The 41,805-nt window shown below is 75.9% G+C and carries 37 protein-coding genes, 3 tRNA genes, 1 pseudogene and 2 riboswitches; of the genes and pseudogenes, 22 read left to right on the top strand and 19 right to left on the bottom strand.

Annotated elements, in window-relative coordinates:
• Positions 1 to 42: 42 nt before the first annotated feature.
• The 4 genes from ACRYM2_RS12020 to ACRYM2_RS12005 form a co-directional block, all read right to left on the bottom strand.
• Positions 43 to 1,650, bottom strand: a complete 1,608-nt coding sequence (locus ACRYM2_RS12020) for a methyl-accepting chemotaxis protein (RefSeq protein ID WP_432522617.1) — start codon at positions 1,648 to 1,650, stop codon at positions 43 to 45.
• Positions 1,651 to 1,753: 103 nt separating this feature from the next.
• Positions 1,754 to 3,379: a PP2C family protein-serine/threonine phosphatase gene (locus tag ACRYM2_RS12015; RefSeq protein ID WP_432522616.1), complete on the bottom strand. Its 1,626-nt coding sequence runs from the start codon at positions 3,377 to 3,379 to the stop codon at positions 1,754 to 1,756.
• A gap of 48 nt (positions 3,380 to 3,427) precedes the next feature.
• Positions 3,428 to 4,654 carry a phytanoyl-CoA dioxygenase family protein gene (locus ACRYM2_RS12010; protein WP_432522615.1) on the bottom strand — a complete coding sequence of 409 codons (1,227 nt, stop codon included), beginning with the start codon at positions 4,652 to 4,654 and terminating at the stop codon, positions 3,428 to 3,430.
• 82 nt (positions 4,655 to 4,736) lie between these two features.
• Positions 4,737 to 5,474 (bottom strand): GntR family transcriptional regulator, encoded by a 738-nt coding sequence (locus ACRYM2_RS12005; protein ID WP_432522614.1) that lies wholly within the window; start codon positions 5,472 to 5,474, stop codon positions 4,737 to 4,739.
• A 243-nt stretch (positions 5,475 to 5,717) separates the two neighbouring features.
• Here ACRYM2_RS12005 and iolC point away from each other — a divergent pair, with 243 nt between their 5' ends.
• The 16 genes from iolC to purM all read left to right on the top strand — a co-directional run bounded on the left by iolC (position 5,718) and on the right by purM (position 22,997).
• Positions 5,718 to 6,659: a 5-dehydro-2-deoxygluconokinase gene (iolC, locus tag ACRYM2_RS12000; RefSeq protein ID WP_432522621.1), complete on the top strand. Its 942-nt coding sequence runs from the start codon at positions 5,718 to 5,720 to the stop codon at positions 6,657 to 6,659.
• Positions 6,652 to 7,632, top strand: coding sequence for a Cgl0159 family (beta/alpha)8-fold protein (locus ACRYM2_RS11995; RefSeq protein WP_432522613.1), 981 nt, complete (start codon positions 6,652 to 6,654; stop codon positions 7,630 to 7,632). The genes iolC and ACRYM2_RS11995 overlap by 8 nt, the downstream gene beginning before the upstream one ends.
• 47 nt (positions 7,633 to 7,679) lie before the next feature.
• Positions 7,680 to 8,582 carry a 5-deoxy-glucuronate isomerase gene (gene iolB, locus ACRYM2_RS11990; protein ID WP_432522612.1) on the top strand — a complete coding sequence of 301 codons (903 nt, stop codon included), beginning with the start codon at positions 7,680 to 7,682 and terminating at the stop codon, positions 8,580 to 8,582.
• Between the two features lie 36 nt (positions 8,583 to 8,618).
• Entirely contained in the window at positions 8,619 to 10,544 is a 1,926-nt protein-coding gene (iolD, locus tag ACRYM2_RS11985; RefSeq protein ID WP_432522611.1) for a 3D-(3,5/4)-trihydroxycyclohexane-1,2-dione acylhydrolase (decyclizing), read from the top strand.
• 115 nt (positions 10,545 to 10,659) lie between these two features.
• A complete protein-coding gene (locus ACRYM2_RS11980) occupies positions 10,660 to 11,556 on the top strand; it encodes a sugar phosphate isomerase/epimerase family protein (protein WP_432522610.1) in 897 nt (298 codons plus the stop codon).
• Positions 11,557 to 11,671: 115 nt separating this feature from the next.
• Positions 11,672 to 12,673, top strand: coding sequence for a sugar ABC transporter substrate-binding protein (locus tag ACRYM2_RS11975; RefSeq protein WP_432522609.1), 1,002 nt, complete (start codon positions 11,672 to 11,674; stop codon positions 12,671 to 12,673).
• A gap of 7 nt (positions 12,674 to 12,680) precedes the next feature.
• Positions 12,681 to 13,742 carry an ABC transporter permease gene (locus ACRYM2_RS11970; protein WP_432522608.1) on the top strand — a complete coding sequence of 354 codons (1,062 nt, stop codon included), beginning with the start codon at positions 12,681 to 12,683 and terminating at the stop codon, positions 13,740 to 13,742.
• A gap of 7 nt (positions 13,743 to 13,749) precedes the next feature.
• Positions 13,750 to 14,604, top strand: coding sequence for an ATP-binding cassette domain-containing protein (locus ACRYM2_RS11965; protein WP_432522607.1), 855 nt, complete (start codon positions 13,750 to 13,752; stop codon positions 14,602 to 14,604).
• A gap of 31 nt (positions 14,605 to 14,635) precedes the next feature.
• A complete protein-coding gene (locus tag ACRYM2_RS11960; RefSeq protein WP_432522606.1) occupies positions 14,636 to 15,694 on the top strand; it encodes a Gfo/Idh/MocA family protein in 1,059 nt (352 codons plus the stop codon).
• The gene (locus ACRYM2_RS11955; protein ID WP_432522605.1) at positions 15,694 to 16,548 is read left to right on the top strand and encodes a sugar phosphate isomerase/epimerase family protein; all 855 of its coding nucleotides are present in this window, start codon (positions 15,694 to 15,696) and stop codon (positions 16,546 to 16,548) included. The genes ACRYM2_RS11960 and ACRYM2_RS11955 overlap by 1 nt, the downstream gene beginning before the upstream one ends.
• A 103-nt stretch (positions 16,549 to 16,651) precedes the next feature.
• A riboswitch (glycine riboswitch) is annotated at positions 16,652 to 16,744 on the top strand.
• 1 nt (position 16,745) lies between these two features.
• Positions 16,746 to 16,847: riboswitch (glycine riboswitch) on the top strand.
• 43 nt (positions 16,848 to 16,890) lie between these two features.
• A complete protein-coding gene (gcvT, locus tag ACRYM2_RS11950; RefSeq protein WP_432522604.1) occupies positions 16,891 to 18,066 on the top strand; it encodes a glycine cleavage system aminomethyltransferase GcvT in 1,176 nt (391 codons plus the stop codon).
• Positions 18,067 to 18,127: 61 nt separating this feature from the next.
• A complete protein-coding gene (locus ACRYM2_RS11945) occupies positions 18,128 to 19,528 on the top strand; it encodes an L-serine ammonia-lyase (protein WP_432522620.1) in 1,401 nt (466 codons plus the stop codon).
• A gap of 35 nt (positions 19,529 to 19,563) precedes the next feature.
• Positions 19,564 to 19,956 (top strand): sterol carrier family protein, encoded by a 393-nt coding sequence (locus tag ACRYM2_RS11940; protein ID WP_432522603.1) that lies wholly within the window; start codon positions 19,564 to 19,566, stop codon positions 19,954 to 19,956.
• Positions 19,953 to 20,303, top strand: coding sequence for a hypothetical protein (locus ACRYM2_RS11935; protein WP_432522602.1), 351 nt, complete (start codon positions 19,953 to 19,955; stop codon positions 20,301 to 20,303). Before ACRYM2_RS11940 ends, ACRYM2_RS11935 begins: the two co-directional genes overlap by 4 nt.
• 40 nt (positions 20,304 to 20,343) lie before the next feature.
• Positions 20,344 to 21,885: an amidophosphoribosyltransferase gene (gene purF / locus ACRYM2_RS11930; RefSeq protein ID WP_432522601.1), complete on the top strand. Its 1,542-nt coding sequence runs from the start codon at positions 20,344 to 20,346 to the stop codon at positions 21,883 to 21,885.
• On the top strand, positions 21,882 to 22,997 hold the full coding sequence (purM, locus tag ACRYM2_RS11925) for a phosphoribosylformylglycinamidine cyclo-ligase (protein WP_432522600.1): 1,116 nt from the start codon (positions 21,882 to 21,884) through the stop codon (positions 22,995 to 22,997). Before purF ends, purM begins: the two co-directional genes overlap by 4 nt.
• Positions 22,998 to 23,070: 73 nt before the next feature.
• Here the strand turns inward: purM and ACRYM2_RS11920 are convergent, their stop codons facing one another.
• Positions 23,071 to 23,382 carry a DUF3073 domain-containing protein gene (locus tag ACRYM2_RS11920; RefSeq protein WP_432522599.1) on the bottom strand — a complete coding sequence of 104 codons (312 nt, stop codon included), beginning with the start codon at positions 23,380 to 23,382 and terminating at the stop codon, positions 23,071 to 23,073.
• Positions 23,383 to 23,569: 187 nt separating this feature from the next.
• Between ACRYM2_RS11920 and xylB the strand changes: the two genes are divergently transcribed.
• Complete coding sequence (gene xylB / locus ACRYM2_RS11915) at positions 23,570 to 24,997, top strand: xylulokinase (RefSeq protein WP_432522598.1); 1,428 nt, start codon at positions 23,570 to 23,572, stop codon at positions 24,995 to 24,997.
• Here the strand turns inward: xylB and ACRYM2_RS11910 are convergent.
• The 6 genes from ACRYM2_RS11910 to ACRYM2_RS11885 form a co-directional block, all read right to left on the bottom strand.
• Positions 24,978 to 25,898 carry a GGDEF domain-containing protein gene (locus ACRYM2_RS11910; protein ID WP_432522597.1) on the bottom strand — a complete coding sequence of 307 codons (921 nt, stop codon included), beginning with the start codon at positions 25,896 to 25,898 and terminating at the stop codon, positions 24,978 to 24,980. The two genes, xylB and ACRYM2_RS11910, sit on opposite strands and share 20 nt — an antisense overlap.
• The gene (locus ACRYM2_RS11905; RefSeq protein ID WP_432522596.1) at positions 25,895 to 26,212 is read right to left on the bottom strand and encodes a hypothetical protein; all 318 of its coding nucleotides are present in this window, start codon (positions 26,210 to 26,212) and stop codon (positions 25,895 to 25,897) included. The genes ACRYM2_RS11910 and ACRYM2_RS11905 overlap by 4 nt, the downstream gene beginning before the upstream one ends.
• Positions 26,213 to 26,321: 109 nt before the next feature.
• Positions 26,322 to 26,394 (bottom strand) — tRNA-Phe (locus tag ACRYM2_RS11900).
• A gap of 30 nt (positions 26,395 to 26,424) precedes the next feature.
• A tRNA-Asp gene (locus tag ACRYM2_RS11895) sits at positions 26,425 to 26,498 on the bottom strand.
• A gap of 111 nt (positions 26,499 to 26,609) precedes the next feature.
• Positions 26,610 to 26,682 (bottom strand) — tRNA-Glu (locus ACRYM2_RS11890).
• 89 nt (positions 26,683 to 26,771) lie between these two features.
• The gene (locus tag ACRYM2_RS11885; RefSeq protein ID WP_432522595.1) at positions 26,772 to 27,878 is read right to left on the bottom strand and encodes a DNA topoisomerase IB; all 1,107 of its coding nucleotides are present in this window, start codon (positions 27,876 to 27,878) and stop codon (positions 26,772 to 26,774) included.
• Positions 27,879 to 27,948: 70 nt separating this feature from the next.
• On the opposite strand from ACRYM2_RS11885, the gene ACRYM2_RS11880 reads away from it, so the two are divergent.
• On the top strand, positions 27,949 to 28,992 hold the full coding sequence (locus ACRYM2_RS11880; RefSeq protein ID WP_432522593.1) for a PHP domain-containing protein: 1,044 nt from the start codon (positions 27,949 to 27,951) through the stop codon (positions 28,990 to 28,992).
• Here ACRYM2_RS11880 and ACRYM2_RS11875 read toward each other — a convergent pair.
• On the bottom strand, positions 28,928 to 29,428 hold the full coding sequence (locus ACRYM2_RS11875; RefSeq protein ID WP_432522592.1) for an MmyB family transcriptional regulator: 501 nt from the start codon (positions 29,426 to 29,428) through the stop codon (positions 28,928 to 28,930). The genes ACRYM2_RS11880 and ACRYM2_RS11875 overlap by 65 nt on opposite strands.
• Between ACRYM2_RS11875 and ACRYM2_RS11870 the strand changes: the two are divergent.
• Positions 29,382 to 29,897: pseudogene (locus ACRYM2_RS11870) on the top strand (SDR family NAD(P)-dependent oxidoreductase); the annotation flags it as partial. The gene ACRYM2_RS11875 and the pseudogene ACRYM2_RS11870 sit on opposite strands and share 47 nt — an antisense overlap.
• A 4-nt stretch (positions 29,898 to 29,901) precedes the next feature.
• Here ACRYM2_RS11870 and ACRYM2_RS11865 read toward each other — a convergent pair.
• The 7 genes from ACRYM2_RS11865 to ACRYM2_RS11835 all read right to left on the bottom strand — a co-directional run bounded on the left by ACRYM2_RS11865 (position 29,902) and on the right by ACRYM2_RS11835 (position 38,140).
• Complete coding sequence (locus tag ACRYM2_RS11865) at positions 29,902 to 30,147, bottom strand: hypothetical protein (protein ID WP_432522591.1); 246 nt, start codon at positions 30,145 to 30,147, stop codon at positions 29,902 to 29,904.
• 37 nt (positions 30,148 to 30,184) lie between these two features.
• Positions 30,185 to 31,234, bottom strand: coding sequence for a lipoate-protein ligase LplAB (gene lplAB / locus ACRYM2_RS11860; protein WP_432522590.1), 1,050 nt, complete (start codon positions 31,232 to 31,234; stop codon positions 30,185 to 30,187).
• A gap of 9 nt (positions 31,235 to 31,243) precedes the next feature.
• The gene (locus ACRYM2_RS11855; protein WP_432522588.1) at positions 31,244 to 32,893 is read right to left on the bottom strand and encodes a PP2C family protein-serine/threonine phosphatase; all 1,650 of its coding nucleotides are present in this window, start codon (positions 32,891 to 32,893) and stop codon (positions 31,244 to 31,246) included.
• Positions 32,890 to 33,699 carry an alpha/beta fold hydrolase gene (locus tag ACRYM2_RS11850; RefSeq protein WP_432522619.1) on the bottom strand — a complete coding sequence of 270 codons (810 nt, stop codon included), beginning with the start codon at positions 33,697 to 33,699 and terminating at the stop codon, positions 32,890 to 32,892. Before ACRYM2_RS11850 ends, ACRYM2_RS11855 begins: the two co-directional genes overlap by 4 nt.
• 64 nt (positions 33,700 to 33,763) lie before the next feature.
• Positions 33,764 to 35,374, bottom strand: a complete 1,611-nt coding sequence (locus tag ACRYM2_RS11845) for a GGDEF domain-containing protein (RefSeq protein WP_432522587.1) — start codon at positions 35,372 to 35,374, stop codon at positions 33,764 to 33,766.
• A gap of 142 nt (positions 35,375 to 35,516) precedes the next feature.
• Positions 35,517 to 37,499 carry an acyl-CoA dehydrogenase family protein gene (locus ACRYM2_RS11840; RefSeq protein ID WP_432522586.1) on the bottom strand — a complete coding sequence of 661 codons (1,983 nt, stop codon included), beginning with the start codon at positions 37,497 to 37,499 and terminating at the stop codon, positions 35,517 to 35,519.
• Positions 37,496 to 38,140, bottom strand: a complete 645-nt coding sequence (locus tag ACRYM2_RS11835) for a TetR/AcrR family transcriptional regulator (RefSeq protein WP_432522585.1) — start codon at positions 38,138 to 38,140, stop codon at positions 37,496 to 37,498. The genes ACRYM2_RS11840 and ACRYM2_RS11835 overlap by 4 nt, the downstream gene beginning before the upstream one ends.
• A gap of 87 nt (positions 38,141 to 38,227) precedes the next feature.
• Here ACRYM2_RS11835 and ACRYM2_RS11830 point away from each other — a divergent pair, with 87 nt between their 5' ends.
• From ACRYM2_RS11830 to ACRYM2_RS11820, 3 genes are read left to right on the top strand one after another with little or no spacing between them, the layout of a single operon-like run.
• Entirely contained in the window at positions 38,228 to 39,502 is a 1,275-nt protein-coding gene (locus tag ACRYM2_RS11830) for an acetyl-CoA C-acetyltransferase (RefSeq protein WP_432522584.1), read from the top strand.
• Entirely contained in the window at positions 39,502 to 40,872 is a 1,371-nt protein-coding gene (locus tag ACRYM2_RS11825) for a 3-oxoacyl-ACP reductase (protein ID WP_432522583.1), read from the top strand. The genes ACRYM2_RS11830 and ACRYM2_RS11825 overlap by 1 nt, the downstream gene beginning before the upstream one ends.
• Complete coding sequence (locus ACRYM2_RS11820; RefSeq protein ID WP_432522618.1) at positions 40,872 to 41,774, top strand: MaoC/PaaZ C-terminal domain-containing protein; 903 nt, start codon at positions 40,872 to 40,874, stop codon at positions 41,772 to 41,774. The genes ACRYM2_RS11825 and ACRYM2_RS11820 overlap by 1 nt, the downstream gene beginning before the upstream one ends.
• Positions 41,775 to 41,805: the final 31 nt, after the last annotated feature.

The following is a 41,805-nucleotide window of genomic DNA, read 5'->3' as shown; positions in this document are numbered from 1 at the left end:
GGCACCTGTTCGCAGGTGCCGGGCGCTCGTGCGTGCGGGGCGTCAGTAGCGGAAGCGGCCCACCAGCGCCCGCAGCTCGCCGGACATCCGGGCGAGCTCGTCGGCGGAGCGCTGCGAGCGGGAGACGCCCTCGGTGGTCGTCCGCACGGCGGTCGCGACACCGGTGATGTTGGCGGCGATCTCCTGCACCCCGCCCGCGGCCTCGGACACCGAGCGCGACATCTCGTTGGTGGTGGCGGTCTGCTCCTCCACGGCCGAGGCGATCGTCGTCTGGAAGTCGCTGATCGTGGCGATGGTCTCGGAGATGCTGCGGATCGCGTCGACCGCGCCGGCGGTGTCGGCCTGGATCGCCTCCACGCGGCGGGAGATGTCCTCGGTGGCGCGGGCGGTCTCCTGGGCGAGCTCCTTGACCTCGCCGGCGACGACGGCGAAGCCCTTGCCCATCTCGCCGGCGCGGGCGGCTTCGATGGTGGCGTTGAGGGCCAGCAGGTTGGTCTGCTCGGCGATGGAGGTGATGGTCTTGACGACGTCGCTGATCTCGCGGCTGGAGGTGCCCAGCTTGGTCATCGTCTGCGTCGTCGTCTCCGCCTCGGCGACCGCCTGGGCCGCCACCCGGGCCGCCTCGGCGGCGTTGGTGGCGATCTCGCGGATGCTCAGCTCCATCTCGCCGCCGCCGGCGGCGGCCGTCTGCACGCTGCCGGCGACGTCGTTGGCGGCCGTGGTGACGACCGCCGCCTGCGCGGAGGACTCGTCGGCGGAGCGGGAGATCTCCGAGGAGGTCGCAGACAGCTGCTCGGCCGCCCGCGACAGCTCGCCGGAGCTGTCGCCGACCCCGCGCAGGGTGGCGCGCAGGGAGGTCAGCGCCTCGTGCAGGGCGGCGGCCATCCGGCCGATCTCGTCGCGGCTGCGGACCCGCGGCTCCGCGGTCAGGTCGCCGTCGCGCAGGGCGGCGAGCACGCGCCCGACCTCCTGCACGGGGCGGGTGATGCCGCGGGCGACGAGGACGCCCGTGCCCAGGGAGCCGAGCGCGCCGACGAGGGCGATGAGCAGCACCAGCAGCCGGCCCTCGGAGTAGGCGTCCTGGGCGGTCTGCAGCGCCGCGTCGGCCGCCTTCGTGTTGGCGTCCTCCAGCCCGGTGAGGATCGCGTCGAGGCCGTCCCAGGCGGGGGCGACGTCGGAGACGTAGAACGCCCCGGCGGCCTGGACGTCCCCGGCGAGGGAGCGCTCGGTCAGCTCCTCCTCGGCCGCCTTCCAGGTCTGCCACTGCGCCTGCAGCGCCTCCAGCGCCTCGGCCTGCTCGGGGGCGGCCTGCGCCTGGACGCGCGAGAGCAGGTCCTCGACGGCCGCGACGTCGGCGGCGTAGGTCTTCGCGAACGCGGGGTCCTCGGCGAGACCGGGCACCCACGTGATGAGGGTGGAGTCGTAGCGGGCCTGGGAGGTGAGCTGGCGGAAGTCGCTGGAGGCGTTCTGCGCGACGTTCACGGCGTGCAGGGCGACGGCCTGGTCGCGCTGGGAGGCCAGCTCGTGCACGGCGATGCCGGTGACGGTCCCGGTGGCGACGAGCCCGACCAGCACCGAGGAGGCCACGCGCAGCGCGACGGGCCGGTCGGCGAAGGTGCGACGGCGGGGTCCTGCGGGGTCCTCGGGCATGGTGCGGACAGCGCTCCTCGGTGCGTGGGGTGTTCCAGGAGGCATCGGCACGGGGCGGCGGGTCCTTGAGCGGTGCCGACCGGGGGCGACCGGGGCCGCCGCCTCAGCCGTCGAGGGCGGCGGAGGCGTGCCGCGCGGCGGGTGGGCGCCCGGTGCGGCCGGTGGCCAGCACGTGCACGAGGGTCTGGTCGTCGCGGCGGGGCAGCGGGGCGCTGTGCCGCACGACCGCGGCGGCGACCGCGTCCACCAGGCGCGCCCCGTCGGCCAGCTCCCCGGCCCGGCCGGCGTCGCCGACCACCTGCGCCAGGCCGTCGGCGCCGAACTCGCGGCCCCGCCCGTCGCGCGCCTCGAGGATGCCGTCGGTGCAGGCCAGCAGGACGTCGCCGGTGGTGAAGGGGTGCACGCCCTCCTGCCAGCTCCAGCCGCTGGTGACCGGTGAGAGCAGGGGCCCGGTGGCGCCGAGCTCGACGGCCTCGCGCCGGCGGCCCTGCGGCAGCAGCAGCGCGGCGGGGTGCCCGGCGTTGGCCCACGTCAGCGCGGCGGCGGTGGTGTCGAGGGTGACGAGCAGGACGGTCGCGAACAGGTCGGGGGGCACGTCCGCCAGCTGGCGGCTCACCTGCTCCAGGGCGCGCCCCGGGCTCGCGCCGCCGCGCAGCGCCGTGGCCAGGGAGTGCTTCAGGCGCAGCGCGAACACGGCGCTGACGGGGCCGTGGCCGGCGACGTCGCCGAGGACCACGACGAGGCGGTCGTCCCCGACGCGGACGGTGTCGTACCAGTCGCCGGCCAGCAGCCCCTCGGCCGGGTCCAGGCGTGCGCTGACCCGCAGGCCGGGGACGTGCTCGTCGAAGGGCTGCAGGGCCGCGCGCAGGGCGCCGATCGCGGGGCCGCTCTGCTCCAGGGCGCCCAGCGCCTCCCGCGTGGTGTGCAGGTCGGCCGTCAGCCGGTCGCGCATCGCCTGCACGTCCGCGGCCAGCGAGCGCACCTCGGGCGCGACCCGCGGGGCCGGCTGCCAGGCGGGGGCGGACAGGTCGCCGTCGGCGACGGCGCGCGCGGCGCGGGCCAGCCGGCCCAGCGGGCGGGTGAGGGTGCGCCAGACGACGAGGCAGCCGGTGACGACGACGGCCAGCAGCGCGGCCAGGCTGGTGCCGAGCAGGACGAACAGCCGCCGCTGCTGCACCTGCACGGCGCGCTGCTGGCGCCGGTCGGCGGCCTCCAGCCAGGCGACGAGGGCGGCGTTGCGGGTGCGGATGGCGTCGAAGAGCTGCCTGCCCCGCTCGGTGGCGGCCCAGGTGCGGGCCGCGTCCAGCTGCCCGCTGCCGGCCAGGGCGATCAGGCGCTGCGCGTGGGTGGACCAGCGCCGGTGCGCGTCGGCGACGCCGTCGACGAGCCAGGCCGGGCCGCCGAGGTCGCGCACGTGGGTGCGCAGCGCCGTGGTCGTGGCGGGCAGGACGGCCTGCGCGTCGCGGTAGGGGGCCAGGAAGCGCCCGTCGCCGGTCAGCAGGTACCCGCGCAGGCCGGTCTCCTCGTCGACGAAGCCGCGCAGCAGGTCGGTGTCGGCCCGCAGGGCGTGGTCGACGGTGTCCTGGGCGCGCTGGGCCTGCCGCAGCTGCCAGCCGGTGCCGCCGAGCAGGGCGCCCGCCAGGAGGACGAGGACGACGAGGACCGCGCCCGTGCCGAGCACCCGCCGCGTCAGCGACGGCCGCCGGTGCAGCCGTCGCACGGTGCCCATCCCGCCATTGTCGTCGCACTGCGTGGCGGACGACAACGAGGAGTCTCGTCAGGCGGTGCTCCCGGCCCGGTCCGCGCCTCCTCGGCGCGGCCCGCCGCCGCGGCGCTCCTGCGCGGCGTCGAGCTCGGCCTCCAGCCGCTGCCGGTCCCAGTCCTGCTCCAGCGCCCGCAGCAGCAGGTCGGCCTCGGAGGCCGGTGCGAGCCCGCCGACCGGCTGGTCGCGGTCCAGGTCCGTCGGGAACGGGTACGCCTCCGCCGCGACCGCGACGACGTTGCGCAGCCAGTCCCGCGGCGCCCCCGCGGCGCGCCGCTCGCGCAGCACCCCGAACACCGCCGAGCTCACCGCCCGCGTGTCCACGGTCTCCATCGCCCGCCCGAACGCCGACGACACCTGCAGCAGGTTCGCCATCCGCTCCACGTCCGCGGAGACGTTGGAACCCGCGCCGTGGAAGAGGGCGGGGTTGAAGAACGCCGCGTCGCCCTGGGCCAGCGGCAGCTGCACGCGGTGCTCCTCGAAGTACGCGGTGAACTCCGGCTGGTGGAAGGCGACGTAGCCGGCGGGGTGCTTCTGCGAGTGCGGCAGGTAGAGCGTCGGGCCGCTCTCGACGGGCATGTCGACGTGGGCGACGGCGCCCTGCAGCGTCAGCGCGGGGGAGAGCGCGTGCACGTGCGCCGGGTAGCGCAGCGCCTGCTCGCGGTCCATGAAGCCCAGGTGGTAGTCGCGGTGGGCGCGCTGGGCGGTGCCGCCCGGGTTGACGACGTTGACCTGCGAGGTGACCTGGTACCCCGGGCCCAGCCACGCCTCGCAGACCAGCGCGAGGACGTCGGCGGCGTAGTAGTCGGCGAACGCCGCCGGGTCGCGCAGGGCGAACTTGTCCAGCGCTCCCCAGACGCGGTCGTTGGCCCCGGGCGTGGCGAAGTGGTCGCCACCGCCGCCGCCGGCGGCCCGCTGCTCGGCGATGAGCGCGCGGAACACCGCGGTGGCGCGGTCGACCACCTCCGGCGCGAAGGCGCCGCGGAACACGACGATCCCCGGCCCGTCGGCGAGGGCGCGCACCAGCTCGGCCTGCACCTCGCGGCGGGCGGCGAGGTCGGCGGGATCGGCGAGGCGGGTGCGCAGCCGCTCGCCGTAGACGGGCACGCCCTGCTCGAGGCTGTCGGCGTGCGGGTGGTCCTCGGCCCGGGTCCGCACCTCGACGAGCGCGCGGAAGGCGTCCAGGTCGCAGTCGCCGGGGCCGAACCACACGGGGGTGCGGGCGCTGGTGGGGGTGCTCATCGGGTCGGCCTCCTCGCCGTCGGGGTCCCTGGGGGTCGTGGGGCGCGGCGCCCTCGCCGCGCGCCCGCCGCGCCGCGCCGCCTCAGCGGTCGACGAGCGTGACCTCGAACGCGTAGCGGCTGGCGCGGTAGACGTGCCGCCCCCGCTCCACCGCGCGCCCGGAGTCGTCGTGGGTGGTGCGCTCCATCGTGAGCAGCGGGCTGCCGCGGTTCTCCTGCAGCAGCCGGCACTCCTCGGTGGTGCCGCGGCGGGCGCCGATGCGCTGGCGCGCCACGCGCATCCCCACCCCCCGCGAGCGCAGCAGCTGGTACATGCCGCGCTCGGCGAGGCTGGCCGCGGTGAGGTCGGTGAACTGCTCGGGCAGCCAGTTCTCCAGCACCGCCAGCGGTTCGTCGGCGGAGCAGCGCAGGCGCCGCAGGTGCAGCACGGGGCTGCCCTCCGCGACGGCCAGCGAGGCCGCGACCTCGCCGGGGGCGGGCACGACCTCGTGCAGCAGGACGCGGGTGCTGGGCCGCTGGCCGTGGGCGGCGAGGTCGTCGTGCAGGCTGGTCAGCTCGACGGGGCGGGTGACCTGCCCGTGCACCACCTGGGTCCCCACCCCGCGCTTGCGCACGAGCAGGCCCTTGTCGACCAGTTGCTGGATGGCCCGGCGCATCGTCGGCCGGGACAGCCCGAGGCGGTCCGCCAGGGTGATCTCGTTCTCCAGCCGGGACCCGGGGGGCAGCTTGCCGCCCTCGATCGCCTGCTCGATCTGGCGGGCGACCTGGAAGTAGAGGGGGACCGGGCTGGACCGGTCCAGGTCGTCGAAGAGGTCGTCCACCGGGGCTCCTGTGCTCAGCGTCGCTGCCAGCCGCGACCGGCCGGGTCGTCATGCTAGCCCGCAGGTGCCTTTCACGTCAGCACGTCAATTTGTCATGACATATGCTTGACAGTGTCGCGCGAACCGGGCCAGGGTGGGCCCGTCACCGCGCCGCTGCGGCCCCGGGCCAGGCCTCGCGCGGATCCGCCGACGATGACGAGGGAGGCTCGCGTGAGCAGCAGCGCCGCGTTCGACGTGGTGACGATGGGCAGGGTCGGCGTCGACCTGTACCCGTTGCAGGACGGCGTCGGCCTCGAGGACGTCCAGACCTTCGGCAAGTACCTCGGCGGCAGCGCGACGAACGTCGCCGTCGCCGCGGCCCGCCACGGCCGGTCCTGCGCCGTGATCACCCGCACCGGCAACGACGCCTTCGGGACGTTCGTGCACAAGGCGCTGACCGAGCTCGGCGTCTCCGACGCCTTCGTCTCCGGCGTCGAGGGGCTGAACACCCCGCTCGCCTTCTGCGAGATGTACCCGCCGGACCACTTCCCGCTGCTGTTCTACCGCCTGCCCACCGCACCCGACCTGCAGATCCGCGCCGAGGAGCTCGACCTGGACGCGGTCCGCGGCGCCGGGGTGTTCTGGGCCACCGTGACCGGGCTGAGCGAGGAACCCAGCCGCGGGGCGCACCACGCCGCCTGGCGGGCCCGCGAGCGCGCCCCGCTGACGGTGCTGGACCTGGACTACCGGCCCATGTTCTGGAGCGACCCGGCCGAGGCGGGCGAGCAGGTGCGGCGCGCGCTGCCGCACGTCACCGTCGCGGTCGGCAACAAGGAGGAGTGCGAGGTCGCCGTCGGCGAGAGCGAACCCCGCCGCGCGGCGCAGGCGCTGCTGGAGGCGGGCGTGGACGTCGCGATCGTCAAGCAGGGGCCGCGCGGGGTGCTGGGCATGACCCGCGACGGCTCCGGCACCCGGGTCGTGGAGGTGCCGCCCACCCCCGTGCAGGTGGTCAACGGCCTCGGTGCCGGTGACGGGTTCGGCGGGGCCCTGTGCCACGGCCTGCTGGCCGGCTGGGACCTGGAGCGGGTGCTGCGGTTCGCGAACGCGGCCGGGGCGATCGTCGCCACCCGCCGGGAGTGCTCCACCGCCATGCCGACGACCCGCGAGGTCGAGGCCCTGCTCGAGGAGGTCGCCGCCCGTGCCTGAGGAGCCCAGCGCGAAGCACCCCGGGTTCGCCCAGGACTACGCCGAGGTCTCGCAGATCCGCGCCTTCGCCCCGGAGCGCATCGCCGAGGTGGCCCGCGCCCGCCGCCGCCGCGAGCACGTGCTGCCCGCCGACGGCCGGCTCATGGTCGTCGCCGCCGACCACCCGGCCCGCGGCGCCAACGGCGTCGGCCGGCGGCCGATGGCGATGGCCAGCCGCACCGAGCTGCTGGACCGGCTGCGCGTCGCCCTGGCCGACCCGGGCGTCGACGGCCTGCTCGCCAGCGCCGACATCGTCGAGGACCTCACCCTGCTCGGGGCGCTGGAGGGCAAGGTCGTCGTCGGCTCGATGAACCGCGGCGGCCTGCAGGGCGCCGCCTTCGAGCTCGACGACCGCTTCACCGGCTACGACGCGCGCTCCATCGCCGAGGCCAACCTCGACGGCGGCAAGTTCCTCACCCGCATCGCGCTCGACGACCCGGGCACGCTGCCGACGCTGACGGCCTCCGCCGACGCCATCAGCGAACTGGCCGCGCACCGGCTCATCGCGATGGTCGAGCCGTTCTGGTCGCGCCGCGAAGGCGGCGCGGTCGTCCACGACCTGTCCGCCGACGGCGTCATCAAGTCCGTCAACGTGGCGCAGGCGCTGGGCCGCACGACCGCCTACACCTGGCTGAAGCTGCCGGTGGTGGAGGAGATGGAACGCGTCATGGAGGCCACGACGCTGCCCACCGTGCTGCTGGGCGGGGACCCGACGACCTCGCCGGAGGAGACGTTCGCGACGTGGCGCAAGGCCCTGGCCCTGCCCTCGGTGCGCGGGCTGACCGTCGGCCGCACGCTGCTGTACCCCCCGGACGACGACGTGGCCGCCGGGGGGGGGGGCCCGGCGCGCCGGGTGCGCTGTCCCCCCCCCCCCCCCCCCCCCGCCCCCCCCCCCCCCCCCCCCCCCCCCCCCCCCCCGAGCCTGGTGCACTGACCGACCCCGCCCGCAGACCCCCGACACCCGCAGGAGGGACCACCGCCGTGCCCGGCTCCCCGCTCCACCTGCCCCGCGGCAGCTCCGCCCGCGACGGCTTCGACCTCGTGGTGACCCCCGAGTCGGCGCACTGGGGCTTCTCCAGCCTGCGCACGCTCACCCTGCCCCCGGGCGGCTCGCGCACGTTCGCCACCGGCGAGGAGGAGCTGCTCGTCCTGCCGCTGTCGGGCGCGGCCCGCGTCGAGGTCGACGGCCGCTCGCTCGACCTGCGCGGCCGGGCCGGCGTCTTCGAGGGCGTCAGCGACTTCGCGTACGTCGGCCGCGACAGCGAGCTGACGATCTCCAGTGCCGCAGGCGGCGTGTTCTCGTTCCCGGGCGCACGGGCGACGCGCCGCCTGCCCTTCCGCTACGGGCCCGCCGAGGGCGTGCCCGTCGAGCTGCGCGGTGCCGGCCAGTGCAGCCGGCAGGTCAACAACTTCGCGACCCCGCAGGCGTTCGAGACCGACAAGCTCATCGCCTGCGAGGTGCTCACCCCGGCCGCGAACTGGTCCTCGTACCCGCCGCACCGCCACGACCGCACCAGCGAGGTGGAGAGCGATCTGGAGGAGGTCTACTACTTCGAGTTCCGCTCCCGGGCGCCCGCCGGCACCCCGGGGACCGCGGGACCGGGCCTGGGCTACCAGCGCGTCTACGGCGACGCCGAGCGCCCGGTCGACGTGCTGGAGGAGGTCCGCTCCGGTGACGTCGTGCTCATCCCGCACGGCTGGCACGGCCCGTCCATCGCCTCCCCCTCGCACGACATGTACTACCTCAACGTCATGGCCGGCCCGGAGGCCGAGCGGGCCTGGAAGATCTGCGACGACCCGGCCCACGGCTGGGTCCGCGCGACGTGGCAGGACCAGCCGGTCGACCCGCGCCTGCCGTTCTACCCCGCGCCCGCCGGCGCCTGACCCGTCCCCGCCACGAACCGATCGGAGCCGATCGCCATGAGCACCGAAACCCCCAGCGGCACCGTGCGGCTGACCGTCGCGCAGGCGGTCGTCCGCTTCCTCAGCAGCCAGTTCACCGAGCGCGACGGGCAGCGCCGGCAGTTCTTCGGCGGCGTGCTCGGCATCTTCGGCCACGGCAACGTCGCCGGGATCGGCCAGGCGCTGCTGGAGGCCGAGCTGGAGGCCGACGCCGGGGACGGCTGGAAGGCGCCGGCGCAGGTGCCGTACATCACCGGCCGCAACGAGCAGGCGATGGTGCACACCGCCGTCGGCTACGCGCGCCAGAAGGACCGGCTGCAGACGATGGCCGTGACGGCCTCGATCGGGCCGGGCTCGTCGAACATGCTCACCGGTGCCGCGCTGGCCACCGTCAACCGCATCCCCGTGCTGCTGCTGCCCAGCGACGTCTTCGCCACCCGCGTCGCCTCGCCGGTGCTGCAGGAGCTGGAGGCGGACACCGGCTACGACGTCTCGGTCAACGACGCCTTCCGGCCGCTGTCGCGCTTCTTCGACCGGGTGTGGCGCCCCGAGCAGCTGCCCGCGGCGCTGCTGGGCGCGATGCGGGTGCTCACCGACCCGGCGCAGACCGGGGCGGCCACGGTCTGCCTGCCGCAGGACGTGCAGGCGGAGGCCTTCGACTGGCCCGCCGAGCTGTTCCGCGAGCGCACCTGGCGCATCGCCCGGCCGGTGCCGGAGCGGGCGCTCGTGCAGGAGGTCGGGGACCTCGTGCGCTCCGCGAAGGCCCCGCTGGTCGTCGCCGGCGGCGGTGTCACCTACTCCGAGGCCGACGAGGCGCTGCGCACCTTCGTGGAGGCCACCGGCATCCCCGTCGGGCAGACGCAGGCCGGCAAGGGCACGCTGCCCTACGACCACCCGCTGTGCCTGGGCGCCATCGGGTCCACCGGCACCACGGCGGCCAACGAGATCGCCGCCGAGGCCGATCTCGTCATCGGCATCGGCACCCGCTACTCCGACTTCACCACGGCCTCGCGCACCGCGTTCCAGAACCCCGGCGTGCGGTTCGTCAACGTCAACGTCGCCGGGCTGGACGCCGTCAAGCACGCGGGCCTGCCCGTGCTGGCCGACGCCCGCGAGGCGCTGGAGGCGCTGACGGCCGAGCTGGCGGGGTTCTCCACCCCGGACGCCTACCGCGAGCGCGCGGCCCGGCTGAACCGGGAGTGGGACGCCGTCGTCGAGCGGTACTACTCCTCCGGGCTGGGGGAGCGCGACGGGGTGCTGGCGCAGGCCGAGGTCCTCGGCGCGGTCGACGAGGTCGCCGAGGCGCGCGACGTCGTCGTGTGCGCGGCCGGTTCGCTGCCCGGCGACCTGCACTGCATGTGGCGCACCCGCGAGCGCAAGGGCTACCACGTGGAGTACGGCTACTCCTGCATGGGCTACGAGATCCCCGGCGGCATCGGCGTGCGGATGGCCGCGCCCGACCGGGACGTGTTCATCACGATGGGGGACGGCTCGTACCTCATGATGCCCACCGAGCTGGTGACGGCGGTGCAGGAGCACGTGAAGGTCATCGTGGTGCTGCTGCAGAACCACGGGTTCGCCTCCATCGGCGCCCTCAGCGAGTCGCGCGGTTCCCAGCGCTACGGCACGAGGTACCGCTACCGCGACGAGGAGGGCCACCTGGCGGGGGAGCGGCTGCCGGTGGACCTGGCCGCCAACGCCGAGAGCCTCGGCGTGCGGGTGCTGCGCGTGCACACCCGCGCCGAGCTGGTGGCGGCGCTGCGCGAGGCGAAGGCGTCCCCGTCCTCGACGCTGGTGCACGTGGAGACGGACCTGCACTCCGAGGCGCCCGACGGCGGCGGCTGGTGGGACGTGCCGGTCTCGGAGGTCTCCCACCTGGAGTCCACGCGGAGCGCCCGGGCCGAGTACGAGCGGCAGAAGGCGCGGCAGCGCCCGCTCGTGTGAACCGCCCCGAGAACGTCAATATGTCTGGACAAATGCTTGACAGGTCGCGCCGGTCCGCGCGACAGTTCCCCTGCCCGCTCCGCCGCGGGCGCACGACGACGTGGAGGGCAGCTCAGTGAGCCGCATCACCATCGGGACCGCCCCCGACTCCTGGGGCGTCTGGTTCGCCGACGACCCGCTGCAGACCCCCTGGACCCGCTTCCTCGACGAGGTCGTCGAGGCCGGCTACGCGTGGATCGAGCTGGGCCCGTACGGCTACCTGCCGACGGACGCGCAGCGGCTGTCCGACGAGCTCGCCGCACGCTCGCTGAAGGTGTCCGCCGGCACGATCTTCGCGGCGCTGCACCGCCCGGACCACTACGACGAGGCCTGGGCGCAGGTCGAGCAGGTGGCCTCGCTGACGCGGGCCGTCGGCGGCACCCACCTCGTCGTCATCCCCGGCCAGTGGCGCAGCGACACCACCGGCGAGGCGCTGGAACCGCGCACGCTCGACGACGAGGGCTGGCGGCGGCTGGCCTCCGGCATGGACCGCCTGGGCGCGGCGGTCGCGGACGAGTACGGCCTGCAGATGGCCTTCCACTCGCACGCCGACACCCACGTCGACACCCAGGACGAGATCGAGCGGTTCCTGGCGATGACCGACCCCGACGCGGTGAAGCTGTGCCTGGACACCGGTCACGTCAGCTACTCCGGCGGGGACAACCTGGAGATCATCCGCAGGTACCCCGACCGCATCGCCTACGCCCACCTCAAGCAGGTCGACCCGCAGGTCGTCACCAAGGTCAAGGCGGAGGACCTCGGCTTCGGCGACGCGGTCAAGCTCGGCGCCATGGTCGAGCCGCCGCAGGGCGTGCCGGCGATGCCGCAGGTCCTGGAGGCGCTGGAGGGCCTGGGCCGCGACGTCTTCGCGATCGTCGAGCAGGACCTCTACCCCGTCGCCCCCGAGGTGCCGCTGCCCATCGCGCGGCGGACGAACTCCTACCTGCGCTCCTGCCGGCTGCCGCAGGCCTGACCGGTGCGGCCGCCCCGGGCGGGCCGCACCACCGCTCCACCGCAGCACCCCGCTGAGCCACAGCGGGCTCCACCAGAACGGGCGGGGACCGCCCGGGGAGAAAGGGACCGGATCGATGAGGATTCGCTCGCGCAGGACCACCGTCGCCGCGTTCGTCGCCGTCGCGGCGATGACGATGGCCGGGTGCAGCTCGTCCGGCGGCCGCCCCGACGACGAGGGCGGCGACGGCGCGGCCGCCGGTGTCGCCGACACCCCCCGCATGACGATCGCCATGGTGACCCACGCGGCCCCCGGCGACACCTTCTGGGACATCGTCCGCTCCGGTGCCGAGGCCGCCGCCGCCAAGGACAACGTCGACTTGAACTTCCAGGGCGCTCCCGAGGCCGCCGACCAGGTCAACCTCGTGCAGAGCGCCATCGACTCCGACGTCGACGGCATCGCCGTCACCCTGGCCAAGGCCGACGCGCTCGCCCCGGCCGTCCAGGCCGCCGGGGAGGCCGGCATCCCCGTCGTCGCCTTCAACGGCGGTTTCGACGAGTGGCAGGCCAGCGGGGCGCTGGGCTACTTCGGCCAGGACGAGCGGCTGGCCGGTGTCGCCGCCGGCGAGCGGCTGACCACCGACGGCGCCAAGAAGGCGCTGTGCGTCATCCAGGAGCAGGGCCACGTCGGGCTGGAGGCCCGCTGCGCCGGGGTCGCCGAGGGCTTCGCCGGCGGCAGCACGGAGAACCTCTACGTCACCGGCACCGACATGCCCTCGGTGCAGCAGTCCATCACCTCCAAGCTGCAGCAGGACCCCACCATCGACCGGGTGGTCACCCTCGGCGCCCCGTTCGCCCTCACCGCGGTGAAGTCGGTGGCCGACGCCGGCTCCAGCGCGCAGGTCGCCACCTTCGACACCAACAAGGAGCTCATGGGCGCCATCCAGGACGGGGACGTGCAGTGGGCCATCGACCAGCAGCCGTACCTGCAGGGCTACCTGGCGGTCGACTCGCTGTGGCTGTACAAGACCAACGGCAACACCATCGGCGGCGGGCAGGCCACGCTGACCGGTCCCGCCTTCATCGACTCCAGCAACGTCGACCGCGTCGCGGACTTCGCGGCCAACGGAACCAGGTGATGCCCTCGTGAGCACCTCCGTCAGCACGCCCGCGGCGCCGCCCGCGCTGGGGGCCAAGGACGACCGGGTCAAGACCCGCTCGCTCACCTCCCGCCTGCTCTCGCGCCCGGAGATCGGCTCGCTCATCGGCGCCCTCGCCGTCTTCGTCCTCTTCTGCGTCGTCGCGCCGACCTTCCGGCAGGCCCCGTCGCTGGCGACCGTGGCCTACTCCGCCTCCACCATCGGCATCATGGCCGTCGCGGTGGCGCTGCTCATGATCGGCGGCGAGTTCGACCTGTCGGCCGGCGTCGTCGTGACGACCTCGGCGCTGGCGGCCTCGACGTTCGCCTTCCAGCTGCGGCTGAACCTGTGGGTCGGCGTCCTCGTCGCCCTCGCGCTGGCGCTGGCCATCGGCGCCTTCAACGGCTGGCTGCTCATGCGGACGGGGCTGCCGAGCTTCCTCATCACGCTCGGCACGTTCTTCATGCTCCAGGGCATCAACCTCGGCGTCACCAAGCTGCTCACCGGCGGGGTGTCCTCGGACTCCGTGGCCGACATGGACGGGTTCTCCTCGGCGCAGGCGGTGTTCGCCTCGACGATCAGCGTCGGCGGCGTCGGCATCAAGATCACCGTGCTGTGGTGGCTGCTCTTCGTCGCGCTGGCGACCTGGACGCTGCTGCGCACCCGCGTCGGCAACTGGATCTTCGCGGTCGGCGGCGACGACAAGGCCGCCCGCGCGGTCGGCGTGCCCGTGCGCAAGACCAAGATCGGGCTGTTCATGACCGTCGGCTTCGCCGGCTGGTTCGTCGGGATGCACCAGCTCTTCAGCTTCGACTCCATCCAGTCCGGCGGCGGCGTCGGCCAGGAGTTCATCTACATCATCGCCGCGGTCGTCGGCGGCTGCCTGCTCACCGGCGGCTACGGCTCGGCCGTCGGCTCGGCCATCGGCGCCCTCATCTTCGGCATGACGAGCCTGGGCATCGTCTACGCCGGCTGGGACGCGAACTGGTTCAAGCTGTTCCTCGGCGTCATGCTCCTGCTGGCCACGATCGTCAACCTGGTCGTCAAGAACCAGGCCGCGAAGAGGTGAGGGCCCGATGACCACCCAGACCCCGAACACCGAGATCCTCAGCCTCACCGACGTCGGCAAGAGCTACGGCAACGTGCACGCCCTGCGCGGGGTGTCGCTGTCGGTGCGCCAGGGCGAGATCACCTGCGTGCTCGGCGACAACGGCGCCGGCAAGTCCACGCTCATCAAGGTCATCGCCGGTCTGCACCAGCACACCGACGGGCGCCTCGTGGTCAACGGCGAGGAGGTGCGCTTCACCTCCCCGCGCGAGTCCCTGGAGCGGGGCATCGCGACCGTCTACCAGGACCTCGCCCTCGTGCCGCTGATGTCGATCTGGCGCAACTTCTTCCTCGGCGCGGAGCTGACCACCGGCTGGGGGCCGTTCAAGCGCCTCGACGTCCAGCGGATGATCCGCATCACCGACGAGGAGCTGACGAAGATGGGCATCAGCGTGCCCGACCTCGAACGCCCCGTCGGCGCCCTGTCCGGCGGGCAGCGCCAGTGCATCGCCATCGCGCGGGCCATCCACTTCGGCGCCAAGGTCCTCATCCTCGACGAGCCGACCGCCGCGCTGGGCGTCAAGCAGTCCGGCGTCGTGCTCAAGTACGTCGCCAAGGCCCGCGACGCCGGCCTCGGCGTCATCTTCATCACCCACAACCCCCACCACGCCTACCTGGTGGGCAACCACTTCGTGATCCTCAACCGGGGCAACGTCTCGCTGGACCGCCCCCGCAGCGACATCACGCTGGACGAGCTCACCAACGAGATGGCCGGCGGGGCCGAGCTGGCCGCGCTCAGCCACGAGCTGTCCGCACCCGGGCAGACCCCCGAGCCCGCCGCGGCCCTGACGGCGCCGGGCCGGGACGCCGACGAGCACCTCTGAACCCAGGAACCGAGAAGCGAGGACTGACCGCATGAGCACGGCGACGCAAGAGAACCCGCACACCGCTCGCCAGGGCTACGACCGCGACCTGCGGGTCGCCGTGCTCGGGGTCGGCATGATGGGCCAGGACCACGCGCGGCGGCTGGCGACCCTGACCAAGGGCGCCCAGCTCGTCGCCGTCAGCGACGTGGACGCCGCCCGCACCGACGCGGTGGCCGCCGAGTTCGGCGTGCGCGCCCTGCACGACCCCCTCGCCGCGATCGAGGACCCCGACGTCGACGCGGTCGTCGTCGCCACCCCCGGGTTCACCCACGAGGACCTCGTCCTGAGGGCCATCGCGGCCGGCAGGCCGACGCTGTGCGAGAAGCCGCTGACCACCTCCCCGCAGACCTCGCGCGCGGTCGTCGAGGCCGAGCGGGCCCTGGGCCGCCGGCTGGTGCAGGTCGGGTTCATGCGCCGCTTCGACGCCGAGTACGAGCGGCTGCGCGCCCTGATCGCCTCGGCCGAGCTGGGCCGGCCGCTGTTCCTGCACTGCGCGCACCGCAACGCCACGACCCCGCCGAACTTCAGCTCCGAGATGCTGATCCTCGACTCGGTCGTCCACGAGGTCGACGTGGCGCGCTTCCTGCTGGGCGAGGAGATCACCGCCATCACCGTGCTCACCCCCGGGCGCACCTCGCACGCCCCCCAGGGGCTGCAGGACCCGCAGTTCGTCCTCATGGAGACCGCGAGCGGCACGCTGGTGGACGTGGAGATCTTCGTCAACACCACCGTCGGCTACGAGGTCCGCACCGAGCTGGTCGCCGAGCGCGGCAGCGCGCAGATCGGCCTCGGGGTCGGCCTGGTGCGGCACTCGGCCGCCGGCTGGGGCGGCGCGGTCCCCGGCGACTTCCGGCAGCGCTTCGGCGCCGCCTACGACACCGAGTTCCAGCGCTGGGTCGACGCCGTCCGCAGCGGCGCCGGCGTCGACGGCCCCGGCGTGTGGGACGGCTACGCCGCCGCCGCCGTCTGCGCCGCCGGCGTGGAGTCCCTGCGCACCGGCCGCCGCGTCGAGGTCGACCTCGGCGAGCGCCCCGACGGGCTCGGCTGATGCAGATCGCCCTCGACACCTACATGTTCCGCGACGTCCCGCTGCTGCAGCTGCCGGGGATCGTCGCCGACCTGGGCTACGAGTGGATCGAGCTGTCCCCGCGCGAGGACTTCATCCCCTTCTTCCGCCACCCGCGCATCGACCTGGCCGGGGTGCGCGCCTTCCGCAAGGCCCTGGACGCCGCGGGCGTGGGGGTGTGCTCGACGCAGTTCGTGCAGCGCTGGTCCGGCCCGGGCGAGGATGAGCGCCGGGCGGCCGTGCGCAACGTCCGGCGCATCGTCGAGGTGACCAGCGAGCTGGGCGTGCCCGTGGTGCAGTCGGAGTTCAACGGCCGCCCCGAGCTGCCGGAGGCCAGCGAGGCGCGCTTCCTGGACTCCTTCGAAGAGCTCGCGCCGGTGTTCGAGGCGGCCGGGGTCGAGCTGCGGCTGGAACCGCACCCGGACGACTTCGTCGAGGACGGCTTCCGCGCCGTCGACCTCGTGCGCGGCCTGGACCGGCCCTGGGTCGGGTTCGTCTACTGCACCCCGCACACCTTCCACCAGGGCGGGGACGGCCCGGGCATCGTGCGCTACGCCGGGGACCTGCTGCGCCACGTCCACGTGGCCGACTCCTTCGACCCGCGCGGTTCCTCGGGGCTGCGCTACATCGTCAACCCGCCGGGCTCGAGCGCCCGCGTGCACCAGCACCTCGACGTCGGCGAGGGCGAGGTGGACTTCGACGGCATCTTCGCCGCGCTCGGCGAGATCGGCTTCGACGGGGCGCTGTGCTCCAGCGTCTTCGCCTGGGAGGAGCGGCGCGAGGAGTCCAGCCGCCTGATGCGCGAGAGGATCCAGGAGCTCGTCGACCGCTGGTGAGGTGCGGCGGGCGCCGGTGCGGCGCCCGCCCCTGCCGCGCGCTGGCCGGGGCCCGTGCTGCTGTGGGACGCTGGGGCGGCACGCACAACTGAACACACGGCCGCGAACCCCGGCGGGAGAGCCCCGCGCGTCCCGCGCGGGCACCGAAGGAGCAACCACCCCGGAACCTCTCAGGTCCACGTACCGCCACGGGCAGGCCGCTCTGGAAAGCAGGACGTCCGCGTCCTCACCGACGGGGAAAGCCGCCCGGCGCGCCAGCGCCGCCGGTGAAGCTCTCAGGTCCACCTGACAGAGGGGGTCCAGCACGTGGCCGCACCCGGCGGCCGCGACGAGAGGAGCCCCATGTCCCCGGCCGCGCAGACCACCCCGCCGACGAGCGCACGGACCACCCCCCTCGCCAGCCCGCTCGCCGCGGCGCACGCCGCCCTCGGCGCCTCGTTCACCGACTTCGCGGGCTGGTCCATGCCGGTGCGCTACGCCTCCGACCTCGCCGAGCACCGCGCCGTGCGCGAGAGCGCCGGGGTCTTCGACCTCTCCCACATGGGCGAGATCCGCGTCAGCGGGCCCGAGGCCGGACGCGCCCTGGACGCCGCGCTGGTGGGCCGGCCCTCCGCGATGGCCGTCGGCCGCGCCGCCTACGGCATGGTCGTCGACCACGCCGGCGGCATCGTCGACGACCTCGTCACCTACCGCCTCGGCGAGCAGGAGTTCCTCGTCGTCGCCAACGCCGCGAACGTCGAGCCCGTCGTCGTCGCGCTCGCGGACCGCTGCCGCCCCTTCGACGCGCACGTCGCCGACGAGACCGCCCGCTGGGCGCTCATCGCCGTGCAGGGGCCCGTCGCCGCGGCCGCGCTCGCCCCGCTGCTGGCGCTGCCCGGCGGCGCCGCGCTCGACGGCCTGCGCTACTACCGCAGCACCCCCGCGACCCTCGCGCTCGCGCAGGGCTCCACCGAGGTCCTGCTGGCCCGCACCGGCTACACCGGCGAGGACGGCTTCGAGGTCTTCGTCCCCGTCGCCGACGCCGTGCCCGCCTGGGAGGCGCTGCTGGGCGCCGCCCGCGCGCACGGCGGCGTCCCCGCCGGCCTCGCCTGCCGCGACACGCTGCGCCTGGAGGCGGGCATGCCGCTGTACGGCCACGAGCTGACCACCGCCACCGACCCCTACGCCGTCGGGCTGGGGCGGGTCGTCGCGCTCGACAAGGACGTGGAGTCCGTCGGGCTGGCGGCGCTGCGGCTGCTGGCCGCGGAACCGCCCGCCCGCGTGCTCGTCGGCCTGCGCGGCGAGGGCCGCCGCGCCCCGCGCGCCGGGTACGCCGTCGTCGACCCGCTCGGCGCGGACGGCGCCGTCGTCGGCGAGGTCACCAGCGGCGCCCTGTCGCCGACCCTGGGGCACCCCATCGCCATGGCCCACGTCGACGCCGCCCGCTCCGCCGTCGGCACCGCGCTGGCCGTCGACGTGCGCGGCACGCTGCTGCCCGTCGAGGTCGTCGAGCTGCCCTTCTACCGCCGGCAGCGCTGACGTGGCCGCCCCCGCGGGCGCCGCGGCGGCCGCCCCGGCCGCGCCGTTGAGCGTCTTCGACATGTTCTCGATCGGCATCGGCCCCTCCAGCTCGCACACCGTCGGCCCGATGCGCGCGGCCCTGGCCTTCGCCGGCGACCTGGCCGGGCGCGGCCTGCTCGAGCGGACCGCCGCCGTCACCGTCGACCTGCACGGCTCCCTCGGCGCGACCGGCCGCGGCCACGGCAGCGACCGCGCCGTCCTGCTCGGCCTGGCCGGCGAGCGCCCGGAGAGCGTCGACCCCGACGGCGTGCCCGCCTTCCTGGAGCGCGTGCGCGCCACCGGCGAGCTGCGGCTGCTGGGGCGCCACCCGGTGCGCCTGGACCCCGACGCCGACGTCCGCCTGGTCCCGCGCGCCCTGCCCGCGCACCCCAACGGCATGGTCTTCACCGCCCGCGACGCGAGCGGGGCCGTCCTCGCCGAGCGCACGGCGTACTCCGTCGGCGGCGGGTTCGTGCGCGAGCACCCCCTCGTGCAGGAGGCACCCGTCGTCGGCACCGGCGCCGGCCTGCCGTTCGGCTTCCGCACCGGTGCGCAGCTGCTCGCGCACTGCCGCGAGCAGCGGCTCGGGGTGGCGGACCTGGTGCGCCGCAACGAGGAGAGCCTGCGCCCGGCCGCGGAGGTCGACGCCGGGCTGCTGCGGATCTTCGGGGCCATGGCGGCCTGCGTCGAGCACGGCCTGGTCACCGGCGGGGTGCTGCCCGGGGGGCTGGGGGTCCGCCGGCGCGCGCCCCGGCTGCACGCCCAGCTGCTGACCGAGGAGGGCGGCGGGCACCACGACGCGCTGCAGGCCATGGACTGGGTGAGCCTGTTCGCGCTCGCCGTCAACGAGGAGAACGCCGCGGGCGGGCGCGTGGTCACCGCCCCCACCAACGGCGCCGCCGGGATCGTGCCCGCCGTCCTGCACTTCTACCGCCGCTTCGTGCCCGGCGCCGACGACGCCGGCACCGTCCGCTTCCTGCTGGCCGCCGGCGGCATCGGCATCGTGCTCAAGGAGACCGGGTCCATCTCCGGTGCGGAGGTCGGCTGCCAGGGCGAGGTCGGGTCGGCGAGCGCGATGGCGGCCGCCGGGCTCGCCGAGGTCCTCGGCGGCACGCCCGAGCAGGTCGAGAACGCCGCCGAGATCGCCGTCGAGCACCACCTCGGGCTCACCTGCGACCCCGTCGGCGGGCTCGTGCAGATCCCCTGCATCGAGCGCAACGCCGTCGGCGCCACGACCGCCATCCACGCCGCGCGCACCGCGATGCGCGGCGACGGCACCCACGTGGTCAGCCTCGACACCGCCATCGAGACCATGCGCCAGACCGGCGCCCACATGCGCTCCGAGTACAAGGAGACCTCGCTGGGCGGGCTGGCCCTGACCGTCGTCGGCGCCGGTGCGCGCACGGGCACCGGCGTGGGGGTCAACGTCCCCGAGTGCTGAGGGCGCACCCCGCCCGCGGCTGCGAGCATGGTGCGATGCCGCCCCGCCGCCGCACCGACCCCGCCGAGGGGCTCGCCGCCGTCCGGGCGGTGGAGGACCTGCTCGACGCGGGGGAGCAGCCGCCGCGGGCCCCGCTCGCGACGGCCGTCCGCCACTGCCTGGAGGAGCTCGCCGCCCGCCACCCCGGCGGCAGCGTCGAGGTGCGGGTGCCGCCCTTCGGCGCCGTGCAGGTGCTCGAGGGCCCCCGCCACACCCGCGGCACCCCGCCGGCCGTGGTGGAGACCGACGCGCTCACCTGGGTGCTGCTGGCCACCGGCCGCCTCGCCTTCGCCGACGCCCGCTCCGCCGGACGGGTGCGGGCCAGCGGCAACCGCGCCGACCTCGGCGACCTGCTGCCCGTCGTGCCACCGCGTACCGTGCTCCCGTGAGCGAGCCGTCCCCCACCCCGCCCCGCGCCGACGAGCGGGAGGACGCCCCCGCGCGGCCGGAGGGCGCCGCCGAGCCCGGGACCACCGCGTTCGTGCAGGTCACCCGCCGCCGGGCCCCGCGCTTCCGGGCGTTCGTGCTCACCGGTCTCGTCGTGGCCCTCCTCGCCTCCGCGGTCGTCGCCGCGGTCACCGACCCCGCCGGCGGGTACTCCCAGCGCGCGCTGTTCGGCTACCTCTTCGTCTCCTTCGCCCTCGTCGGCACCCTCGTGGGCGCGCTGGTGGCGGTCCTCGCCGACCGGCGCACCGGCACCCGCCCGGCGCGCCGCCGGCGCCCGCGCGGACGCTGACCGGTCGGGCGCGGCGGCCGGTGTGTGACACACTCGGGACGTGGCCCGCGGTGACGGACGTCTGAACCACGACCTGCTGCCCGGCGAGAAGGGCCCCCAGGACGCCTGCGGCGTCTTCGGGGTCTGGGCGCCGGGTGAGGAAGTCTCCAAGCTCACCTTCTACGGTCTGTACGCCCTGCAGCACCGGGGCCAGGAGGCCGCCGGGATCGCCGTCAGCAACGGCGAGCAGATCCTCGTCTTCAAGGACACCGGGCTCGTCTCGCAGGTCTTCGACGAGGCCGCGCTCGAGTCGCTGCAGGGGCACATCGCCGTCGGGCACGCCCGCTACTCCACCACCGGCGGCGGCGGCTGGCAGAACGCGCAGCCCACCCTGGGCGCGACCGCCGGCGGCACCGTGGCGCTGGCCCACAACGGCAACCTCACCAACCAGTTCGCGCTGCGCGAGCTGCTGGCCGAGCGCCAGCCGGACGTGCCCCGGCCCGTGCTGCGCGGGCGCCCCTCGCCCAGCGAGATCGCCCGGGGCAACACCACCGACACCGCGATCCTCACCGCGCTCTTCGCCGGCGACCCCGACCGCACGCTGGAGGCCACGGCCGCCGAGGTCCTGCCGCACGTGCAGGGCGCCTTCAGCCTCGTCTTCATGGACGAGCACACCCTCTACGCCGCCCGCGACCCGCAGGGCATCCGCCCGCTGGTCCTCGGCCGCCTCGAGCGCGGCTGGGTGGTGGCCTCGGAGACGGCGGCGCTGGACATCTGCGGCGCCAGCTTCGTGCGCGAGGTGGAGCCCGGCGAGCTCATCGCCGTCGACGCCGACGGCCTGCGCAGCAGCCGCTTCGCGCAGGCGAAGCCGAAGGGCTGCGTCTTCGAGTACGTCTACCTGGCCCGCCCCGACACCTCCATCGCCGGCAAGGTCGTGCAGGAGGCCCGCGTCGAGATGGGCCGCACGCTGGCCCGCGAGCACCCCGTCGAGGCCGACCTCGTCATCCCCACCCCGGAGTCGGGCACCCCCGCCGCCATCGGCTACGCCGAGGAGTCGGGCATCCCCTACGGGCAGGGCCTGGTGAAGAACGCCTACGTGGGGCGGACCTTCATCCAGCCCAGCCAGACGATCCGCCAGCTCGGGATCCGGCTGAAGCTGAACCCGCTCAAGCACGTCGTGCAGGGCAAGCGCCTCGTCGTCGTCGACGACTCCATCGTGCGGGGCAACACCCAGCGCGCCCTCATCCGCATGCTGCGGGAGGCGGGCGCCGCCGAGATCCACGTGCGGATCTCCTCCCCGCCGGTGACGTGGCCGTGCTTCTACGGCATCGACTTCGCCAGCCGCGCCGAGCTCATCGCCAACGGCCTGTCCGTCGACGACGTCCGCCGCAGCATCGGCGCGGACTCGCTGGGCTACATCTCCGCCGAGGGCATGATCACCGCGACCGAGCAGCCCACCGAGCGGCTGTGCACCGCGTGCTTCAGCGGCGACTACCCCGTGCCGCTGAACGACCTCGACCGCCTGGGCGAGCACTCGCTGGACAAGCCGCGGATCCCCATCACCCCCGTCTCCCGCACGAACGCAGGACAGGCCTCCCAGTGAGCACCACCGGCACCACCCCGTCGGCCACCGGCACCACCTACGCCGACGCGGGCGTCGACACCGTCGCGGGCGACCGCGCCGTCGAGCTCATGAAGGCCTCCGTCGCCCGCACCCAGGGCCCGCAGGTCGTCGGCGGCTTCGGCGGCTTCGCCGGTCTCTACGACGTCTCCGCGGTCAAGGGCTACCGCCGGCCGCTGCTGGCCACGAGCACCGACGGCGTCGGCACGAAGGTCGCCGTCGCCCAGGCCGTCGACTCCCACGACACCATCGGCGCCGACCTCGTGGGCATGGTCGTCGACGACATCGTCGTCGTCGGGGCGACCCCGCTGTTCATGACCGACTACATCGCCTGCGGCCGGGTCGTCCCGGAGCGGATGGCGGCGATCGTCGCGGGCATCGCGCGGGCCTGCGAGGAGGCCGGGGTCGCCCTCGTCGGCGGCGAGACCGCCGAGCACCCCGGTCTGCTGGGGCCCGAGGAGTACGACGTCGCCGGGGCGGTGACCGGTGTCGTCGAGGCCGACGAGGTGCTGGGCGCCGAGCGCGTGCGGGCCGGGGACGTCCTCGTGGCGATGGCCTCCTCGGGGCTGCACTCCAACGGCTACTCGCTGGTGCGGCGGGTGTTCGCCGACGCCGGGTGGGGCTACGACCGGCAGGTGCCGGAGTTCGGGCGCACCCTCGGCGAGGAGCTGCTCACCCCGACCCGCATCTACGCCCGTCCCGTGCTGGCCACGCTGGCGAGCGGTGGCGTGCACGCCCTGAGCCACGTGACCGGCGGGGGGCTGGCGGCCAACCTCGCGCGTTGCCTGCCCGAGACGGTCACCGCCGAGGTCGACCGCTCGACGTGGACGCCGGGCGCGGTGTTCTCGCTCGTGCGCGACCTCGGGCGGGTGCCGGCCGACGACCTGGAGCGCACGCTGAACCTCGGCGTGGGCATGGTCGCCGTCGTCGCCCCCGAGCAGGCCGACGCCGTGGTGCGCAGCGTCGAGCAGGCCGGGATCCCGGCGTGGGTGTGCGGTCGGGTGCGGGAGCGCGGCGCCGAGGACGGCCCCAGCAACGGAAAGGGCATCGCAGGAGGCGTGACGCTCCTCCGCGGTCGTCACCAGGGCTGGTGAACGGCAGCGGGCGGGACGTCACGCCTCGTGCGATGCCTCGTGAGGACTCAGGTGGTGCGCTCGGGGACGCCGCTCACGCGCGGCGCTTGGACACCCACTCCTCGTAGCCGTCCTCCCCGGAGTACCGGGCCCATGCTTCAGCGCGGCGCTTGGACGCCCACTCCTCGTAGTCGTCCTCTCCGGAGTACCGGGCCCACGCCGCCTCGTCACCGTCCTCGTCCTCGTCCGTCTCCGGCGCCGGCTGGGGTTCTTGACGTCCCATCTGGCGGTACGGATCGGGGCCGTGCAGCTCGCGTTGCAACGCGTTGTAGTCCGTCTCGGGGCTGTAGTACTTCAGCTGCCGAGCGACCTTCGTCTGCTTGGCCTTCTGACGGCCGCGCCCCATGGCGTCGACCCCCTCGCGCGTCGGCCCGGGGCAGGCAGGGCGAGCCCCGGAGTAGCTGTCATCTCTCCGTGCCCCAACGGTACATGTTCGCGAGAGCTTCCGGCATCCCGGTCGCCGCGCTCGCCCCCGGACGGCGGAGGGGGTCCGGGCGCACCCGCGGCCACCGCCCGTGCGGTTAGCTGTGCGCATGAGCAGCCCCACCCGCCGCACCGTGGCCGGCGTCGACTCCTCGACGCAGTCGTGCAAGGTCGTCGTCCGCGACGCCGAGAGCGGGCGGCTGCTGCGCATCGGCCGCGCCAAGCACCCCGACGGCACCGAGGTCGACCCGGCGCACTGGTGGAGCGCGCTGCAGGAGGCCGTGGCCGACGCCGGCGGCCTCGAGGACGTGGACGCCGTCGCGGTGGGGGCCCAGCAGCACGGCTCCGTGCTGCTCGACGAGGCCGGCGAGGTCGTCCGCCCGGCCCTGCTGTGGAACGACGGGCGCTCGGCGGCCGCCGCCGACGCGCTCACCGACGAGCTCGGCGGGCCCGGGGCGTGGGCGCGGGAGGTGGGCAGCGTCCTCGTCGCCTCGCTGACGGTGACCAAGCTGCGCTGGCTCGCCGACCACGAGCCCGCCACCGTGCGGCGCACCGCCTCGGTGTGCCTGCCCCACGACTGGCTGACCTGGCGGCTGGCCGGCGGGGCCGCGGCGGGCGCCCGGCTGGTCACCGACCGCGGCGACGCCAGCGGCACCGGCTACTACTCGCCCGCGCGCGGGGAGTACCGCACCGACCTGCTCGAACGCGCCTTCGGCGCCACCCCGGCCCTGCCCGAGGTGCTGGCCCCCAGCGCCGCGGCCGGCGAGAGCGCCGGCGCGCTCTCGCGCGGCGCCGTCCTCGGCCCCGGCACCGGCGACAACATGGCCGCCGCGCTGGGCGTGGGCGCCCAGGTGGGCGACGTCGTCGTCTCCATCGGCACCTCGGGCGTGGTGAGCGTCGTCAGCGACGTCGCCACCTCCGACCCCAGCGGCCTGGTCGCCGGGTTCGCCGACGCCACCGGCCGCTACCTGCCGCTGGTGTGCACGCTCAACGCCGCCCGGGTCCTGGACTCCGCGGCGCGGCTGCTGGGCGTGGACCACGAGGAGCTCTCCCGCCTGGCGCTGTCGGCGCCGGCCGGGGCCGGCGGCCTGGTGCTCGTGCCGTACCTGGAGGGTGAGCGCACCCCCGTGCGCCCCGACGCCACCGGTGCCCTGCACGGGCTGACGCTGTCCACCTCCACGCCGGCGCACCTGGCGCGCGCCACCGTGGAGGGCCTGCTGTGCGGGCTCGCCGACGGCCTCGACGCCCTCGTCGAGCAGGGCGTGCCCGTCGGGCGGGTCGTCCTGGTCGGCGGCGGCGCGCGCTCGGAGGCCGTGCGGCGGCTGGCCCCGGCCGTCCTCGCCCGCCCGGTCGTCGTCCCCGAGCCGGGGGAGTACGTCGCCGACGGGGCGGCCCGCCAGGCCGCCTGGGTGCTCGCCGGTGGCGAGGCGCCGCCGGAGTGGGAGCTGGGCGCCTCGCAGGTCTTCGAGGCCGACCCCACCCCGCACGTGCGCGAGCGCTACGCGCAGGTGCGCGACCTCACGGCGACCCGTCCCTGACCTGCCCGGCGGGCGGCCCGGCGGGCGGCCCGCCGGGCGGCCCGCCGGGTGGTCCGGCGGGTGCGGCGGCCCGGCGGCGGGCACGCTTGTCCTCGTACATGCGGGCGTCCGCCTCCGCCAGCACGGCCTCCGCCGGACGGGTGCGGTCGTCGGCGGCCCAGCCCACCGACATCCGCACCGGCACCCCCGCCGCCGCGCGGCCGACCCGGCTGCGCAGCCGCCGGGCGAGCGCCTCGACGTGCTCGGCCGGCACGCCCTCGACGAGGACGACGAACTCGTCGCCGCCCAGGCGGGCGACCGTGTCGCCGGGGCGCACCTCCGCGGCCAGCCACCGCGCGGCCTGGACCAGCAGCGCGTCGCCGACGTGGTGACCGCGCTCGTCGTTGACCTCCTTGAGGCCGTCGACGTCGCACAGCAGCACGAACGTGCGCAGCCGCGGGTCGGCCTGCGCGCGGCGGCGGGCCCCCTGCCAGCGGTCGGCGAGCAGGCTCCGGTTCGGCAGCCCGGTGAGGCGGTCGTGCCCGGCGCGCTCCGCGAGGGCGCTCTGCACCGCCAGCCGCTGCGAGACGTCCCAGCCGGCCACGACCAGGTGGACGCCCGAGCGGGTGCGCGCCACGACCTCCACCAGCGCGTCCGGCCGCGCGGCCGGGCGCAGCCGCAGCGGCCCCAGCCGGCTGCCGGGCCGGCGCAGGGCTTCGCGCAGGGCGGCGCGGGCGCGGTCGCGGTCGGCGTCGAGCACCAGCTCCACGGCGTCGGCCCCCGCGAGGGTCGCGGCGTCGGCGCCGACCAGCTCGCGGACGGCGTCGGAGGCCCACAGGACGGTGGAACCGGACAGCAGGAGGGTGGCGGGGGCCCGGGCGGCCAGGGCGCGCCAGTCCGGGCCCGCCCCGGCGGGGCTCACGACCCGCCGGCGCCCCGGCGCGCGAGGGCGTCGCCGACGCCGGCCAGGACCGAGGCGGCGGCCGTGGTGCCGAGCACCGCGGGCCAGGGGCCGACGCGGTGCGCGAGCGGGTGCGAGAGGCCCACGAGGCCGACGGTGCCGGCGCCCAGCGCCGCGGCCAGCAGCGGGGAGGAGCGCGTCCAGCGGGGGAGCGCGGCCCCGAGGCCGGCGAGCAGGGCGACGCCGGCGAGCGCGCGGTCCCCGGTGCGCCGGCCGACGACGTAGCCGCCGAGGACGGCGGAGCTGATGAGGACGGGGCTGGGGACGCTGCGCACGGCAGCGAGGCTAACGGGCGCCTGCGGCCGGTGCTCCGGCGCGTCCACGAGCCCCGGGGACGACGAAGGCCCCGGGGATCCCGGGGGCCTGGACGAGGAGGAGCTCAGGTGGCCAGGAGCGGGGTCGAACCGCTGACCTTCCGATTTTCAGTCGGACGCTCTACCAACTGAGCTACCTGGCCGTGCCGGGCCGGTGGAACCGGCACGACGAGCGACCCCGACGGGACTCGAACCCGCGACCTCCGCCGTGACAGGGCGGCGCGCTAACCAACTGCGCTACGGGGCCTCAGAGAGGCCTTGTCTTGCTGGCCTTGCTTGCAGAGAAGACCTTACCCGATGTCGGGCGGTGCTCGTGACACCCGGCTGGGCCGGATGGTGGAGCGGTCCTGCTCGTGCGTACCCCCAACGGGATTCGAACCCGTGCTACCGCCTTGAAAGGGCGGCGTCCTAGGCCACTAGACGATGAGGGCGCAGCCCCCGGCGAGGCGGGAGCCGCTCCAGCATAGGGGACGGGCGCCGGTGCGCGCCGGTCCAGGGCGCGCGGGCGCCCGGCCGGTGCTCAGGCGGCGGCACCGCCGGGCACCGACAGCCGCCGCGAGGGCACCGAGGGGGTGCGGCCGCGCGCGATGGAGCGGGTGACCGCGACCGGGTCGGTGTGCAGCAGGTCCTGCACGGCCCTCTCGACCTCCCCGTGGGTGGCGGGGTGGCCGAAGGAGGCGCCCTCGCCGAGCTGGTCCAGGGCGGGGGCGATCGTCACGCCGTCCTCGAAGAGGTCGATGACGCGGGGGTCGACGTAGCTGCTGCGGCACACGCTCGGCGTGTTGCCCAGGTACTCCGAGACCTCCGCGCAGGCCCGGGTCACCGCCCGCTTGCGCCCCGTCGGGGTGCCGGCGACCGGCAGGGACACCGCCAGGGCGACCGCGGCCAGCACGGTCGCGTGCCAGGTGCGGAAGTCCTTGGCGCTGACGTCCGGGCCGATCGTCTCGTGCAGGTAGGCGTTGACGTCGTCGCTGGTGACGTCGTGCCAGCGGCGGCCCTCCTTCCACACCAGCAGGTCCTCGCCGCCGCCGCGGCGCCGCTTCAGCGAGCGGACCACCTCCCGCACCGCCGGGTCGGCGATGACGGCCGTGCGGTCCTTGCCGGACTTGGCGACGTAGCGGAAGACCAGCTCGTCGCCGTGCTGGTGCACGTGCTGGCGCTGCAGCGTCGCCAGCCCGTAGGAGCCGTTCTCCTCGGCGTAGGTGTCGCCGCCCACCCGGAAGAAGCCGAGGTCCAGCAGCCGGAAGGCGGCGGCCAGCACCCGCTCGCGCGGCAGCCCGGGCAGCCGCAGCTGCTCCTCGACGACGGCGCGGGCCGCCGGCAGCCGCGCGGCCACCTCCAGCACCCGGTCGTGCTTGGCGCGGTCCTGCTGGCGGCGCCACTCCTCGTGGTAGCGGTACTGCCGCCGCCCGCGGTCGTCGGTGCCGACGGCCTGCAGGTGCCCGTTGGGGTACGGGCAGATCCACACGTCGGTGTAGGCGGGCGGGATCGCCAGGGCGTCGATGCGGGCGACGACCTCGGGGTCGGTGATCCGCTCGCCGGCGGTGTCGTGGTAGCTCCAGCCCCTGCCGCGGCGACGGCGCGTGAAACCCGGGGAGGAGCTCGAGACGCGGCGCAGGCGGGGCACCTGGGAATGGTGCAGAGTGGATCGGCCGGCCGCACCCCGAACCGGTCCGCCCACCGGCTGGAGGAGATCCGTGGATCCCGTGCAGGCGTTGCGGCGCACCGCCTTCCTCCTGGAGCGCGCCCGGGCCGACACCTTCCGCGCGCAGGCGTTCCGCCGGGCCGCCGCCGTGCTGGGGGACCTGCCCGCCGGGGAGCTGGAGCAGCGGCTGGCCGCCGGCACCCTCACCGCGCTGCGGGGCGTCGGCGAGGCCTCGGCGGAGGTCGCCCAGCAGGCCGCGGCGGGTGCGGTGCCCCGCCGGCTGCAGGCCCTGGAGGAGGCCGCCGGCCCGCTGGTGACCGGCGGGGAGGCCCTGCGCGCGCAGCTGCGCGGCGACCTGCACACCCACACCGACGCCAGCGACGGCGGCAGCCCGCTGGCGGAGATGGCCGCCACCGCCGCCGAGCTCGGGCACGAGTACGTCGCCGTCACCGACCACTCCGAGCGGCTGAGGGTGGCCCGGGGCCTGGACCGCGCCCGCCGCGAGCGCCAGCTCGACGAGATCGCCGCGCTCGCGCCGACGCTGCTGCCCTTCCGGCTGCTGGCGGGCATCGAGGTCGACGTCCACGCCGACGGTGCGCTGGACTGCCCGCCGGACCTGCTGGAGCGCCTCGACGTCGTCGTCGCCTCGGTGCACTCGCAGCTGCGGATGCCGCGCGAGGAGATGACCCGCCGGATGCTCACCGCGATCGGCGGCGGCCGCGCCGACGTGCTCGGGCACTGCACGGGGCGGATGGTCACCGGTGGGCACGGGCGGGTCGGCGAGGGCGGCCGGCCGCCGAGCGAGTTCGACGCCGCCGCGGTGTTCGCCGCCTGCGCCGAGCACGAGGTGGCGGTGGAGGTCAACGCCCGCCCGGAGCGGCTGGACCCGCCGCGGGCGCTGCTGCGCCAGGCGGTGGAGGCCGGCTGCCTGTTCGCGCTGTCCACCGACGCGCACGCCCCCGGCCAGCTGGACTGGCAGCCCTACGGCTGCGCGCGCGCCGAGGAGTGCGGGGTGCCGGCCGAGCGGGTCGTCACGACGTGGCCGGTCGAGCGGGTGCTGGAGTGGACGGCGCGGCGACGGGCCGCCCACCGGTGACGCGCAGGAACTCCGGCTTCCCCGCGTCGACCGAGCCGGCCGGGGCGCTGCACAGGACGAGCCGTGCGTCGCTGCCGGGGGCGGTGAGCACGTCGCAATCGCACGTCACGTCGCCCACGACGGGGTGCTCGACCGTCGTGCGCGCCGAGACGTGCCGGCCCACCGTGCCCTCCCGGCACAGCCGGCGGAACTCCGGGCTGGTGCGGCCGACCTCCTCGGTCAGCGCGACGAGGCCCTCGTCCCGCGGGTAGCGCACCAGCGCCTCGCACAGGTCCGAGACGAGCGCGCGGGCAGCCCGACGTCGACGGGGGACAACCGGTCGCGCCAGCGCCGCAGGGCCGTCCCGAGGTTCTCGCCCTCCACCACCGGGCCATCCTCCCCCCGGTGCGCGCGGGCGGGCGGCCGCCGACGCGCTCGGGGCGCGCTTCGTCCGCATCGACGTCACCGACGACGCCTCCGTCGCGGCCGCCGACGTCGCCGCCCACGAGGGGACGATCGACGCCCTGGCCGTCTACGGCGTCAACGTCTTCGGGACCGTGCGGGTCACCCGCGCGTTCCTGCCGCTGATGCAGGGGTCGGCCAACCCCGTCGTCGTCAACGTCGCCAGCGGGCTGGGCTCCTCCGCCGCCACCCACGACCCCGGGCGCGTCGAGGGTCAGGTCGTCGCGCCGCTCCACACGTCCTCGAAGGCGGCGGTGACGATGCTCACCACCCAGTACGCCAAGGCGCTGCCGGGGATCAGGTTCGACGCCGTCGACCCCGGGTACACCGCGACCGACCTCGACGGCCACAGCGGTCCGCAGACGCTCACCGAGGGCACCGACGCGATCGTCGAGATGGCGACCACCGGGGTGGACGGGCCGACCGGCCAGCTGCGCGACCGGTACGGGGTCCTGGCCTGGTGAACCGCTAGGGGGTGGTGCCCCGGGGTTCCTGCGGCGCCGGCAGCAGCGCGGCGCCGAGGGCGGCGAGCAGTTCGACGACCTCCGCGCGGTCCAGGCGCACCGTCGAGACGCAGCCGGCGTCCTGCCACGTGGAGAGCACGACCCGGCCGGCCTCGGGGTGGGCGCTCACCCGCAGCGCCCGCCCCGCGCGGTCGGCGTCGCGCACGACACCGGTGCGCACCCCGTGCGCGGAGGTGGCGGTGGGTTCCATCGGCCGAGTCTGCGCCGCCGGCCGGGAGGTGTCCAGGTCAGGGGATGCGGGCCACCCAGTCGCGCGTGGCGAACTTGGCGGCGACGAGCTCGTCGGCGGCGGCCAGCTCGGCGGGCGTCAGCCCGGAGGCGGTGAGCCCGTACTGGCGCCGGAAGGTGGACACCATGGAGGCGATGACCTCCTCGCGCGGCAGGCCGGTCTGGCGGCGCAGCGGGTCGACGCGCTTGGCGGCGCTCGCCAGGCCCTTGCCGGACAGCTTCTCCCGGCCGATCCGCAGCACCTGCAGCATCTTCGCGGCGTCGATGTCGTAGGACATCGTCACGTGGTGCAGGACGGTGCCGTCGGCCAGCCGCTTCTGCGCGGCCCCGGCGATCTTGCCCTGGTCGGTGGCGATGTCGTTGATCGGCTGGTACCAGGCCTTGACGCCCAGGTCGCCGAGGGCGACGAGCACCCAGTCGTCGAGGAACGCGTACGACTCGGTGAACGACAGGCCCTCCACGAGCGAGCCGGGCGCGTAGAGGGAGTACGTGATGGTGTTGCCCGGCTCGACGAACATCGCCCCGCCGCCGGAGACCCGGCGCACGACCTCCACGCCCAGGCGCTGCGCGGCCTCGGCGTCGACCTCGTTGACCAGGGACTGGAAGCTGCCGAGGACGACGGCCGGGCTCGCCCACTCCCACACCCGCAGCGTCGGCGGCCGCCGCCCGGCGGCGACCTCCCGGGTGAGGACCTCGTCGAGGGCCATGTGCGTCGTCGGCGACTGCGGACCGGTGTGCACGAGCTGCCAGTCGTGGTCCAGCCAGCCCGTCGCCCCGCCGACGGCGCGGCGCACGGCCGTCGCGACGGCCTCGGGGGTGAAGCCGAGCAGGACGGCGCCGGCCGGCAGCGCCGAGCGCACCCGCTGCGCGAGGTCGGCGGCGTCGGCGTCGGCGGGCAGGCCCGTCAGCGCCGCGTCGACGGCCTCCAGCGCGTCGTCGGGTTCGAGGAAGAAGTCGCCGCTGAGGCGGACGGCGGCCAGCCGGCCGTCGACGACGTCGAGGTCGACGACGACGAGCTTGCCGCCCGGGACCTTGTACTCACCGTGCACGCGGCGAGGCTACGGCTCCCGCGGCCCGGGCTGCGAGGAGGCGGTCGCGGTGGGCGGGCCGCCGAGCCAGCGCAGCAGCAGCAGGCACACGTCGTCGTCGTTGTCCTGGTCGGCCAGCAGCGTCCTCGTCAGGTGCTCCACGCCCTCCTGCGGCGAGGAGCCCGCCAGGTCCGCGGCCGCGGAGACGAGGAGGTCGAGGCCGGTGTCGATGGGGCGCCGGCGCCGCTCGACGAGGCCGTCGGTGTAGAGCAGGAGCGCGTCCCCGGGGTGCAGCTGCACGGTGCTCCCCGCGCGCCCGCCGTCGTGGCCGCTGATCCCCAGGGGGGTGGAGCGCCCCTCCCACAGCAGCCGCGGGGCACCGTCGGCGGGCAGCAGCAGCGGCGGCAGGTGGCCGGCGCAGGCGTAGCGCACCAGCCCGGTGCCCAGCTCCAGCCGCCCCAGGGCGACGGTGGCGGTGCGGGTCGCCTCGACCTGCTCGACGAAGCGGTCCAGCGCGCCCAGCACCTCCGCCGGACCCGCGCCGGGTGCGCTCACCGCCCGCAGCGCGCTGCGCAGCTGACCCATCCCCACCGCGGCCTGCAGCCCGTGGCCCACGACGTCCCCGACGACCAGCCAGACCTCCGGCCGCTCGGGGGTGCCGCCGCGGAAGACGTCGTACCAGTCGCCGCCCACCTCGAGGGCCTCGACGCCGGGCAGGTACGCGCTGGCGACCTCGTAGCGGGGGTCCTCGGGCACCTCCCCGGCCAGCAGGGAGTGCTGCAGCTCGTGGGCGATGCCCGCGCGCTGCTCGTGCTGCCAGGCCCGGTCCAGCGCCAGGCCGCTCTGCTGCCCGAGCGCCGTCAGGACGTCCAGGTCCGGGGGGTCCACGCCCGGGCCCTCGGGGAAGGTGAGGGTCAGCACCCCCTGCAGCCGGTGCTGGCCCTGCAGCGGGACGCGCGCCCGCGCGCCGTCCACGGACGCGTGCTGCGCGCCGGGGGCCACGACGGCGGGTGGCGGCCGGTGGCGGACGGGGGAGCCGGGCGGCCGCTGCTCCGAGCGGTCCAGCTGCAGGTCGATGCCGGAGGCACCCAGCTGCTCGCGGACCACGTGCACCAGGGCCTCGGCGACGGCGTCGACGCCGACGGCCCGCGACAGCGCCGCGCTCACGTGCTGCAGCGCCTGCAGCCCGGTGGCGGCGCGCTCGGCCTCCGCGCGCGCCGCCACCAGCTCCCGCTCGAAGCGCGCCCGCTCGGGGGCGGCGGCGAGGACGACGTGCACCCGCGCCGCTCGCCCGGAGCCGGTGGCGACCGCGGACAGCAGCACGGGGAGCCGGCGCCCGGGGGCCCTCAGCTCGACGGCGACCTCCTCGGCGCGCCCCTCCACCTGCACCAGGGGGAAGAGGTGGGTCTCCCAGTAGATGCGGCCGCCGATCGAGAGCAGGTCACCGACCCGCACCCGCCCCACGACCTCCTGGCGGCTGCGCCCGGTCCAGGCGAGCAGCGTGCGGTTGGCCTCGACGACCGTGCCCTCCGCGTCGGCGACCAGCAGCCCGCAGGGTGCACGGTCCCACGCCTCCCAGCCGGGGCGGGTGCCCTCCGGGAGCACGACGAGCTCTGCCGGGGCGGTGCCCGGTGCCGCAGCGGCACCGGTGCCGTGCTCTCGCGGAGCGTGCCGGCTCACACCGCACCGAGGTGGCGGCGCAGGACGTCGACGAGCTCGTCGGGGGCGCTGAGGTTCGGGCAGTGCCCGCGGGCCCGGAGCACGACGAGCTCGCTGCCGGCGATGCTCTCGTGGACGAACGTCCCGACGCTCAGGGGGGCGATGACGTCGTCGCTGCACTGCAGCACCAGGGTCGGCGTGCGCACGCGGTGCAGGTCGCCGCGGTTGTCGGACAGGAACGTCGTGCGGGCGAAGCGCCGGGCGATCGCGGGGTCGGTGCGGCAGAAGCTGTCCGCCAGCTCCTGGCCGAGCTCGGGGCGCTCCGGCACGCCCGTGATCACGGGCGCCAGCCCGCGCGACCAGCCCAGGTAGTTGACGTCCATCGTCGCGAGCAGCTCGTCGATCTCCTCGGCGCTGAAGCCGCCGCGGTAGCCCTCGTCGTCCACGTAGCGCGGGTTGGGCCCCACCAGCACCAGGCTCTCGACGAGCTCGGGGCGCTCGGCGGCCAGCAGCACGCCCACCATGGCGCTCACCGAGTGCCCGACGAAGACGACCGGGCCGAGGTCGAGGGCCTCCAGCACCTCGGCGACGTCCTGCGCGTAGCCCTCCAGGCGCCCGTGCCGGACCGGGTCGTAGGCGGACAGGTCCGAGCCGCCGGCACCGACGTGGTCGAAGAGGACGACGCGGTGGGTGGCCTCGAACGCGGGTGCCACGAGGCGCCACAGCCCCTGGTCGCACCCGAAGCCGTGGGCGAAGACCAGCGGGGGCCCGGACGCCGGGCCCGTGACGTGCACGTTGTTCCTGCGCAGCACGTCGTCCCCGCTCAGCACGTCCACCCTTGCACAGTAGGCGCACGACCACGTCCGGAACAGGCGCTGCGACGTCGCCGGCTCAGCCCACCGGGGCCGGGCGCCTGCGCGCGCGCTTGTCCGCGTACATCCGGCGGTCGGCCTCGCCCAGGACGGCCGCGAGGTCGCCGCCCCGGCCGTCGGCGTCGGCGTCGACCACCCCGAGGGAGACCCCCACGCTCGCGCTCGCGCCGTCCGCGAGCGGGACGGGAGCGGCCAGCGCGGTGCGCAGCAGCTCCAGCACCCGCTGCACCCGCGGTGCCCCGGGACCGCCGCAGTGCAGCCAGACGACGAACTCGTCACCGCCCAGGCGGGCCACCAGGCCGTCGTCGCCGACGACCCGCGCGGCGCGCTCGACCACCGCGCGCAGCACCAGGTCCCCGGCGGCGTGGCCGTGGGTGTCGTTGACGGCCTTGAACCCGTCGAGGTCGAGCACCGCGCACGTGCACCCGCCGGCCTGCTCCGCCCCCGCCGGGCGCGGCCGGGGCATCCCCGGGGCGCCCCACCCCTGCCCGCGGGCCGCGGCCACCTGCGCGGCCAGGCCCCGGCGGCTCCACGCGCCCGTGAGCTCGTCGCGCACGGCGCTCGCCGCGGTGGTCTCGGCGCGGTCGGCGCGCACCAGCCGCAGCACCGCGTCGGCGAGGGCGAGGGCCAGGGCGGTGACCGCCAGGCCCGTCGTCACGGGGCGGTCGGCGCCCAGGGCCGCCGGCCAGCCGCCGCCGGTGCCGGTCAGGCCCAGGACGGCACCCGCGGTGGTCAGGACGAGCACCGCCGGCGGCAGCAGCAGCCGGGCGAGCACCCGCGCGGCGAGCCGGGTGCCCCGCCCGGCCACCGGGACCGGGGGCAGGCAGCTGCCCGCCGGTGCCGGGACCCGGCCGGCGCGCAGGTGCGCGACGACGACCACGGCCGCACCGGCCAGCGCGCACGTGTAGCCGATCGCGCCGGCCGTCGCCGAACCGCGCACGAGGCCGAGCACCACCCCGGCGTCCGCCGCGCACAGGCAGGTGACGCCGACGGCGGTGGCCGTCGCCAGCCGGTCCGGGCGCCCGGGGGCGCGGCGGGTGGTCAGCGCGCGGCGCAGCACCAGGGTGGACGCGCCGGCAGCCACGAGCAGGTCGCAGGCGAAGAACAGGGAGTAGGGGTGCCCGTCGTCGAGGAGGTCGCCCAGCGGGCTGGTGAGGGCCACCAGCGCGGCGGCGCCGCCCGCCACCTGCAGCGGTGCCAGCGCGTCGCCGAGCGCGGACCACGCCCTGCGGGGCGCGCCCGTGCGGTGCGGCACGGCGAGGGCGAGGGCCACCGCGAGCGCCGCGTAGCGCAGCAGGAACAGCACGACCGTGACCGTCGGCTCGTACTGGCCCCGGGCGTAGCTCACCGCGGCGGAGCCGGCGGTCAGCAACCACCAGGAGTCGCCGAGCGCGCTGAGCCCGGCCCAGCAGCCGACGAGCCCGATGACCCACCGGGCCCTCGGGGCGGGGGCGTGGACGGCGGTCAGCGCGAGGGCGGCGGCGCCGGCGACCTCGGTGACGAGGACCGCCCGGTCCGTGCTGCCCGTGGAGGTCAGCAGCACCCACACCCAGATCAGCGACACGGCGGCGAGGAACGCCGTCGGCAGCGCGCGGGGACGGCGGGGCGGCGGCGCGGCCGGGCTGACCACGACGAGCACCCCCGGCGATCTCGGTGGACCCCTGCGGTCGCAGGACCCTCCGAGCGTGGCACGGGCGCAGCCGCCGCGGGGCGGGTTCGCCGCCTTCCCCGGCCGCGTTCCCCCGACCGGGTGCACCCCGGTCGCCCCCGCGTCAGCCGACGAGCGTGGAGGCCAGCCACCCGCGCGGGATGCCGAAACCCGCGAGCAGGTCGTCGGTGCGCGGGCGCAGCCGGCGGCACAGCGCGTTGACCGCCGAGGTGATGGCCTTGGCGCGCAGCGTCGTCATCCGGCGGTGCTGCAGGTACCAGCCCTTGTCCGCCTCCAGCAGCGCCAGCAGGTGCAGGTCGCAGACGTCGGACAGCAGCGCTGCGACGTCGGGGTCGTCGCAGCGGGCGATGGCCGCGGCGAACGCCTCGGCGACGACGCGGTCCACGTGCACGCGGCCGGCCAGCAGCAGGTGGTCCTGCAGGTCGTCGACGGCCTCGAAGCGCTCGGCCTCGGGGCGCGAGCGCGCCTTGCGCATCCGCTTGGCCAGCGTCTCCACGACGTGGCGCTCGCGGTCGGCGAGCATCCGCAGCTGCCAGGCGCGGTCGTGCAGGTCGTCGGGCACGCGGCCGGCCTCGACGACGTCGGCCACCAGCGAGCGGGCGGGGCTGCGCCCGGCGTAGGTGGAGACGAAGTCGCGGGTGGCGAACCTGGCCATGCCCAGGGTGTCCAGGTCGGAGAACTGCTGCGCGTAGGAGGTCAGCAGGCTCTTGGCGACCAGCTGCAGCAGGACGGTGTTGTCGCCCTCGAAGGTCGTGAAGACGTCGGTGTCGGCCTTCAGCTGGGGCAGCCGGGACTCCGAGAGGTAGCCGTTGCCGCCGCACGCCTCGCGGCAGGTCTGGATGGTGCGGGTGGCGTGCCAGGTGGAGGCGACCTTCATGCCCGCCGCGTGCGCCTCGAAGGCGCGCTGGCGCGCGGGTTCGGCCTCCTCGCCGGCCAGCTGGACCTTCAGCAGCTCGTCCATCTCGCCGAGCAGGTCGTCCTGGGCGAAGCTCAGCGCGTACGTCGTCGCCAGCGGCACGAGCAGCCGGCGCTGGTGGGCCAGGTAGTCGAGCAGGACGACCTCGCCGTCGCCGCCGGGGCGCTGGAACTGGGTGCGCCGCTGGGCGTAGCGCAGGGCGATCTCCAGGGCGGTCTTGGTCTGCGACAGCGCGCCGCCGGAGACGCTGACCCGGCCCTTGACGAGCGCGCCGAGCATCGTGAAGAACCGGGAGTTCGCGCTGGCGACGGGGCTGGAGTACGTGCCGTCCTCGGCGACGTCGGCGTAGCGGTTCAGCAGCGCGGTGCGCGGCACGCGCACGCCCTCGAAGGAGAGCCGGCCGTTGTCGATGCCGTTGAGGCCCATCTTGCGGCCGTCGTCGCCGCGCCGGACGCCGGGGGCGGTCCGGCCGTCGACGCGCAGCGGGACGACGAAGGCGTGCACGCCGCGGTGCTCGCCGCCGGTGACGAGCTGGGCGAACACGACGGCGACGTCGGCGTCCTCGGCCGCGCCGCCGACGTAGTCCTTGCGGCAGGAGGGGTCCGGGGTCGTGATGACGAACTCCTGCGCCGCCGCGTCGTAGACGGCGGTGGTGCCGATCGAGGCGACGTCGGAGCCGTGGCCGGTCTCGGTCATGGCGAAGCAGCCGACGAGTTCCAGGCGCAGCAGCCGGGGCAGCAGCTCCGCGTGGTGGCGCTCGGTGCCCAGGGCCTGCACGGCGCCGCCGAACAGGCCCCACTGCACGCCGGACTTGATCATCAGCGAGGCGTCGCCGAACCCGAGCATCTCGAACTGCGACACCTGCCCGCCGGGGGAGTCGCCCCCGCCCCAGCGCGAGGAGTAGCCGAGCTCGTGCCCGCCGAGCTCGGCGAGGGTGCGCAGCCGCCGCCGGGTGAGGTCGCGGTGCTCGCGGGTGCTCAGGTGGTCGGTGACCCCGAACAGGTCGGCGGGGAAGTCGCGGCGGGCCCGCTCGCGCTCGGCGCGGAAGCGGCCGTCCAGCAGCGCGCGCAGCGCCTCGCGGTCGACGGGGGCGCCCGCCGCGTCCGGCGCCTGCTCGGCGGCGCGCTCGGCGGGACGGTCGGTGGCGGGGCGATCGGTGGTCGTGGTCACGGGACCTCCTCGGGAGCGGGGGCGAGCACGGCGTCCAGGCCGCCCCAGGCCAGCTGGATCAGGTCGTGGACGAGGGTGGCGGCCGGGACCCGGTCCGGGCTCGTGGTCCACCGGTCGGCGGCGGTGCGGATGAGGGCGATGAGCCCGTGGGCGAGCGCGTCGGCGGAGGTGTCGCGCGCGCCAGCCAGCCGCAGGTGCACCGTGATGGTGCGGGCGGCCTCGTCGGCGATGGCGCCGGAGATGCGCTGCACCGGGTCGGTGGTCAGCGGGCGTTCCAGGAACGGGTGGGAGACGACGAACCGGTAGACCTCCGGGTCGGCCTCCACCAGGTGCACGTAGGCGGAGATGATCGCGGCGAGCGCGTCGCGCGGGCCGTCGGCCGCCGCGACCGCCGCGCGCAGTTCCCGCACGATCGTCGAGTTCACGCGGTCGGCGACGGCGAGGTAGAGGTCCTCCTTGTCGGCGAAGTGCCGGTAGAGCACGGTCTTGCTCGTCCCGGCGGCGGCGGCGAGGTCGTCCATGCCGATCCCCGCGCCGTGCGTCGTGATCGCGCGCAGGGCAGCCGTCACGAGCTCCTCGCGCCGGCGGCGGCGGTGCTCGGCCCACCGGGTCCGCCGGCCGTCCTCCGTGACGGTGTCCACGTCTCGACGGTACCCCGCACGACGGGTATCCGGTACCCCGAGTACCTGGTAGCTTCCGGACAGGTCAACGTCGTACGAGGAGGTCCCGTGACCAGACGCGCCGCGATCGTCGCCGGCAACCGCACCCCCTTCGTCCGGGCCGGGCGCCGCTACGCGCAGGTGTCCGCGCAGGACCTGCTCGTCGCCGCGCTCGACGGCCTGGTCGCCCGCTGCGGGCTGGCCGGTGAACGCCTCGGCGAGGTCGCGGCCGGCGCCGTGCTCAAGCACAGCCGCGACCTGAACCTCACCCGCGAGGCGGTGCTGTCCACCGCCCTCGACGCCGCGACCCCCGCCTACGACGTGCAGCAGGCGTGCGCGACGGGTCTGGAGACCGCCGTCCTCGTCGCCAACAAGATCGCCCTGGGGCAGGTGGAGTCGGGGATCGCCGGCGGCGCGGACTCGGCCAGCGACGCGCCCATCGCCCTGGACGACCGCCTGCGCCGGGTGCTGCTGGACCTGAGCCGCGCCCGCACCCCCGCCGCCCGGCTCGCGGCCCTCTCGCGCCTGCGCCCCGGTCAGCTGCGGCCGGTGCCGCCGCGCAACGCCGAGCCCCGCACGGGGCTGTCGATGGGCGAGCACGCGGCCCGCACGGCGGCGGCGTGGGGCGTCTCGCGCGAGGCGCAGGACGAGCTGGCGCTGGCCAGCCACCGCAACCTCGCCGCCGCCTACGAGCGCGGTTTCCTCGACGACCTGCTCACCCCCTACCTCGGGGTGCGCCGCGACGACCTCCTGCGCCCGGACACCTCGGTGGAGAAGCTCGCGACGCTGCCGCCGGTGTTCGGCCGCGACCTCGAGCAGCCCGCGACGATGACCGCCGGGAACTCCACCCCGCTCACCGACGGCGCCGCGGTCGTCCTGCTGGCCAGCGACGAGTGGGCCGCGCAGCACCGGCTCCCGGTGCTCGCCCACCTCGTGGACGCCGAGACCGCCGCCGTCGACCACGTCCACGGCGAGGGCCTGCTCACCGCGCCCGTGTGGGCCGTGCCGCGGCTGCTGCAGCGCAACGGGCTCACGCTCGACGACCTCGACGTCGTGGAGGTCCACGAGGCGTTCGCCTCCACCGTGCTCGCCACCCTCGCCGCCTGGGAGGACGAGGAGTTCTGCCGCGACCGGCTCGGGCTGGAGAAGGCGCTGGGCAGCGTCGACCGCGCCCGGCTGAACCCCGTCGGCTCCTCGCTGGCGACCGGCCACCCGTTCGCCGCGACCGGCGCCCGCATCCTCGCCACGACGGCGAAGCTGCTCGCCGAGCGCGGCGGCGGCCGGGCGCTGATCTCGATCTGCGCCGCCGGCGGTCAGGGCATCGCGGCCCTGGTGGAGGCGTGATGCCGAACCTGCCGAAGGTCCCGAAGCTGCCGAACCCGCTGGGGCAGGACCCCTACGGCGCGTTCGTGCGCTCCGGCCCGGGTGCGCTGCTGGCCGCGCGCACCGGGCTGCCCCGGCCGCCGCGGCTGCGCCGGTTCGAACCCGGCCAGGAGCTGCTGACCGGTCCCGCGCTCGTCGTCGAGCTCGCCGGGGCGACGCGCTCGGCGCAGGTCGCCGGCTGGCTGCGCGAGGCCGGTGCGCGGGTCCTGGACGACCTCGCGGCCGCCGGCGAGGACCGCCTCGGCGCGATCGTCGTCGAGGCCACCGGGGTGCGCCGGGTCGCCGAGCTGGCGGCGCTGCGCGAGCAGCTGGCGCCGGCGTTCAAGCGGACGGCGCCCTCGGGGCGCGTCGTCGTCCTCACCGGCGTCCCGCAGGAGTTCACCGACCCCGAGGCGCGCGCCGTCCAGCGCGGGCTGGAGGGTTTCGCCCGGTCCCTGGGCAAGGAGGCCCGCGGCGGGACGACCGTGAACCTGCTGCGCGTGGCCACCGGCGCGGGCACCGCGCTGCGCTCGGCGCTGGAGTTCCTCTGCTCGGCGCGCTCGGCCTTCGTCGACGGCCAGCCGATCGTCGTCGGGCCCGGCGCCCCGGTACCGGCGCGCGAGCGGCGCGTGGCCGTCGTCACCGGTGCGGCGCAAGGGATCGGCGCGGCCTGCGCGGAGGTCCTGGCGCGTTCGGGCCACCACGTCGTCTGCGTCGACGTGGCCGCCGCCGGTGAGCGCCTGGCCGCCGTCGCCAACCGCGTCCACGGCTCCACGCTGCACCTGGACGTCACGGCCGACGACGCCCCGGCCCGCCTCGCCGACCACCTGGCGGTGCGGTTCGACGGTGCCGACGTCGTCGTCCACAACGCCGGCGTCACCCGCGACCGCTCGTTCGTGAACCTCGACGCGGCCGCCTGGGACGCCGTCCTCGGCGTGAACCTGCTGGCCCCGCTGCGGCTGACCGCCGGGCTGCTGGAACGCGGGGGTGCCCTCGCCCCCGGGGCGCGCCTGGTGTGCCTGTCCTCCATCAACGGCCTGGCCGGCGCCAAGGGCCAGACGAACTACGCCACGAGCAAGGCGGGTCTGGTGGGGCTGGTCGAGGCGCTGGCCGTTCCGCTGGCCGAGCGCGGGATGGCCGTCAACGCGGTGGCCCCCGGGTTCGTCGAGACGCCGATGACGGCCGCGATGCCGCCCGTGCCGCGCGAGGTCGGCCGGCGCGCCTCCAGCCTGCAGCAGGGCGGGCTGCCGGTCGACGTCGCCGAGGCGGTGGCCTGGCTCGCCCAGCCGGACGCGGCGGGCGTCGACGGCCAGGTGCTGCGGGTCTGCGGCCAGAGCGTGCTGGGGGCGTGATGGGCCGCTCCACCGGCCGCGCGGGCGGCCGTCCCACCTCCGCGCAGGCCGCCGGCGTGCGCACGGTCCCCGGCCCGCCGTCGCTGGCGCCCCTGTACGCGCGCTCGCTGCTGCGCCGGCCGCGCCGCGCCGTCGACTTCCCCCGCACCACCGTGCGCGCCGAGGGCGTGCGCCCCGACGTCGAGCGGGTGGCGGCGTTCTGCCGGGCCACCGGGTTCCCCGTGCGCGACGTGCTGCCGCTGCCGCTGCCGCACCTGCTGGGTTTCGGGCTGCAGGTGGACCTGCTCGTGCGCGAGGCGTTCCCCTTCCGGCTGCTGGGCCTGGTGCACGTGCGCCAGAGCTTCGAGCAGTCCGCGCCGCTGCCGGTGGACGCCCCCCTCGACGTGTTCGTGCGGGCGGTCGGCATGCGCCCGCACCAGCGCGGCGCGACCGTCGAGCTGCTGACGGAGGTCAGCCGGGCCGGCGCCGCGCAGGTCGTCTGGTCCGGGCGCAGCCGCTACCTCGCCCGCGGGGTGCGGATGCCGGGGACACCCGTCGCCGAGGATCGGCTGCCGGCGCCCGAGGGCGAGGGGACGCTGTGGCGGGTGCCCGCCGACACCGGCCGCGAGTACGCGGCCGTCAGCGGTGACGTCAACCCGATCCACCTGTCCCGGCCCACCGCACGGCTGCTGGGCTTCCGCCGGGCGCTGGCGCACGGGGTGTGGACGGCCTCGCGCAGCCTGGCCGCCCTCGGCGGCCCGGCCCCGGCGGCGGCGCGCTTCGAGGTCGGTTTCGGCGCGCCGCTGCTGCTGCCCTCGACCGTGCGGCACGTCGTGCGGGAGGTGCCCGGCGGCTGGGAGACCGCGGTGCGCAGCCGCGACGGCTCCACGGTGCACCTGACAGGGCGGCTCACCCACCGCTGAACCCGGAGCGGACCCGGCGCCGGGCCCGCTC

It is taken from the genome of Kineococcus aridisoli (assembly GCF_050871885.1).
Classification (GTDB): domain Bacteria; phylum Actinomycetota; class Actinomycetes; order Actinomycetales; family Kineococcaceae; genus Kineococcus.
This window is presented reverse-complemented; position numbering and strand designations above follow the sequence as displayed.

What these genes read in the sequence shown, in the direction of transcription:
- ACRYM2_RS12020 (WP_432522617.1), bottom strand. Translation starts at nt 1,650, where the DNA reads ATGCCCGAGGACCCCGCAGGACCCCGCCGTCGCACCTTCGCCGACCGG.
- ACRYM2_RS12015 (WP_432522616.1), bottom strand. Translation starts at nt 3,379, where the DNA reads ATGGGCACCGTGCGACGGCTGCACCGGCGGCCGTCGCTGACGCGGCGG.
- ACRYM2_RS12010 (WP_432522615.1), bottom strand. Translation starts at nt 4,654, where the DNA reads ATGAGCACCCCCACCAGCGCCCGCACCCCCGTGTGGTTCGGCCCCGGC.
- iolC (WP_432522621.1), top strand. Translation starts at nt 5,718, where the DNA reads ATGGGCAGGGTCGGCGTCGACCTGTACCCGTTGCAGGACGGCGTCGGC.
- iolD (WP_432522611.1), top strand. Translation starts at nt 8,619, where the DNA reads ATGAGCACCGAAACCCCCAGCGGCACCGTGCGGCTGACCGTCGCGCAG.
- ACRYM2_RS11975 (WP_432522609.1), top strand. Translation starts at nt 11,672, where the DNA reads ATGAGGATTCGCTCGCGCAGGACCACCGTCGCCGCGTTCGTCGCCGTC.
- ACRYM2_RS11965 (WP_432522607.1), top strand. Translation starts at nt 13,750, where the DNA reads ATGACCACCCAGACCCCGAACACCGAGATCCTCAGCCTCACCGACGTC.
- ACRYM2_RS11960 (WP_432522606.1), top strand. Translation starts at nt 14,636, where the DNA reads ATGAGCACGGCGACGCAAGAGAACCCGCACACCGCTCGCCAGGGCTAC.
- ACRYM2_RS11955 (WP_432522605.1), top strand. Translation starts at nt 15,694, where the DNA reads ATGCAGATCGCCCTCGACACCTACATGTTCCGCGACGTCCCGCTGCTG.
- gcvT (WP_432522604.1), top strand. Translation starts at nt 16,891, where the DNA reads ATGTCCCCGGCCGCGCAGACCACCCCGCCGACGAGCGCACGGACCACC.
- ACRYM2_RS11945 (WP_432522620.1), top strand. Translation starts at nt 18,128, where the DNA reads ATGTTCTCGATCGGCATCGGCCCCTCCAGCTCGCACACCGTCGGCCCG.
- ACRYM2_RS11940 (WP_432522603.1), top strand. Translation starts at nt 19,564, where the DNA reads ATGCCGCCCCGCCGCCGCACCGACCCCGCCGAGGGGCTCGCCGCCGTC.
- ACRYM2_RS11920 (WP_432522599.1), bottom strand. Translation starts at nt 23,382, where the DNA reads ATGGGGCGCGGCCGTCAGAAGGCCAAGCAGACGAAGGTCGCTCGGCAG.
- xylB (WP_432522598.1), top strand. Translation starts at nt 23,570, where the DNA reads ATGAGCAGCCCCACCCGCCGCACCGTGGCCGGCGTCGACTCCTCGACG.
- ACRYM2_RS11875 (WP_432522592.1), bottom strand. Translation starts at nt 29,428, where the DNA reads ATGCGGACGAAGCGCGCCCCGAGCGCGTCGGCGGCCGCCCGCCCGCGC.
- ACRYM2_RS11865 (WP_432522591.1), bottom strand. Translation starts at nt 30,147, where the DNA reads ATGGAACCCACCGCCACCTCCGCGCACGGGGTGCGCACCGGTGTCGTG.
- ACRYM2_RS11825 (WP_432522583.1), top strand. Translation starts at nt 39,502, where the DNA reads ATGCCGAACCTGCCGAAGGTCCCGAAGCTGCCGAACCCGCTGGGGCAG.
- ACRYM2_RS11820 (WP_432522618.1), top strand. Translation starts at nt 40,872, where the DNA reads ATGGGCCGCTCCACCGGCCGCGCGGGCGGCCGTCCCACCTCCGCGCAG.